The sequence below is a fragment of the Winslowiella sp. 2C04 genome (genome assembly GCF_050037805.1).
GTDB classification, from domain to species: Bacteria; Pseudomonadota; Gammaproteobacteria; order Enterobacterales; family Enterobacteriaceae; genus Erwinia; species Erwinia toletana_A.
Map to the genome: position 1 here is coordinate 4,720,509 of NZ_CP188300.1, position 57,671 is coordinate 4,778,179.

The 57,671-nt window shown below is 53.1% G+C and carries 53 protein-coding genes and 3 pseudogenes (2 of these 56 cut by a window edge); 27 read left to right on the forward strand and 29 right to left on the reverse strand.

Annotation, left to right across the window (positions count from 1 at the left end):
• From ACP3TC_RS21460 to ACP3TC_RS21475, 4 genes and pseudogenes are all read left to right on the forward strand, one after another.
• Nucleotides 1–193, forward strand: a pseudogene (locus tag ACP3TC_RS21460) (fimbrial protein) (it extends 329 nt beyond the left edge of the window).
• A 320-nt stretch (nt 194–513) separates the two neighbouring features.
• A complete protein-coding gene (locus tag ACP3TC_RS21465) occupies nt 514–780 on the forward strand; it encodes a fimbria/pilus periplasmic chaperone (protein ID WP_426817226.1) in 267 nt (88 codons plus the stop codon).
• A 36-nt stretch (nt 781–816) separates the two neighbouring features.
• Nucleotides 817–1,289: pseudogene (gene fdhE, locus ACP3TC_RS21470) on the forward strand (formate dehydrogenase accessory protein FdhE); the annotation flags it as partial.
• A gap of 52 nt (nt 1,290–1,341) precedes the next feature.
• Nucleotides 1,342–1,953, forward strand: a complete 612-nt coding sequence (locus ACP3TC_RS21475; RefSeq protein ID WP_426817227.1) for a glutathione S-transferase — start codon at nt 1,342–1,344, stop codon at nt 1,951–1,953.
• 97 nt (nt 1,954–2,050) lie between these two features.
• Here ACP3TC_RS21475 and glyS read toward each other — a convergent pair whose 3' ends face one another.
• From glyS to ACP3TC_RS21490, 3 genes are all read right to left on the reverse strand, one after another.
• On the reverse strand, nt 2,051–4,120 hold the full coding sequence (gene glyS / locus ACP3TC_RS21480; RefSeq protein WP_426817228.1) for a glycine--tRNA ligase subunit beta: 2,070 nt from the start codon (nt 4,118–4,120) through the stop codon (nt 2,051–2,053).
• Between the two features lie 9 nt (nt 4,121–4,129).
• Nucleotides 4,130–5,041: a glycine--tRNA ligase subunit alpha gene (glyQ, locus tag ACP3TC_RS21485; protein WP_313854753.1), complete on the reverse strand. Its 912-nt coding sequence runs from the start codon at nt 5,039–5,041 to the stop codon at nt 4,130–4,132.
• 132 nt (nt 5,042–5,173) lie between these two features.
• Entirely contained in the window at nt 5,174–5,413 is a 240-nt protein-coding gene (locus ACP3TC_RS21490; protein ID WP_426817229.1) for a hypothetical protein, read from the reverse strand.
• A gap of 186 nt (nt 5,414–5,599) precedes the next feature.
• Here ACP3TC_RS21490 and ACP3TC_RS21495 point away from each other — a divergent pair, with 186 nt between their 5' ends.
• On the forward strand, nt 5,600–6,595 hold the full coding sequence (locus ACP3TC_RS21495) for an acyltransferase (protein WP_426817230.1): 996 nt from the start codon (nt 5,600–5,602) through the stop codon (nt 6,593–6,595).
• Here the strand turns inward: ACP3TC_RS21495 and ACP3TC_RS21500 are convergent.
• The 6 genes from ACP3TC_RS21500 to xylA form a co-directional block, all read right to left on the reverse strand.
• Entirely contained in the window at nt 6,592–7,062 is a 471-nt protein-coding gene (locus tag ACP3TC_RS21500; protein ID WP_313854748.1) for a SemiSWEET family sugar transporter, read from the reverse strand. The genes ACP3TC_RS21495 and ACP3TC_RS21500 overlap by 4 nt on opposite strands.
• Nucleotides 7,059–8,462, reverse strand: coding sequence for a D-arabinitol 4-dehydrogenase (dalD, locus tag ACP3TC_RS21505; RefSeq protein WP_426817231.1), 1,404 nt, complete (start codon nt 8,460–8,462; stop codon nt 7,059–7,061). Before dalD ends, ACP3TC_RS21500 begins: the two co-directional genes overlap by 4 nt.
• Nucleotides 8,463–8,560: 98 nt before the next feature.
• On the reverse strand, nt 8,561–9,481 hold the full coding sequence (locus ACP3TC_RS21510) for a GlxA family transcriptional regulator (protein ID WP_313854744.1): 921 nt from the start codon (nt 9,479–9,481) through the stop codon (nt 8,561–8,563).
• Nucleotide 9,482: 1 nt separating this feature from the next.
• Nucleotides 9,483–10,025: an isochorismatase family protein gene (locus ACP3TC_RS21515; RefSeq protein ID WP_313854742.1), complete on the reverse strand. Its 543-nt coding sequence runs from the start codon at nt 10,023–10,025 to the stop codon at nt 9,483–9,485.
• A gap of 142 nt (nt 10,026–10,167) precedes the next feature.
• Entirely contained in the window at nt 10,168–11,619 is a 1,452-nt protein-coding gene (xylB, locus tag ACP3TC_RS21520; RefSeq protein WP_426817232.1) for a xylulokinase, read from the reverse strand.
• 21 nt (nt 11,620–11,640) lie between these two features.
• Nucleotides 11,641–12,963, reverse strand: a complete 1,323-nt coding sequence (gene xylA / locus ACP3TC_RS21525) for a xylose isomerase (protein ID WP_426817233.1) — start codon at nt 12,961–12,963, stop codon at nt 11,641–11,643.
• A gap of 312 nt (nt 12,964–13,275) precedes the next feature.
• On the opposite strand from xylA, the gene xylF reads away from it, so the two are divergent.
• The 5 genes from xylF to ampH all read left to right on the forward strand — a co-directional run bounded on the left by xylF (nt 13,276) and on the right by ampH (nt 19,580).
• Nucleotides 13,276–14,268, forward strand: coding sequence for a D-xylose ABC transporter substrate-binding protein (xylF, locus tag ACP3TC_RS21530; RefSeq protein ID WP_426817234.1), 993 nt, complete (start codon nt 13,276–13,278; stop codon nt 14,266–14,268).
• A gap of 71 nt (nt 14,269–14,339) precedes the next feature.
• On the forward strand, nt 14,340–15,866 hold the full coding sequence (locus tag ACP3TC_RS21535) for a xylose ABC transporter ATP-binding protein (RefSeq protein ID WP_426817235.1): 1,527 nt from the start codon (nt 14,340–14,342) through the stop codon (nt 15,864–15,866).
• A complete protein-coding gene (gene xylH, locus ACP3TC_RS21540) occupies nt 15,859–17,043 on the forward strand; it encodes a xylose ABC transporter permease XylH (RefSeq protein WP_426817236.1) in 1,185 nt (394 codons plus the stop codon). The genes ACP3TC_RS21535 and xylH overlap by 8 nt, the downstream gene beginning before the upstream one ends.
• Nucleotides 17,044–17,136: 93 nt before the next feature.
• Nucleotides 17,137–18,315: a D-xylose utilization transcriptional activator XylR gene (gene xylR, locus ACP3TC_RS21545; protein WP_313854731.1), complete on the forward strand. Its 1,179-nt coding sequence runs from the start codon at nt 17,137–17,139 to the stop codon at nt 18,313–18,315.
• 155 nt (nt 18,316–18,470) lie between these two features.
• The gene (ampH, locus tag ACP3TC_RS21550) at nt 18,471–19,580 is read left to right on the forward strand and encodes a D-alanyl-D-alanine-carboxypeptidase/endopeptidase AmpH (RefSeq protein WP_426818313.1); all 1,110 of its coding nucleotides are present in this window, start codon (nt 18,471–18,473) and stop codon (nt 19,578–19,580) included.
• Between the two features lie 42 nt (nt 19,581–19,622).
• Here ampH and dnaC read toward each other — a convergent pair whose 3' ends face one another.
• The 4 genes from dnaC to ACP3TC_RS21570 form a co-directional block, all read right to left on the reverse strand.
• Complete coding sequence (gene dnaC / locus ACP3TC_RS21555) at nt 19,623–20,363, reverse strand: DNA replication protein DnaC (protein ID WP_313854730.1); 741 nt, start codon at nt 20,361–20,363, stop codon at nt 19,623–19,625.
• Nucleotides 20,360–20,911 (reverse strand): primosomal protein DnaT, encoded by a 552-nt coding sequence (gene dnaT / locus ACP3TC_RS21560; RefSeq protein ID WP_426817237.1) that lies wholly within the window; start codon nt 20,909–20,911, stop codon nt 20,360–20,362. The genes dnaC and dnaT overlap by 4 nt, the downstream gene beginning before the upstream one ends.
• Before the next feature lie 133 nt (nt 20,912–21,044).
• Nucleotides 21,045–21,692, reverse strand: coding sequence for a hypothetical protein (locus ACP3TC_RS21565; RefSeq protein WP_426817238.1), 648 nt, complete (start codon nt 21,690–21,692; stop codon nt 21,045–21,047).
• A 115-nt stretch (nt 21,693–21,807) separates the two neighbouring features.
• The gene (locus ACP3TC_RS21570; RefSeq protein ID WP_426818314.1) at nt 21,808–23,757 is read right to left on the reverse strand and encodes an autotransporter outer membrane beta-barrel domain-containing protein; all 1,950 of its coding nucleotides are present in this window, start codon (nt 23,755–23,757) and stop codon (nt 21,808–21,810) included.
• A 205-nt stretch (nt 23,758–23,962) separates the two neighbouring features.
• Between ACP3TC_RS21570 and ACP3TC_RS21575 the strand changes: the two genes are divergently transcribed.
• The 9 genes from ACP3TC_RS21575 to ACP3TC_RS21615 all read left to right on the forward strand — a co-directional run bounded on the left by ACP3TC_RS21575 (nt 23,963) and on the right by ACP3TC_RS21615 (nt 33,078).
• Nucleotides 23,963–24,523, forward strand: a complete 561-nt coding sequence (locus tag ACP3TC_RS21575; RefSeq protein ID WP_313854725.1) for a DNA-3-methyladenine glycosylase I — start codon at nt 23,963–23,965, stop codon at nt 24,521–24,523.
• Between the two features lie 121 nt (nt 24,524–24,644).
• Entirely contained in the window at nt 24,645–25,304 is a 660-nt protein-coding gene (locus ACP3TC_RS21580) for an OmpA family lipoprotein (protein WP_313854724.1), read from the forward strand.
• Nucleotides 25,305–25,409: 105 nt separating this feature from the next.
• Nucleotides 25,410–26,432, forward strand: coding sequence for a LacI family DNA-binding transcriptional regulator (locus ACP3TC_RS21585; RefSeq protein ID WP_313854723.1), 1,023 nt, complete (start codon nt 25,410–25,412; stop codon nt 26,430–26,432).
• 177 nt (nt 26,433–26,609) lie between these two features.
• Nucleotides 26,610–27,359, forward strand: a complete 750-nt coding sequence (locus ACP3TC_RS21590) for a sugar phosphate isomerase/epimerase family protein (RefSeq protein WP_313854722.1) — start codon at nt 26,610–26,612, stop codon at nt 27,357–27,359.
• A 5-nt stretch (nt 27,360–27,364) separates the two neighbouring features.
• On the forward strand, nt 27,365–28,318 hold the full coding sequence (locus ACP3TC_RS21595) for a sugar kinase (RefSeq protein WP_426817239.1): 954 nt from the start codon (nt 27,365–27,367) through the stop codon (nt 28,316–28,318).
• Between the two features lie 92 nt (nt 28,319–28,410).
• The gene (locus ACP3TC_RS21600) at nt 28,411–29,694 is read left to right on the forward strand and encodes an MFS transporter (protein ID WP_313854719.1); all 1,284 of its coding nucleotides are present in this window, start codon (nt 28,411–28,413) and stop codon (nt 29,692–29,694) included.
• Between the two features lie 82 nt (nt 29,695–29,776).
• Nucleotides 29,777–30,751: a glyoxylate/hydroxypyruvate reductase GhrB gene (gene ghrB, locus ACP3TC_RS21605; RefSeq protein WP_426817240.1), complete on the forward strand. Its 975-nt coding sequence runs from the start codon at nt 29,777–29,779 to the stop codon at nt 30,749–30,751.
• Nucleotides 30,752–30,890: 139 nt separating this feature from the next.
• Nucleotides 30,891–32,144: a valine--pyruvate transaminase gene (locus tag ACP3TC_RS21610; protein WP_313854716.1), complete on the forward strand. Its 1,254-nt coding sequence runs from the start codon at nt 30,891–30,893 to the stop codon at nt 32,142–32,144.
• A 22-nt stretch (nt 32,145–32,166) separates the two neighbouring features.
• A complete protein-coding gene (locus tag ACP3TC_RS21615) occupies nt 32,167–33,078 on the forward strand; it encodes an EamA family transporter (protein ID WP_313854715.1) in 912 nt (303 codons plus the stop codon).
• A 43-nt stretch (nt 33,079–33,121) separates the two neighbouring features.
• Here ACP3TC_RS21615 and ibpA read toward each other — a convergent pair whose 3' ends face one another.
• A complete protein-coding gene (gene ibpA / locus ACP3TC_RS21620) occupies nt 33,122–33,538 on the reverse strand; it encodes a small heat shock chaperone IbpA (RefSeq protein ID WP_313854714.1) in 417 nt (138 codons plus the stop codon).
• Between the two features lie 308 nt (nt 33,539–33,846).
• Between ibpA and ACP3TC_RS21625 the strand changes: the two genes are divergently transcribed.
• Entirely contained in the window at nt 33,847–34,203 is a 357-nt protein-coding gene (locus tag ACP3TC_RS21625; protein ID WP_313854713.1) for a YceK/YidQ family lipoprotein, read from the forward strand.
• Here the strand turns inward: ACP3TC_RS21625 and ACP3TC_RS21630 are convergent.
• The 7 genes from ACP3TC_RS21630 to yidA form a co-directional block, all read right to left on the reverse strand.
• Nucleotides 34,196–35,464, reverse strand: a complete 1,269-nt coding sequence (locus ACP3TC_RS21630) for a DUF3748 domain-containing protein (protein ID WP_313854712.1) — start codon at nt 35,462–35,464, stop codon at nt 34,196–34,198. The two genes, ACP3TC_RS21625 and ACP3TC_RS21630, sit on opposite strands and share 8 nt — an antisense overlap.
• A gap of 50 nt (nt 35,465–35,514) precedes the next feature.
• Nucleotides 35,515–36,447 carry a 2-hydroxyacid dehydrogenase gene (locus ACP3TC_RS21635; protein WP_426817241.1) on the reverse strand — a complete coding sequence of 311 codons (933 nt, stop codon included), beginning with the start codon at nt 36,445–36,447 and terminating at the stop codon, nt 35,515–35,517.
• A complete protein-coding gene (locus ACP3TC_RS21640; RefSeq protein WP_426817242.1) occupies nt 36,444–37,754 on the reverse strand; it encodes an MFS transporter in 1,311 nt (436 codons plus the stop codon). Before ACP3TC_RS21640 ends, ACP3TC_RS21635 begins: the two co-directional genes overlap by 4 nt.
• A 169-nt stretch (nt 37,755–37,923) precedes the next feature.
• Nucleotides 37,924–39,072: a galactonate dehydratase gene (gene dgoD, locus ACP3TC_RS21645; RefSeq protein ID WP_313854707.1), complete on the reverse strand. Its 1,149-nt coding sequence runs from the start codon at nt 39,070–39,072 to the stop codon at nt 37,924–37,926.
• A complete protein-coding gene (locus ACP3TC_RS21650) occupies nt 39,069–39,686 on the reverse strand; it encodes a 2-dehydro-3-deoxy-6-phosphogalactonate aldolase (protein ID WP_426817243.1) in 618 nt (205 codons plus the stop codon). Before ACP3TC_RS21650 ends, dgoD begins: the two co-directional genes overlap by 4 nt.
• Nucleotides 39,670–40,551, reverse strand: coding sequence for a 2-dehydro-3-deoxygalactonokinase (locus ACP3TC_RS21655; protein ID WP_426817244.1), 882 nt, complete (start codon nt 40,549–40,551; stop codon nt 39,670–39,672). The genes ACP3TC_RS21650 and ACP3TC_RS21655 overlap by 17 nt, the downstream gene beginning before the upstream one ends.
• A gap of 176 nt (nt 40,552–40,727) precedes the next feature.
• Nucleotides 40,728–41,537: a sugar-phosphatase gene (yidA, locus tag ACP3TC_RS21660; protein WP_313857840.1), complete on the reverse strand. Its 810-nt coding sequence runs from the start codon at nt 41,535–41,537 to the stop codon at nt 40,728–40,730.
• Between the two features lie 309 nt (nt 41,538–41,846).
• Between yidA and ACP3TC_RS21665 the strand changes: the two genes are divergently transcribed.
• On the forward strand, nt 41,847–42,569 hold the full coding sequence (locus ACP3TC_RS21665) for a response regulator transcription factor (protein ID WP_313854702.1): 723 nt from the start codon (nt 41,847–41,849) through the stop codon (nt 42,567–42,569).
• A gap of 51 nt (nt 42,570–42,620) precedes the next feature.
• Here the strand turns inward: ACP3TC_RS21665 and gyrB are convergent, their stop codons facing one another.
• The 4 genes from gyrB to dnaA form a co-directional block, all read right to left on the reverse strand.
• Nucleotides 42,621–45,029 (reverse strand): DNA topoisomerase (ATP-hydrolyzing) subunit B, encoded by a 2,409-nt coding sequence (gene gyrB, locus ACP3TC_RS21670; protein ID WP_313854701.1) that lies wholly within the window; start codon nt 45,027–45,029, stop codon nt 42,621–42,623.
• 17 nt (nt 45,030–45,046) lie between these two features.
• Complete coding sequence (gene recF / locus ACP3TC_RS21675; RefSeq protein WP_426817245.1) at nt 45,047–46,132, reverse strand: DNA replication/repair protein RecF; 1,086 nt, start codon at nt 46,130–46,132, stop codon at nt 45,047–45,049.
• A 161-nt stretch (nt 46,133–46,293) separates the two neighbouring features.
• A complete protein-coding gene (dnaN, locus tag ACP3TC_RS21680) occupies nt 46,294–47,394 on the reverse strand; it encodes a DNA polymerase III subunit beta (RefSeq protein WP_313854699.1) in 1,101 nt (366 codons plus the stop codon).
• A 4-nt stretch (nt 47,395–47,398) separates the two neighbouring features.
• On the reverse strand, nt 47,399–48,796 hold the full coding sequence (dnaA, locus tag ACP3TC_RS21685) for a chromosomal replication initiator protein DnaA (RefSeq protein WP_313854698.1): 1,398 nt from the start codon (nt 48,794–48,796) through the stop codon (nt 47,399–47,401).
• Between the two features lie 603 nt (nt 48,797–49,399).
• Here dnaA and rpmH point away from each other — a divergent pair.
• The 5 genes from rpmH to mnmE all read left to right on the forward strand — a co-directional run bounded on the left by rpmH (nt 49,400) and on the right by mnmE (nt 53,282).
• On the forward strand, nt 49,400–49,540 hold the full coding sequence (rpmH, locus tag ACP3TC_RS21690) for a 50S ribosomal protein L34 (RefSeq protein WP_003849659.1): 141 nt from the start codon (nt 49,400–49,402) through the stop codon (nt 49,538–49,540).
• 15 nt (nt 49,541–49,555) lie between these two features.
• Nucleotides 49,556–49,915 carry a ribonuclease P protein component gene (gene rnpA, locus ACP3TC_RS21695; RefSeq protein WP_052901083.1) on the forward strand — a complete coding sequence of 120 codons (360 nt, stop codon included), beginning with the start codon at nt 49,556–49,558 and terminating at the stop codon, nt 49,913–49,915.
• Nucleotides 49,879–50,136, forward strand: coding sequence for a membrane protein insertion efficiency factor YidD (gene yidD / locus ACP3TC_RS21700; protein WP_072133237.1), 258 nt, complete (start codon nt 49,879–49,881; stop codon nt 50,134–50,136). Before rnpA ends, yidD begins: the two co-directional genes overlap by 37 nt.
• Before the next feature lie 2 nt (nt 50,137–50,138).
• Complete coding sequence (gene yidC, locus ACP3TC_RS21705) at nt 50,139–51,785, forward strand: membrane protein insertase YidC (RefSeq protein WP_313854695.1); 1,647 nt, start codon at nt 50,139–50,141, stop codon at nt 51,783–51,785.
• 132 nt (nt 51,786–51,917) lie between these two features.
• Nucleotides 51,918–53,282, forward strand: a complete 1,365-nt coding sequence (gene mnmE, locus ACP3TC_RS21710; protein WP_313854694.1) for a tRNA uridine-5-carboxymethylaminomethyl(34) synthesis GTPase MnmE — start codon at nt 51,918–51,920, stop codon at nt 53,280–53,282.
• A 115-nt stretch (nt 53,283–53,397) separates the two neighbouring features.
• Here mnmE and ACP3TC_RS21715 read toward each other — a convergent pair whose 3' ends face one another.
• From ACP3TC_RS21715 to ACP3TC_RS21725, 3 genes and pseudogenes are all read right to left on the reverse strand, one after another.
• Nucleotides 53,398–54,138 carry a hypothetical protein gene (locus ACP3TC_RS21715; protein ID WP_426818316.1) on the reverse strand — a complete coding sequence of 247 codons (741 nt, stop codon included), beginning with the start codon at nt 54,136–54,138 and terminating at the stop codon, nt 53,398–53,400.
• Between the two features lie 201 nt (nt 54,139–54,339).
• Nucleotides 54,340–54,486: pseudogene (locus tag ACP3TC_RS21720) on the reverse strand (RHS repeat-associated core domain-containing protein); the annotation flags it as partial.
• 211 nt (nt 54,487–54,697) lie between these two features.
• A complete protein-coding gene (locus ACP3TC_RS21725; protein WP_426817246.1) occupies nt 54,698–55,864 on the reverse strand; it encodes a glycosyltransferase family 9 protein in 1,167 nt (388 codons plus the stop codon).
• A 301-nt stretch (nt 55,865–56,165) separates the two neighbouring features.
• Between ACP3TC_RS21725 and ACP3TC_RS21730 the strand changes: the two genes are divergently transcribed.
• Entirely contained in the window at nt 56,166–56,906 is a 741-nt protein-coding gene (locus ACP3TC_RS21730) for a 4'-phosphopantetheinyl transferase family protein (RefSeq protein ID WP_313854689.1), read from the forward strand.
• Nucleotides 56,907–56,969: 63 nt separating this feature from the next.
• On the opposite strand, the gene ACP3TC_RS21735 is transcribed toward ACP3TC_RS21730, so the two are convergent.
• On the reverse strand, nt 56,970–57,671 hold the 3' portion of the coding sequence (locus ACP3TC_RS21735; RefSeq protein WP_313854688.1) for an NCS2 family permease. It continues 612 nt past the right edge of the window; the window shows 702 of its 1,314 coding nt (coding positions 613–1,314); its start codon lies off the right edge, out of view; its stop codon occupies nt 56,970–56,972.

The following is a 57,671-nucleotide window of genomic DNA, read 5'->3' on the forward strand; positions in this document are numbered from 1 at the left end:
GACAATGCAGCTACCAGATACTGGCGCTCAACCGATAGCTCTGACTTCACGTTACACCGCGCAGTAAGACCTTTCTCTTGCATCCGGTGAAACTGAAGCAACCTCTGCTTTCTCGGCGCAATCTTACGCAACTGGGGCTGCCACTCCAGGTACCGTTGCTGCATCCGTTCAATATGCGATCAGTTATCAGTAGAAATTAGCCCCCCAAGAAAAATAATGATTAGTGAAGAATATAAGTATTGGCAGGTGAAATGAATGCTCAAACGTTTCATGCCAATATTGCTGTGATTTAAATATCCTTTTTAAGGTGTTTTAGAAATGCTAAATCAGATAGCAACAGTGATAATCAACACTTTAATATTAAAAAAATCTAAAACTTATATTTTTTGATATTATCATTATTTTTATTTTCAAAATTATTTTCAAGCGTCACAATGATTGGTAATCGTAAAATATATCCTTCAGGAAGCCGTTCTGTCGTTCTGGAATTTAGAAATAAAGATACAGTAACTTATGCTGCTCAGGTCTGAGCTTGATGATGGTGACGTTAATTTCACTCCACAAACAGGATATGCACCATTTATAGCATCGCCATCGCTATTCAGGATATTGTCAGGTAGTGGTCAAGTGATGCGGCTCGCGTTTAATCAGTCAAAAAATTTACCCACAGATCGCGAATCATTATTTAGTTTTAATTTCTTAAAGATACCACCGGCTAATGCACAGAATAAAGATGGTGATAAAAGCAACAAAATGCTTATGTACAAAAAACAGTCTTAACGTGGGATAATTTCCGTTTTCCAGGCGGGCCCCGTATTGTACGACCATCCGCTGCTAATGGATTTACACCCGCAGCTGGTTACCAGCGCTGCCAGTGGCAAACCGCCGCTCGATGTTCATATCCTGCCGCGCGATGCGCACTGGCAACGACTGCTGCATTCACTGATCGCCGAAATGAAGCCAGCGATCATCGCCAGTTTTGTCCGGTTTGTAACAGCGTTCAGGTCGCCAGCGTGGTGCATATCGGTAGTCAAAATGACGATCTGCGCTATCTTCATTGTAATCTGTGTGAAAGCGAGTGGTACGTTGCGCCGGATAAATGCACTAAGGGTGGTAAAAGCAGAAAGTTGCGGCGACTGCGGCACCGGGCTGAAGCTGTTTTATCAGCAGAAAGATCCGGCAGTGGAACCGGTCGCCGATGACCTTGCCACGTTGGTGCTAGATGCGCGTATGGAGCAGGAAGGCTTTACCCGCAGCAGCCTGAATCCTTTTAATTTCCAGGTGAATAATTTTTCGGGTGATTAAGCGGACTTTGTTTAGCGAACCAATGGAGAGAGCGTAATGAAATTGATCGGCAATTATACCAGCCCGTATGTGCGTAAAATCTCGGTTATTATGCTGGAAAAAGGCATTACGTTTGAGTTTATCAATGAATCGCCCTGGCATGACGAGAGTCCTGTGCCGCAATACAATCCGCTGGGTAAAGTGCCGGCGTTGGTAGTTAAACCTGATGAGATCTGGTACGACTCTGCATTGATTGCCGAATATCTCGATCAGCTGGATATTGCCCCGGCGTTGCTGCCTTCTGACAGACTGGCATCGCTGAAAGTGCGTCAGATTGAAGTGCTGGCCGATGGCGTATGCGATGCGGCGCTGATAATCGTGCGTCAACAGATGCTGCCGCCGGAACAACAGTCGGAAAGCGAGCTGCTGCGCCAGCGTAATAAAATTCAGCGCGGGCTGGATGCGCTGGAAAAACATGCGGCACAGAGGGAGTGGTTGAACGGCGAGAGCCTGACGCTGGCCGATATCGCCACCGCCTGCACCATCGGTTATCTTAATTTTCGCCGCGTGGTGCCGAACTGGTGCGTCGAGCGCCCATCATTAGTTAAACTGGCTGAAAAAATGTTTCAGCGCGAGAGTTTTGCCCGGACGGTTCCGCCTTCGGCATAAGAAAGGGAGCCGAAAATGGCTCCCCTACGACAGACTAAATGAAAATCTCAGCGGGCGGTATTTTTACCGCCCGTTGCAAAGATTTACCACCCTCGCATTACTGCAACAGCGAAATATCCGCGACCTGCAGGAACAGCTCACGCAGCTTAGATAACAGCGTCAGGCGGTTGATCCGCACTGCCTGGTCGTCCGCGTTTACCATCACTTTATCGAAGAAGTTGTCCACCGGCTTGCGCAGTTGCGCCAGCTCGATTAGCGCATCCTGATAGCGGCCTTCCGCGAAGAACGGTTGCAGTTTGCTGGTCAGCGCGGTGACGAATGTCGCCAGCTGAATCTCTTCATTTTCCTTCAGCAGTGACGCCTGCACGCTGTCGTTCAGCGTTTCAGTCGATTTTGCCAGGATATTCGAGACGCGTTTGTTAGCTGCGGCCAGCGAAGCGGCCTCTTCCAGCGTGCGGAAGTGCGAAACCGCCTTCATGCGCGCATCAAAATCAGCCGGACGGGTTGGGCGACGTGCCAGTACCGCCTGCAGAGTATCAATGCTGTGACCTTCCTCCTGATACCAGCTACGGAAGCGACCGAGCATAAAGTCGATTACGTCATCGGTAACCTGCGCGTTGGTCAGCTTGTTGCCGTAAAGACGCACCGCCTCTTCCGCCAGCGTTTGCAGGTCGAGTGGCAGATTTTTTTCGACGATAATACGCAGTACGCCCAGCGCCGCACGACGCAGTGCAAAGGGATCTTTATCGCCTTTTGGATGTTGTCCGATACCAAAAATACCGGCCAGCGTATCCATTTTATCGGCAATCGCCAGCGCACAAGCCACCGGGTTTGACGGCAGATCGTCACCGGCATAGCGCGGCTGATATTGCTCGTTCAGCGCCACGGCAACGTCTTCTGCTTCACCGTCATGACGCGCGTAGTGCATTCCCATCACGCCCTGGGTGTCGGTGAATTCGAACACCATATTGGTCATCAGGTCGCACTTCGACAGCAGGCCAGCGCGAGTAGCATGATTCACGTCAGCACCGATCTGCGCGGCAATCCAGCCAGCCAGCGCCTGAATACGGTCGGTTTTGTCACGCAGCGTACCGAGCTGTTTCTGGAACAACACGGTTTCCAGACGCGGCAGGTTATCTTCCAGACGCTTTTTACGGTCGGAGTTAAAGAAGAACTCCGCATCGGCCAGGCGTGGACGCACCACTTTCTCGTTACCGGAGATAATCTGCTGCGGATCTTTCGACTCAATATTGGTAACAAAGATAAAATGCGGCAGCAATTTACCGGCATCGTCGTACACCGGGAAATACTTCTGATCACCTTTCATGGTGTAAACCAGCGCTTCAGCCGGAACTGCGAGGAATTTCTCTTCGAATTTCGCCGTCAGCACTACCGGCCACTCCACCAGCGAGGTCACTTCTTCCAGCAGACTTTCGCTCAGATCGGCATTACCGCCAATGCTGCGCGCTGCGGCTTCGGCATCGGCTTTAATTTTAGCTTTACGCTCGGCGTAATCCGCCATCACTTTGCCGCGCTCCAGCAGAATCTGCGGATACTGGTCGGCGTTATCGATGGTGAATTCCGCTTCGCCCATAAAGCGGTGGCCGCGAAGGGTGCGGGCAGAATCAATGCCGAGAATCGTCGCAGGAATCGACTCATCACCCAGCAGCAGAGTCACGGTATGCACCGGACGCACAAACTGAGTCTCTTTATCGCCCCAGCGCATCAGTTTAGGAATCGGCAGCTTAGACAGTGCGGTTGCCACCATCGCCGGTAACAGCGCCTGTGCAGTTTCGCCTTTGGTCTGTGCGCGATACAGCAGCCATTCACCTTTGTCGGTGCTCAGGCGCTCGGCCTGATCGACGGTAATGCCGCAGCCACGCGCCCAGCCTTCGGCTGCTTTAGTGGCAACGCCATTGGCGTCAAACGCGGCAGCAATCGCCGGGCCACGTTTTTCAACTTCGCGATCCGGCTGGGAGGCGCTCAGATTTGCCACTTTCAGCGCCAGACGACGCGGTGAAGCAAACCAGCTGACCTCACCGTGCGCCAGGTTAGCGGCATCCAGTTCGGCAGTGACATGAGCGGCAAAAGATTCAGCCAGGTTACGCAGAGCCTTTGGTGGCAGCTCTTCGGTGCCGATCTCCACCAGAAACGTTTTTTCAGTCATGGCTGCCTCTTATTTCTTGTTATTGCACATCGGGAAGCCCAGCGCCTCACGAGACGCGTAATAAGCTTCAGCCACGGCTTTAGTCAGGGTACGAATGCGCAGAATATAGCGCTGACGCTCGGTAACCGAGATCGCCTTGCGTGCGTCCAGCAGGTTAAAGGTGTGGCCTGCTTTCAGAATGCGTTCGTAAGCCGGCAATGGCAGTGGTTTTTCCAGCGCCAGCAGGCTCTGTGCCTCTTTCTCGTACTGCTCGAAACAGGTAAACAGGAAATCGACGTCAGCGTATTCGAAGTTATAGGTGGACTGCTCCACTTCGTTCTGATGGAACACATCGCCGTAGGTCGTTTTACCCAGCGGGCCGTCGCTCCACACCAGGTCGTATACGCTGTCCACGCCCTGGATATACATCGCCAGACGCTCAAGGCCGTAGGTGATTTCGCCGGTTACCGGCTTACACTCGAGGCCGCCAACCTGCTGGAAGTAGGTAAACTGCGTCACTTCCATGCCGTTCAGCCACACTTCCCAGCCGAGACCCCAGGCACCCAACGTTGGGTTTTCCCAGTTATCTTCAACAAAGCGGATATCGTGGATAGTCGGATCCATGCCCAGCTCTTTCAGCGAGCCGAGATACAGCTCCTGAATATTGTCCGGTGATGGCTTGATAATCACCTGGAACTGGTAGTAGTGCTGTAAGCGGTTTGGGTTTTCGCCATAGCGACCGTCGGTTGGACGGCGTGACGGCTGCACGTAGGCGGCAGCAATTGGCTCCGGCCCTAACGCACGCAGGCAAGTCATTGGATGAGAGGTGCCGGCGCCGACTTCCATGTCCAGTGGTTGAACAATGGTGCAGCCCTGACGCGCCCAGTAATCCTGCAAGGTCAGGATCAGGCCTTGAAAGGTCTTAGTATCAAACTTTTGCATGATGATTTCGCACGCGATACGAGTGGATTAAAAAAGTGTGCGCCAGTATACCCTTTGACCGCCATTTATGCAGCCCGTGATATTGATTCGTCAGGATTATGCGCGAAATGGCCGCTGGTCAGCGGCCAATCGTTATGCAGCGGCCCGGCTATGCTTACGGCGATCTTCTGCTATCAAAATCACACCATACTGTTTCTGGTCGGGATGGATGCGCCAGATCTGTTCTTCTGGAATACTGTTTTCATCGTAGCGAACGCGGTGGCCATCGAAGGGAAAAAATTTTGCGGCATCAGTATCCAGGGCAAATACCCTGCATTTTTTCGATGACTTGGCGATTTTCTTCCCTTTGGCCTGTGATTTTCTCCATTCCATCGAGTTTACCGTTTTCCTTAATCCACTGGCTTAAACAATACCCTGATGTGCAATAATCAACCAATCGCGCTTAAGTCATCCCAATCGTCTAAGCTGATTCCGATTCACGGCGTCAGAGGTTGTTGAATGACTGCCGCCTGGCTAACCTCTTTTTACGCCTTGAAGCGCCAGTAAAAAGAGGAAGTAATGCCGCAAAAGATTGGCTGGATAGATAATTTACGCGCTGTGGCCTGCCTGATGGTCATCATGATCCATACCACCACCTGGTATATTACCAACAGTCCACAAGTGGCCGAATTCCATTGGGATATTGCCAATCTGCTTAATTCCGCTTCACGAGTCTGCGTACCGATTTTCTTTATGATTTCGGGTTATCTGTTCTTCGGTGAGCGCAGCGCGCAAAACCGCCATTTCTTACGTATTGCGCTGTGCCTGCTGTTTTACAGCGCGGTGGCGCTGGCCTATATCACCTTACTGACGCCGATCAGTGAAGCGATTTCCCTTAAACACTTACTGCAAAAACCGGTGTTCTATCACCTGTGGTTTTTCTTCGCGATTACCGTAATTTATCTGTTGTCGCCGCTGATTCAGGTTAAAACGGTCAGCGCACGCTATGTGGCAATACTGGTGTTAATCGTTGCGGTAGTGGCAAACCCGAATACCGTCGATCAGTCGTTCGGCCCCTTCCATTGGTTGCCAATCAATCTGTATATCAATGGCGATACATTTTACTATGTGCTGTATGCGCTGCTCGGGCGTGCTATCGGCATGATGAATACCGAAAAGCGCGCGCTCAGCTGGCTGGCGGGAGGATTATTTACTGCCTGTGTGATGGGTATTTCCATCGGTACGCGTAAAGAGCTGCATGTTAACGGCGCCTTTTCCGATACCTGGTATCTGTACTGCGGCCCACTGGTGTTTATCGCCGCCATCAGCCTGTTGGTACTGTTCAAAAACTGCCTGAATCAACGCCCGTTACCAATTTTAGCCACCATCTCGCGCAATTCGCTGCCAATTTATGGCTTCCATGCGCTGTTTATTCACTTTATGCGCACCCACGATCTCGATCATACCAGCCAGCCACTGTTGGATATTCCGCTGGTCTTTTTCATTACCCTCGGTGGTAGCTTGCTGCTGGCACTGGGCCTACGCCGCATTGATAAGTATCATCTGGTGAGTTAGGCGATTTCGCGCCGCCGGGATTTTTTGTCCGCCTTGCTGCTTTTTTGCGGTTTGTCGCTGGCCAGCGGGCGCAAACGGTTGATCCGCGGTTTCATAATCACGCGCGGAATGCGCACAAATTTGCGGCGCGGAGTGTTGCTGCGTACCGGACGTTCGTGCCACAGCTTCAGCGCAATGACGGTAAATGCCAGCAACGCGGTCATACCGTTGGCGCACATCACCGGAATATCCCCCATGCGATAGCCGTACCACGTCCAGCAAGAAACGCCGAAGAACAGCGCCGCCCACATGCCCAGCGATAAGCCACTGGTATCCTTATTTTTAATAATATGCAGCACCTGCAAGAAAAACGAACCGGTGGTCACCCAGGCTGCCAGCGTACCCAGCGCAATCGGCCAGGGTGACAGACTGACGATAGAGATCAGCGCCAGTATCAGCGTAAGTGCGACAATTGCAATATTCTTCATGACGTTTTCTCCTCGGCCACGATAGTTTGTTTCACCTGCTCAACCACCGCCGCCAGCCGATCGATAAACTCCGGTTTGCCCGCCAGTGAACCAAACAGTTTTTTACTCGAGGCAAACGCGCGCAGCGGATCGTCAGCGTTGTAGATCTCTTCAAACGACAGCGAATCAATGGCGCGATCCTGATAGTCAAACGCCAGTTTTCCCAGATGGCGCTGCTGCATGAACAGGAAAAATAGTGCGGTAAGCACCAGCGTCGCATCAGGCTGCTGATGCTGCTGAAAACGCGCTTTTAGCGTCGGAACGATAAACTCATGTAGTTTGGCGATACTGTCGGAGGAAACGCGCTGATTTGTATCGCGCACCCAGCGATTGCTAAAACGGTTTAGCGTGGTATCACAATATTCCGCCAGATTAAACTGTGCGGGCTCCAGACACGGAACCACATCCTGCAATACATAATCGCGGATCCATTGCTGCACTTGCGGCGTCAGGCTCTGGTCAATGTATTGATAACCCAGCAGTGAGCCGGCCCAGGCAATGCCGCTGTGGCTGGCATTCAGGATACGGATTTTTGCTTCTTCGAACGGCGTAACGTCATCGACAAACTCGACGCCAACCTGCTCCAGCGCAGGACGGCCAGCAATAAAGTTATCTTCAATTACCCATTGAGAAAACGCTTCACAGCACAGCGGCACCCGATCATCGGTAATCCCCTGCTGTTCCAGCCGCGAGTAAATTGCTTCATCAAATTTAGGTGTGATGCGGTCAACCATGCTGTTAGGTGCGGAGGTATGCTGCTTAATCCACGCCAGCAGGTCCGGGTCATTTTTTTCGCTGACAAACTCCAGCAGTCCACGGTAAAAACTGTCACCGTTATTGCGTAAATTATCGCAATTCAGCAACGTCACCGCGCCGCCGTTCTGCTGCATACGCGCCCGCAGAATTTTTACCAGTGCGCCATACAGCGTCGAGGTTTCATCCTCTTCGGCCAGATCAGCCTGAATCGCGCGATCGTCAGTATTCAGATGGCCTTCATCATCGAGGAAATAGCCGCCTTCAGTGACGGTAAAAGAGATAATTTTAGTGGCACTGTCGGCACCGACGTTGATCAGCGTCTTCAGGCCGCTATCCCAAAGAATAACCTGTTCGATGGCGGTGATCGGCTGGTACGTCATCTGACCTTCAGGAGAGATAATCTCCAGCGTATAGCGGCCTTGCTGATCGGCGAGTTGTTGCAGGGTTTGCTGAGTCGCGCTGTTGCGGATATTGGCGAGAGTAAGGCTCCAGGAGGTTTCACCCTGATCCCGAAGTTGATTGAGATACCAACTCTGGTGAGCACGGTGAAAAGCCCCTGCGCCCAAGTGTAACCACGTCGATTTATCACTGCTGTTTGTGACCAAACTGAGTCCTTAATCCCGCTGGGACGTAAATTTTTGTTACCGATAACACTAGCACAAAATATTCATCATGCTGAAATGTCCGAAAAGTCCCCACGCCGTTAGCGCTGCCAGCGTAAGGCCGCACGTCGCAATTGCCGCGACGAGGAAAACCCCGCCGCCAGCGCTGCGCGTTCGGCGCCTTCACCCTGCGTGACTCGCTGCTGCGCCACCGCCAGCCGCAGCTGTTCATGATAGTCGCGCACGCTGATGCCCAGATGCTGGCGAAACAGCCGCGTAAGATGCCGCGCACTAACGTGCACGCGCCCGGCGATCTCTTCCAGCTGCCAGCTTTTCTCCGGATGCTGAATCAACAAATCCTGCGCACGATGAATCGCCGGATTAAGATGATTTCGATAGCTTAACCACGGTGATAACTGCGGATCGTCGCCGGATCGCCGAAAATAGACCACCATTTCCCGCGCCACTTCCAGCGCCATCTGCGATCCACACAGGCGCTGGATCAAATGTAGCGCAAGATCGATGCCAGCGGTGATTCCGGCGCTGGTCCAGATGCCGCGATCTTCGATGAAAATACGATTTTCTTTAACTAACGCACGGGGATCGGCGGCCTTCAGTCGCGCCAGTACTTCATGATGGGTGGTGCATTGCACGCCCTGCATTAAACCGGCGCGTGCCGCCAGTAACGTGCCGGAACAGACACAGACCAGCGTGATTTTGCGGGCATAAATAGCCGGTTGCAGCTGCATCAGCCAGTTTCGCGCGATCAGCGCCTGCGGAGTATCAAAACAGATGCTGGAATCGAACACTCCAGGCACCACCAGCAAACTGCCGTCCGGTAAACTTTCCGGCAGCGGCTCAATTCTGCTGATGGTCATATCGGTGGAGGTGATGACCGCGTCCTGCGGGCCAATGTAACGCGGTGAAAATGCGCCTTTCGCCAGCTTCAGCGTCTCGGCCGGGCCGGTAAGGTCCAGCGTCATCACGCCAGGTAACGTCAAAAACCACACCGGAATCGGCATATTATTCTAGCTCCTGCAGGCATTGTTCCACGGTGCGAATAGTGGCGAAGCGGTTGATCAGCACGCTTTCGGTACGATGGCGTAAATCAGCCACGCTCAGCGTGATGCCATTATGAGTGATCGGGAAAGTCAGCGTGGCTTCAGTGACATAAGTAACGTTATAGCCTAAATCCGAAGCCACGCGCGCGGTGGTTTCGCAACATTGTTCGGTACGCAGCCCGCTGATTATCACCTTAGTAATCTGCTGTTCACGCAGCCAGCTTTCAAGACCCGATTCTGTCAGTGCATTATGCACTTGTTTATAAAAGGTTTTATCTGCCTGATGATGTAAGAAAGGCAGGCGTTCAACCAGCCCTGACGCGCGTGAAAACGGGCCTTCAGCTTCAACGTGAAACACATCAATCAGCGGAATACCTTTTTGCTGACAACCGGCTATCAACTGGCTGACCTTTTGTTCAAAAGCCGGGGTTTCTGCTGTTTCTGAATAGCCTCGGTGCCAGAAAGATTGTTGGATATCGATCAGTAACAGTGCCGTTTTGGACATTTCAGGACGCCTCGTCAGATGGGTTAAGCCCAATAATGACGGGAATCCTGATGATGATGAAGGCCAAAAAAGGACATATCAGACAAGGTTCAGGACCGATTATCTGATGGCCGTAATACGCCACGGTCAACTTGAGCCGCTCCTACATTAGCGGCTCAAGTTGACGATACAACTGGGCAAAGGTTTCACGCTGCGCCTGATATTGTTGATGGCGAGCGGCATCCGGCTGATGCCGCTGCTCCAGTGGTAGCGTCGGTAATAGTTCTGCCAGCGGAGTGTCCGGATGCAGCGCAATCAGCGCCAGACGCGCCGCACCAAGCGCCGGGCCCACATCACCGCCGCGGCAATAATCCAGCGTCTGACCGCTGATATCGGCCAGCAGCTGTCGCCAGAACGCGCTGCGCGCGCCACCGCCAATCAGCATAATGGTCTGTGGCTTAACGCCGCTGTCATGCAGCACGTCCATGCCCTGCGCCAGCGCAAAGCCAACGCCCTCCAGCACCGCACGCGCCAACTCAGGTCGGCCATGCTGATGGGTAAAACCGAAAAATACCCCTTTAGCCTCGGGGTTATTGTGCGGCGTGCGTTCACCCGAAAGATAAGGCAAAAACCATACCGGCGGCAGATCGCGCTGCGCGTTTTCCGCTTCCGCCAGCAGTTGCGGCACGTCTTTGCAGCCGCTGAGTTGCGCTGCCCAGTCGAGGCAGGAGGCCGCACTGAGCATCACCGACATCAGATGCCAGCGCTGCGGCAGTGCGTGACAGAAGCTGTGTACCGCACTTTCCGGATTACTGCGAAAACCGTCACTGACGACAAAATAGACCCCAGAAGTGCCGAGTGACAGCATCGCCTGGCCGGGCTGAAACATGCCCACACCCAGTGCACCTGCGGCATTATCGCCGCCACCTGCCACCACCGGCACCGTTGACATCCCCCATCGGGCGGCAATCTGCGAGCTTAGCTGGCCGGTTATCTGGCATCCTTCAAACAGGGCAGGCATCTGCTCACGGCTCAGGCCGCAGGCACTCAGCAGCGCATCGTTCCAGTCACGTGCTGCCATATCCAGCCACAAGGTGCCCGCCGCATCAGACATATCTGTGGCAAACTCACCGGTCAGGCGGAAGCGAAGATAATCTTTTGGTAACAGCACTTTAGCAACCTTAGCGAAAATCTCCGGCTGATGCTGCTTAATCCACAGCAGCTTTGGCGCGGTAAAGCCCGGCATCATCAGGTTACCGGTAATCTGCCGTGAGTCGCTGACTTTCTCTTCCAGTTCACGACACTGCACTGCACTGCGTCCGTCATTCCATAATATCGCCGGACGCAGTACCCGATGTTGCGCATCAAGCAGCGTGGCTCCGTGCATCTGACCACTCAGTCCGATGGCTTGCACCTGACTGAGATCCTGTTCCGCCGCCAGCGCCTGGAGCGCCTTATCGGTCGCCTGCCACCAGCTTTCAGGATCTTGTTCACTCCAGAGTGCTTGTGGCCGCGACACGCTGAGTTTTTCCGTTTTACTGGCCAGCAGCTGGCCTGCGGCATCCAGCAATACCACTTTAACGCCCGACGTGCCTAAATCGATGCCGATTACCATATTGCCTGCTCCTTCGCGCGACTATTTGTCGAACAGATAGTGATTAACCAGATTCTCCAACTGCTCCTGACGACCACTTTGATGCTGTGGGCTGAGATGATGCTGCTGCGCATATTGCGCCAGTGCCGCCAGAGAATACTCACCGCTCAGGATCTGCTGGCCCAGCTCAGCGTTCCAGCCGCTGTAGCGCTGTGCGACACGGTTATCCAGTTCACCGGCTTCAACCATGCGCGCCGCCACTTTCAGCGCCAGCGCCATGGTATCCATCGCGCCGATATGACCGTAGAAAAGGTCATATTTATCGGTGCTTTGGCGGCGAATTTTCGCATCAAAGTTTAAACCGCCAGTAGTAAATCCGCCTGCTTTAACGATCTCATACATCACCAGCGCATTCTCTTCGACACTGTTTGGAAACTGATCGGTATCCCAGCCGAGCTGCGGATCGCCGCGGTTGGCATCGACTGAACCAAAAATTCCCAGTGCAATGGCGCTGGCAATTTCGTGATGGAAAGAGTGACCGGCCAGCGTAGCGTGATTGGCCTCAACGTTAACCTTAATCTCTTTTTCCAGCCCGAATTGCTTCAGAAAGCCATACACCGTTGCTACGTCGTAATCATACTGGTGCTTGGTCGGTTCCTGCGGTTTTGGCTCAATCAGTAAGGTGCCCTGGAAGCCAATTTTGTGTTTGTGCTCCACCACCATCTGCATAAAACGACCAATCTGATCGCGTTCCTGCCGCAGATCGGTGTTCAGCAGGGTTTCGTAGCCTTCGCGCCCGCCCCACAGCACATAGTTTTCACCGCCCAGCTTATGGGTGGCGTTCATCGCGCTATTTACCTGCGCCGCCGCCCAGGCAAACACCTCTGGATTCGGGTTGGTTGCCGCGCCGGCACCGTAACGCGGATGGGTAAAACAGTTCGCCGTGCCCCACAGCAACTTGACGCCGCTCTGCTGCTGTTTTTCCAGTAATACATCGGTCATTACCGCAAAGTTTTCCAGATAGCTGTGCAGTGAATCGCCCTCAGGCGATACATCGACATCGTGGAAGCAGTAATACGGCACGTTCAGTTTCTGGAAGAATTCGAATGCGACATCCGCTTTGCGTTTTGCCAGTTCCAGCGCATCACCCGGCTGCTGCCACGGACGGTCAAATGCCCCGACGCCAAACATATCTGCACCATTCCAGCAGAAGCTGTGCCAGTAACAGGCGGCAAAACGCAGATGATCGGCCATGCGCTTGCCCAAAATCATCTCATCGGGATTGTAGTGACGAAACGCCAGCGGGTTAGTACTTTGCGTTCCTTCGTAACGAACACCATCCAGCTTGTCAAAATAAGCGTGCATAACCGGCTCCTCAAGGTTGCCATTTAATAAAATCGTTAACTTAGGTTGATTGTGTTATCGCAATGGCATCCGCTCAATTACGTTATTTCACACCTGAATTAAGATAATTAATAAATGTGCGCCAGCTCGCAAAATAACGGAAGCCAGATATTACGGGAGAAAAAACCCGATCGCCGTCATAGTTTCGCAAATAAACCAAAAAACATAACGTCAGGAGGAAAATCTGTAATTGCCGTCAGAAACGTCTGTGATAACAATTCATCCGCCTGACTATGCGAATGTCAAAAGCAGCCAACCTACAAGGTGACGACGATGAAGATTAAACACGCTTTACTGGCGGTATGCGCCGCGCTGGCTCTGATCGGCCATGCGGCGAGTGCAAAAGAAGTTAAAATCGGTATGGCCATTGATGACCTGCGTCTTGAACGCTGGCAAAAAGATCGTGACATATTTGTCAAAAAAGCCGAAGCACTGGGCGCAAAAGTATTTGTCCAGTCAGCAAACGGCAATGAAGAAACGCAAATGTCGCAAATCGAAAATATGATAAATCGCGGCGTCGATGTTCTGGTTATTATTCCTTATAACGGACAGGTGTTAAGTAATGTTATTGCCGAAGCCAAACGCGAAGGAATTAAAGTATTAGCCTACGATCGAATGATTAATAATGCCGATATCGATTTTTATATCTCCTTCGATAACGAAAAGGTCGGAGAGATGCAGGCGAAAAGCCTGACTGAACGCGTGCCGCAGGGTAATTATTTTCTGATGGGCGGCTCGCCGGTGGACAATAACGCCCGCCTGTTCCGCGACGGCCAGATGAAAGTGCTTAAACCGCTGATCGACTCTGGCAAAATCAAAGTGGTTGGCGATCAGTGGGTCGATGCCTGGTTACCGGAAAACGCGCTAAAAATTATGGAAAATGCGCTGACGGCAAACAGCAATAAAATCGATGCGGTAGTGGCCTCCAATGATGCGACCGCCGGCGGTGCTATCCAGGCGTTAAGCGCCCAGGGGCTGGCGGGCAAGGTAGCGATTTCCGGCCAGGATGCCGATCTGGCGGCCATCAAGCGTATTAACAGCGGTACGCAGACCATGACGGTGTATAAACCGATCACCAAACTGGCTGACGAAGCGGCAAAAATCGCCGTTGAGCTGGGTAATGACCAGCAACCCCAGTCGAATGCCAAACTGAATAACGGCGTCAAAGAGGTGCCTGCCTTTTTACTTGAACCGATTGCGGTCGATAAAACCAATATCGACAGCACGGTGATCGCCGACGGTTTCCATAAGAAAAGCGATCTCTGACGGTTTCTGCGATCGCCAGCCTGCCGCTGGCGGTCTCCTCGTAATGGACAAATTGCGGAGGTCACGGTGACATGACAACGCTGCTGGAAATGAAAAACATCACCAAGCTGTTTGGCGTGGTCAAAGCGGTTGATGATGTCAGCCTCAGCCTGCAGGCCGGTGAAGTGCTGTCGCTGTGCGGCGAAAATGGCTCGGGTAAATCGACGCTGATGAAGGTGTTGTGCGGTCTTTATCCCGCTGGCGAGTATCAGGGCACGATACTTTTTTCCGGTGATGAAATGCAGGCCAGCGGTATCCGCGATACCGAGCGCAGAGGCATTGTGATTATCCATCAGGAGCTGGCTTTAGTGCGGCAGCTGACGGTGCTGGAAAACATCTTTCTTGGCGCAGAACTGACCCGCTTTGGCATGGTGGATTATGAAACCATGACGCTGCGCTGCCAGCAGCTGCTGGCCCGGGTCAGGCTTGATGTGTCGCCGGACACCCGCGTCGGCGAGCTGGGGCTGGGCCAGCAGCAGTTGGTGGAAATCGCCCGCGCGTTGAATAAGCAGGTGCGCCTGTTGATTCTTGATGAGCCGACCGCTTCGCTCACCGAACAGGAAACTGAGGTGCTACTGGCAATTATTAACAACTTGCGCGAGCACGGCATCGCCTGCATTTATATCTCGCACAAACTGAATGAAGTGAAAGCCATCTCCGACACCATCTGCGTAATCCGTGACGGTAAACATATCGACACGCGTGACGCGACGGTGATGAGTGAAGATGAAATTATCACCATGATGGTCGGTCGTGAGCTGACTTCTCTCTATCCTAATGAACCGCACCAGATCGGCAGCGAAATCCTGCGGGTTGAAAACCTGACGGCGTGGCATCCGGTTAACCGCCAGATTAAACGAGTCGATAACGTCTCGTTCAGCCTGCATCGCGGTGAGATTCTTGGCATCGCCGGGCTGGTCGGTGCCGGGCGCACCGAAACCGTTCAGTGCCTGTTTGGCGTCTGGCCCGGCCGCTGGCAGGGGCAGATCATTATTGATGGCAAAGCAGTCAGCATTACCGACTGCCAGCATGCGCTGGCGCACGGTATTGCGATGGTGCCGGAAGATCGTAAAAAGGACGGCATCGTTCCGGTAATGGGCGTCGGGAAAAATATCACGCTTGCTTCACTCGATCAGTTTAGCGGCGCAGTCTCCACCCTTAACGATGCTCAGGAACAGCTGGCGATCCAGCAGGCACTGGTGCGGCTGAAAGTGAAAACCTCGTCGCCGGAACTGCCGATTGGTCGCCTCAGCGGCGGCAACCAGCAGAAAGCGGTGCTGGCCAAATGCCTGCTGCTTAATCCGCGCATTCTGATTCTGGATGAACCCACTCGCGGCATCGATATCGGTGCCAAATATGAAATCTACAAACTGATCAATCAGCTGGTTCAGCAAGGCATCGCGATTATCGTTATCTCCTCAGAACTGCCGGAGGTGCTGGGATTAAGCGATCGCGTGCTGGTAATGCATCAGGGGCAAATCAAAGCCGACTTAGTCAATCAGAACCTGACCCAGGAACAGGTAATGGAAGCGGCACTGCGGAGCGAACATTATGCTTAAGACCGACTCAACTCAGCGCAGTCTGTTATCGCCAGCGGCGAGCGCATCCAGCGGTAAGTTTCGACTGCTTAATTTCCAGGTACTGGTGATGCTGGCCGCGATCCTGCTGATTATGCTGTTTTTTACCTGGATGACCGACGGTGCTTATCTCAGCGCACGTAATATTTCTAACCTGCTACGCCAGACGGCGATTACCGGCATTCTGGCGGTTGGCATGGTGTTTGTGATTATTTCCGCCGAAATCGACCTGTCGGTTGGCTCGATGATGGGGCTGCTCGGCGGCGTGGCGGCAATATTTGACGTCTGGCTGGGCTGGCCGCTGCCGCTGACCATTCTGGTGACGCTGGTGCTCGGACTGCTGCTTGGCGCGTGGAACGGCTGGTGGGTGGCGTATCGCAAGGTGCCGTCGTTTATCGTCACGCTGGCCGGCATGCTGGCGTTTCGCGGCATTCTGGTCGGCATCACCAATGGCACCACCGTCGCCCCTGGCAGTCCGGCGATGTCGCAGATTGGCCAGAGTTATCTGCCGGACGGCATCGGTTTTGGCTTTGGTGTGGTCGGGCTTTTGCTGTTTATCTTCTGGCAGTGGCGCTTACGCCTGCGCCGTCAAAGCATGGGCCTGCCGCAGGCTTCCGCCACCGGTTCAGTGGCGCGTCAGTCGCTGACCGCGATTCTGGTGCTCGGCGCCATCTGGATGCTGAACGATTATCGTGGCGTGCCGACGCCGGTACTGATCCTTTCCCTGCTGCTGCTGGCCGGAATGTTTATGGCGACGCGTACCGCTTTTGGCAGAAGAATTTATGCCATCGGTGGCAATCTCGATGCCGCCCGGTTATCGGGTATTAACGTTGCCCGCACCAAAATGGCGGTGTTCGCAATTAACGGCCTGATGGTGGCGATCGCCGGGTTAATCCTCAGTTCACGCCTTGGCGCCGGCTCGCCTTCCGCCGGTAATATCGCCGAACTGGACGCGATTGCCGCCTGCGTGATTGGCGGCACCAGTCTGGCGGGCGGCATCGGCACGGTAGCCGGGGCGGTAATGGGCGCGTTTATTATGGCCTCGCTGGATAACGGCATGAGCATGATGGATGTTCCGACCTTCTGGCAATACATCGTTAAAGGCGCGATTCTGCTGCTGGCGGTGTGGATGGATTCGGCAACCAAACGCCGCGTCTGATTATCGATAGCGATCACAGGGCTGGCTTATTTTTTTCTGCTGGATATTACGGCGTGTTATTGAAATGGAGTGATTCACTCCGGGAAAGACGCCATGGTTGAGAAACGTTTTCGTATCACCCTGCTGTTTAATGCCAACAAAGTCTATGATCGCCAGGTAGTAGAAGGCGTGGGTGAATATTTGCAGGCTTCGCAAAGCGACTGGGATATCTTTATTGAAGAGGATTTCCGCTGCCGCATCGATAATATTCGCGAATGGCTGGGCGACGGGGTGATCGCCGATTACGACGACAAACAGATTGAGTCACTGCTGCAACAGGTTGATGTGCCGATTGTCGGCGTCGGCGGCTCGTATCACCGGGCGGAGGATTATCCGCCGGTGCATTACATCGCGACGGATAACGCGGCGTTAATCGAAAGCGCCTTTTTGCATTTAAAAGAGAAAGGCGTGCATCGCTTTGCTTTTTACGGTTTACCGCTGTCGAGCGGTAAACGCTGGGCACAGGAGCGTGAGCACGCCTTCCGGCAGCGGGTGGCGCAGGAACGCTATCAGGGGGTGGTGTATCAGGGCATGGAGACCGCGCCGGAAAACTGGCAGCACGCGCAAAACCGCCTCGCCGACTGGGTGCAAACCCTGCCGCCGCAAACCGGTATTATTGCCGTTACCGATGCACGCGCCCGTCATCTGCTGCAGGTTTGTGAACATCTGAAGATACCGGTGCCGGAAAAACTGTGTGTGATTGGCATTGATAACGAGGAGCTGACGCGCTATCTGTCACGCGTGGCGCTGTCATCGGTCGCGCAGGGATCGCGACAGATGGGTTATCAGGCGGCAAAACTGCTGCATCGCCTGCTGGATAAACAAGCGCTGCCGTTACAACGTATTCTGGTGCCGCCGGTAAAAGTTATCGAACGCCGTTCGACTGACTATCGGTCGCTGTACGATCCGGCGGTGATTCAGGCGATGCACTACATTCGCTTCAATGCCTGCAAAGGAATCAAAGTGGAGCAGGTGCTGGATGCCGTTGGCATGTCACGTTCTAATCTGGAAAAACGCTTTAAAGATGAGACCGGCGAAACCATCCATGCCTTGATCCACAGTGAAAAGCTGGAAAAGGCGCGCAGCTTGCTGGTTTCGTCATCGCTGTCGATCAATGAAATCTCGCAGATGTGTGGCTATCCGTCACTGCAGTATTTTTATTCGGTGTTTAAGAAAAGCTACGCCGCTACGCCAAAAGAGTATCGCGAACGCTTCGGCGAAGTGACGCTGTAAATTATCTCCCAGCGTGACCGACCTTAAAAAAACATCGTCCGGCAAAATTTGATTAGTGCCATGAATAACAGAAATGACTACTATGCTGATTATTCTCTGTCATCCATCTGGACAAATCGCCGTTGAAATCATCCCTCTCCTTTTTACTGGCTCTGATGGTTATCGCTTTGCCCGCACGCAGCCAGCAACTCAGCTCACCCGACCCGCTACTGGCTTCGCAAATCGTTGATCGCTATGCGGAGCATATCTTCTACGGCACCGCAGCCACCGGGATGGCGATGGTGGCGATTGATGGTAATCAACGGGTGTTTACCAGCTTAGGCGATACCCGGCCCGGCAATAACGTCAGGCCACAAAAGGACTCGCTGATCCGTATCGCGTCGATCAGCAAGCTGCTGACCAGTGAACTGCTGCTGAAACTGGCCGAGGACGGGGTTCTGCGTCTTGACGATCCGCTGAGTAAGTTTGCTCCGCCTGGCAGCAGTGTACCGACCTATGCGGGCCAGCCAATCAGGCTGATCAATCTGGCGACCCACACCAGCGGCCTGCCGCGTGAGCAGCCGGGCGGTAAACCGGTGCGTCCGGTATTTGTCTGGCCTACCCGCGCCGAGCGCTGGGACTGGCTGCAAACCGCCCGCTTAACTACCCCGCCGGGCGTCAGTGCATCATACTCGAACCTGGCCTATGATCTGCTCGGCGATGCGCTGGTACGCGCTTCCGGTATGACCTATCCGAATTTGCTCAGCAGCAAAATCACCCGACCGCTGGGGATGAAAGACACCACGTTTACCCCGTCGCCAGAACAGTGCGCGCGCCTGATGGTGGCGGAAAAAGGTGCCAGCCCCTGCGTGAATACCCTTGCAGCGATTGGCAGCGGCGGTATTTACTCAACGCCGGACGATATCGCCCGCTGGATGCAGCAGTTTCTCGCCTCGGACGTGCATCAGCGCAGTGCGCAGGCCGACCGGTTGCAGACGCTGATCTACTCGCGTAATCAGTTAACTAAACTTGAAGGCATGGATGTGCCGGGCAAAGCCGATGCGCTCGGAATGGGCTGGGTGTATATGCAGCCAAAAGACGGACGTCCTGGAATTATTCAGAAAACCGGCGGTGGTGGCGGTTTTATTACCTATATGGCGATGGTGCCGCAATATAACGTGGGCGTATTTGTGGTGGTCACGCGCTCGCCGCTAAGCCGTTTTACCACCATGAGTGATGGGGTCAATAACCTGGTTACGGAACTGGTGGGCAACCGCGCGGGTTAATGAGTGCTGTTTAACAGGGCGGCTTTTTGCCGCCCTTGCCAGTCAATACTCTTCACCGGTCACCCGGCTGCGATAGCTGTCCCAGCTAAAGCGTACCCACAGGCTTTTACCCAGGCGCATACGGTCCATTACGCGCTCGCCGAGCAGCGTATTCATCCCCGCCATATCGAGGTTGGACAGCATCCCGGTCGGGCGCTTGGAAGAGGAACGACGGTCGACAATCTGGTTGATAATCACCTTTTCATAGCGCGATTCGGTCTGCATTCCAATCTCGTCAATTACCAGCAAATCAACGGTACTCAGATCGTGGATCAGGCTCTCTTCAGTCACGCCTTTACTGCCGCTGAAGGTGCCCTTCATATTTGACATCAAATCGGCAACCGTCACCACCAGCACGCTTTTACCACGAAGAATCAGATAGTTACCAATTGCCGCCGCCAGATGATTTTTACCGGTACCCGGCTTACCCGAGAAAACAAAACTGGCGATGCTGCCGTCAAACTCTTCCGCATACTGACGTGCGCAATCCAGCGCGTACTGCTGCTCTGCGCATTCCACGCGGTAATTATCAAAGGAGCAGTTGATGTGCAGTTCACGAATGCCGGAACGACCCAGAATACGCTGCATTTTCATTGCGCGGTTTTCACGAACGATGTCCTGCGAGCGGATTCGTCCCTGCTCCTGGTTCCAGGCAAACAGCTCGGCACTGTCCTTAAACTTGGGCTTAATATGCGCAGGCATTAAGCGCTGCATGCGTTTCAGCAAGTCGCTACTGTTTTTCATCGCAAACCTCTAAAGCCATCAGGAATGGATTGGTCGGGTTCCGGAAGTTGATTAAGATCCCGTTTCTGCTGACCACCGTTGGCCGCTCTGCTCAGCTGTATGCTGCGCGCCAGCTTTTGCTGCCACTGGACATGGTGGAACACCCGTCCTTCCGCTTGCCAGTAGCTGACAAACGAGGCCAGCTCGGCAGGCGTCACCGCTGAACTTAACGCCACGCCCCAGATTGCTGCCAGACGCACAAAATCCGCATCCGGCTGCCAGCCCTGATACATCGGGAATTTACCGGCAGGAACCGGAATCGCATCGGGGTGTGCCAGTTCATCATCAAACAAACTCTCCTCCAGCGTCACATCCGAACGCGCCTGTCTGGCAGACGCTTCAAACGCCAGCAACTCTGCCAGCCTGTCGGGCGTGACCGCGTACAATACCGGCGCATTGTTGTCGAATACGGCGACCGTACCTTGCTCCGCCGACGCCAGCGCTTCCAGCGGATGATGACGGAATGCATCCATGCCGATAATGGTTGAGGTTAAGATTTTGACAGACATGGCTCAGTCTCTGGTTGGTGTTAATGTAAAGCAGCGGGAGCGAACAGCAGTTAACGTCCTTCCACGATTCTAACAATTTTAGCGCAGGAGATCGCCTGAATCCGGCGCGGAAGGTCGTAATCGCGACAATAAATTAGTTTTGTTGCTGCCACACCATCACGGGCTTCTTCACCGTGGCAGTTTTCAGCTCCCACAAATAGCGCACGCTGGCAAACAGGCAGAAGCTGTAACCCAGCAGTTCGCTGCCCTCTTCGGCGATATTTTTCACCGTGCGGTTATAATCGTCCAGCATCAGATGTTGCCACAGCTGATGCATGCCAAACAGACGGGAAAACACCAGCACCGTCAGCAGGCCAGCCACCATCATATTCCAGGCAGGATGTTGCAGCAGATGAACCAGACCAGACAGGGTTTTTGCCAGATTTTTCGCGGCATAGCTCAGGCTAAAAGCCGCCAGCGCCAGCGCAAACCACACCCAGGCACCGTGGTGAATCTCGTCGAACAGGAAGTCCATTTCGCGGATCAGCATGCAGCCAAAAAAACCACCCAGCAGCAGCAGGCTCGGGCGATACTGCTCATGACCCGCAGCGGCAATGAAAAATGAAGAAGCAATCGCAGCCAAAATCAGTTCCTGTGCGATTTCAGTAAAAGAGGACTCGTGAACGGCATTATTCATCCAGTTCACGTCCATAAATATCAGGCCCATCATCATTGCCAAAAAGACAGCGCATGCCAAAAAGGCGAAGAGTTTATTACGAATAACGGCAAGATCGGACGGCATAATGTTTCCATAGTTATGATTAACCCGATAATTATATTATTTAACTGTATTTTAACTTCACCTTTGATGCCCTGATAGCCCGCAAAGCGGCATGGATACTGGTTTCAGAGCCAGATCAGAAGCGCGCGCTGACCCCCAGGTTATACATAAATTGCTCACCCGAACTGAGGCCCGCGCTCTGCGACAGTGAAGCAAACGCGGCGACATCTTCGCCCAGTGGCACATTGGCACCGACGCTGACATCAACCCAGTTGGTATCCTGCTGTGCCGTATCACGCGAGAACGAGATTTGGGTTGATTTCAGTCCGCCACCGGCTCGCCAGACATCGTCACCAAACTGATGGTTATAACTGACTTGCGCCCAGGGATTCACCCAGCCCATTCGCGAGTCCACTCGCCAGCCAACCGCACCAATTTGCGAATGGTAGGTCTGGTCGTTAAAGCGCATTGCAGTGCTGGAATCGCCCTGTTCGCTGTAGCCCGATACCTTGCTGTAGTCCAGTGCATATTGCAGCGTTGGTCCGGTAGTCAGCCAGCTGGCAAGCGGGAAATCCCAACCAGCGGTTATCCGCCCGCCTAATTGCTTGCCATCGGTACTGCCTTGCTCAGTGCGGCTGGCAGGGCCTAAGATTATCCGGCGGGAGATATCGTCATAGTCGGCGGTGGCAAAATGCAGATCGGCATTTATCCAACCGCCCGAGGAAAAGTCCAGCTCGCTGTAAGCTGAGACCAGCCAGCCACGCATTTTATAATCGTAGCCAGGCGTCGGTTGTTGATTATCACTGGAGCCGGAAAGCAGCACGCCCATCAGCCAGTTATCCGTCAGCTTATAGTCCACGCCAAGGGTCAGATTATGGCTGGTGGCATCGCCGTTACCTGCCGCAAGATTAGCGGCATAGTCATAACGCTGCCCGGCGTAGCCGCCAAAAACGCTTAGCGAGCCCTGCGGATTATCGCTGTGTCGCTGCTGTTGCAGATGACTGTCGAGGGTATTACGCATATCACGCGACATCGCCAGCGTGGCCTGATTTAGCGCTACCACCTGCGCCGGAGCATCCAGCACCGACTGAATATAATCACCAATTAGCCGGTGAACTGCCGGACTGGGATGCAGGCGATCGGCAAACAGATAATTCTGCTCACTGGAAAAGCCCGGCGTCGAGACGCCACAGACAGCCGCCGATACGCCGGGTGGACAGGCCATACCGGCAGTATTGCTCAGACCGTAACGTGCCGGATCGGCCAGCACTTCATTGAACAGCCCATAAACATCGACGCGCACGATATTGCCGCCGATGTTCGCCAGGTAGCGCTCTTCCTGCTGATTGTAACTGCTGGTCAACGCCGATGCCTGGCGGCTGATCTGTTGCCAGGCGGCAAGCAGTTGATCGGCTATCGCTTTTTGCAGTTCCGGCACCGAGGTGGCAGTACCGGCTGCGGCAAACAGCGCCTCGTAAATCGCCTGCTGACGCGCTGCGGTGCTGAGAGTGGTCTGGCTGTTCAGCGACTGGTAAGCGGCCGACAGCGCCGCGTCGGCGACCGGTGTCAGCCCGCTTTGAATCACGGCTTCCAGCAGTGCTGGCGTGGCACCGATATCCGGCACCGTCGGGACAATCACGGTATTCGCCCCGGCAGACAGCAGTTCCTTCACCTGGCTGGCAGCAGCAAAGGCGCTGTTGCTGACAATATCCGGCGCCTCAGCCGGATTGATCGCCGCTGCGGCCAGATCATTACCGCCAATCCAGTGAATATACAGGCCATCGGCGTCTGCACGCCCACCGTTGGCGGCCAGATAATTTTGCACCTGATCCTGAGTGTTATCCTGTGGATTCAGTGCCGGTACTGCCACCGCGCCACCGGCGGCGAAATTCGTACCGCCTTCTTTTGAGGGTTTCAGCGCCTGATTGATCTTTTCCGCCAGAATATCGTCGTAAAGCGGGTGTGTGCTGCCATCCCAGGTATAACGGCCATTATTTCCGCTATCACTCAGACTATCACCAAAGACATATAACTGATCCCAGGCGCTTGCCGCCATCGGATAGAACAAAATCCCTGTCACCATCATCGCGCCAGCGGATAAACGGCCACCTTTGCACTGTCTTTTCTGCAGCATAATAACGACTCCGAGAAAGAGCCAAATTGGCGAAGTGTTAGTATTATTAATCAGCCAGAGAGTTATCTCATTCCATTGATTAACTATTGACCGATTAAGCAGCAGTTCAAGGATAAAAACAACAAATTTTGCGCCTTTATTGATAAGGAGTTTAGTCATGCAGCGATGCGGTTGGGTCACACAAGATCCGCTTTATATTGCCTATCACGATCGGGAATGGGGCATTCCGCAAAACGACGGTAACGCGTTGTTTGAAATGATCTGTCTCGAAGGGCAACAGGCGGGTTTATCATGGATTACGGTGCTGAAAAAACGCGAGAACTACCGCCGCGCTTTTCACCAGTTCGACCCGCAAGCGGTGGCGCTGATGGGCGAAAAAGAGGTTGATGAGCTGATGCAGGACAGCGGTCTGATTCGTCATCGCGGTAAACTTTCAGCGATTATTGCAAATGCGCGTGCGCTGCTGGCAATGGAAGCCAGAGGCGAAGATTTTGCGCGTTTTATCTGGGATTTTGTCGACAACCAGCCGCAGATTAATCAGCTGAAAAGCCTCGCCGAGGTTGCGAGTAAAACCCCGGTTTCTGACGAGCTATCAAAAGCATTAAAAAAGCGCGGTTTTAAATTTGTCGGTTCGACCACCTGTTACGCATTTATGCAGGCCTGCGGGCTGGTTAACGATCATGTTATTAACTGCTTTTGCCATCCTCGTAATCTTTAGACGTCTAACTTTACACTTTAAGACTTAACCTTAGGTATTTTCCTCATAATTAAGCGGCATAATCGTGCCGCTTATAGGTGTACGTGCATTGGCACCTGTGAATTCGATTAAGGGAAAATCCATGAAAAAAAGCATTATTACTCTCGCCTTGTTACTGAGCGGCACCATCGCACTTTCCGGCTGTACCACTAACCCCTACACAGGTGAGTCGCAGGCCGGTAAATCCGGGATCGGAGCCGGACTGGGTGCCGCCTTAGGCGCGGGCGTCGGCGCACTCTCTTCGTCGAAGAAAGATCGCGGCAAAGGCGCGCTGATTGGCGCAGCAGCAGGTGCTGCTCTGGGCGGTGGTGCCGGGTACTATATGGATGTGCAGGAAGCGAAACTACGCGACCAGATGAAAGGCACTGGCGTCAGCGTCACCCGTAACGGCGACAATATTATTCTGAATATGCCAAGCAACGTCACTTTCGATTCCAGCAGCAGCTCGCTGAAACCTGCCGGGGCGAATACCCTGACCGGCGTGGCGATGGTACTGAAAGAGTATCCAAAAACCGCGGTGAATATTATCGGCTATACCGACAGTACCGGCACCCGTGCGCTGAATATGACACTGTCGCAGCAGCGTGCAGACAGCGTCGGCAGCTCGCTGATTACCCAGGGCGTTGCGGCTAACCGCATTCGCACCAGCGGATTAGGGCCGGATAACCCAATCGCCAGCAACAATACTGAGAGCGGTAAAGCGCAAAACCGCCGTGTGGAAATCACCCTCAGCCCACTGTAATTCTCTCGCCAGCAGGGGCGCGTGCTGCCCCTGCCCGACGCGCAATTAACGCCGGATAAAAAAGCTGTGCTAGTCTCGGCTGAATCTGAACGCCAAAGGAAAGCCATGAAGCGCAAAGCTGCACGAGCAACCATCAGCGATGTCGCCAACGCGGCAAACACCGGAAAAACCAGCGTTTCGCGTTATCTGAACGGCGAGCAGCATGCGCTGTCGGCCGATCTGAAACAGCGCATTGAAACGGCGATTGCCGATCTCGATTATCGCCCCAGCCAGATGGCACGCGGACTGAAACGTGGCCGCACCCGACTGATTGGCCTGATTATCGCCGATATTACCAACCCCTATTCCGTCGATGTCCTCTCCGGGATTGAGGCCGCCTGCCGCGCGCAGGGTTTTACCCTGCTGGTGTGTAACACCAATAACGAAGTTGATCAGGAGCGCCACTACCTGCAATTACTCAGCAGCTATCAGGTAGAAGGCATTGTGGTCAATGCGGTAGGCATGCGGGAAGAAGCGCTGAATATGTTGCAGCAATCTCTGCTGCCAATGGTGCTGATCGACCGTAAAATTCCTGATTTTGCCTGTGATGTGGTTGGGCTTAATAATGCCGAAGCCGCTACCGCGGCCACCGAACATCTGCTGGCTAACGGTTATCAGGCGATTTTATTCGTCAGCGAACCTCTCGGGCTGGTCAATACGCGTCTTGAGCGCTTACAGGCGTTTAAAACGACTGCGCAGCAACATCCACAGGCGATCGCTGAGCAAGCCGAAGTGGCGCTCAGTCAGGGCGCGAAGCTCGACGCTATCCTGCAGGATTTTTATCAACGTCATCAGTCTCATCGCTGCGCATTACTGGTAGCGAATGGGGCGTTGACCCTGCAAGTCGCACGTTCATTACGCCGCCTCGATTTACACTGGGGCAAAGATATCGGCCTGCTTGGCTTTGATGAGCTGGAGTGGGCAGAACTGGCGGGCGTCGGCATCACCACCTTAAAACAGCCGACCTGGCAGCTCGGTTATACCGCGCTGGAACAGGTTATTCGCCGTATCGAAGGCAGCGAAGAGCCGATCGGCGAGCAGATGTTTTCCGCTGAACTGGTGGTTCGCGGTTCATCCCAGCCGATATAATGCGCAGGGGGAGGTCACTTCCCCCTGACGTTTCACCCGCCTTAATTCAGACAATACCCTGCTAATAATTGCTCACATCGTGAGCGCGATCATAATTTCACACTCTGGTACTTTGCTTTGGAACCGGTTCCATTTAACGTTTTTATAACGTCGAGGCGACGGGGCCGGAGAATAAAGATGAAGAGAGAAGTGATTGTCGTGACCGCTGCGTATGGTCATCAACGAGTTGAAGCCTTAGGGGGCCAGCGAGCGCTGCTGCCGATTATTGCTGAAGCCGGAGCGGATGGCGTTGAGATTCGCCGTGAATTGCTGAGCAATAGCGAACTGCAACAGCTAAGCGAACTGGGAACCGCGATTGCGCAGCATCAGCTGATCGCCTTCTACTCTGTGCCAGAAGCACTGTTTATGGCGGATGGCACGCTCAATCCGGCGCTGGATCAGCGTGTAGCTGAAGCAAAACAGTTGAATGCCCAGTTGCTTAAGTTCTCCTTAGGCCATTACACGCCCGGTTTTGACTGCAACGCACTGCATCAGCAGCTGGCGGCCTATTCGCTGCACGTGGTGGTAGAAAACGATCAAACCGACTGCGGCAAGCAGCAGGCGCTGGAACAGTTTTTCGCTGACTGTGCCGAGGCGCGTATGCCAAACAGCATGACGTTTGATATGGGCAACTGGCTGTGGGTGGGCGATAACCCGCGCGCAGCGGCCGACAGTTTGGGGCGTTTTGTCAGCTACATTCATGTTAAGGCGGCCACGCCCCATCGCAACTCTTTCCGCGCCATTGCACTCGACGACGCCGATAACCTCTGGCGTGAGCTGCTTAAGCTGCTGCCTGCCGCCGCTCCGCGCGGCATCGAATTTCCGTTAGAAGGTGACGACCTGGTGGCCGTTACACGCCATTACGTCAACCTGCTGCGAGAGGAGTAACCCTGATGACAACTAACAGCAATGGCATGCTGGATGCAGTAACCATCGGTGAAGCGATGGCGATGTTTGTCGCGCGCGAAACTGGCGATCTGGCCGCCGCAGAGAGCTTTATCAAGCGTATCGCCGGCGCCGAGCTGAATGTGGCGATCGGCCTGTCACGACTGGGGCTGAAAGTCGGCTGGGTCAGCCGCGTCGGTGACGACTCCTTTGGCCGCTTTACCTGTCAGCAGCTGGAGAAAGAGCAGGTCGATCATCGTCAGGTCACGGTAGATAAGCGCTATCCCACCGGTTTTCAACTGAAATCAAAAGTCGATGATGGCTCCGATCCGCTGGTGGAATATTTCCGCAAAGGTTCGGCTGCCAGCCATCTTTCGATTGAAGACTTCAACCGCGACTATTTTGGCGCGGCACGCCATTTACATTTGAGTGGTGTCTCAGCCGCGATCTCTGACAGCTCGCTGGAACTGTCGAAATATGCGGCGAAAGAGATGCGTTCGTTGGGGAAAACTATCTCTTTTGATCCGAATCTGCGTCCGGTGCTGTGGTCGAGCGAACAGGAGATGATCCGGCAGCTGAACCATCTGGCAGAGTATGCCGACTGGGTACTGCCCGGCGAGAAAGAGGGCAAAATCCTGACCGGTTACAGCCAGCCAGAAGCGATTGCTGACTTTTACCTCGATAAGGGCGTGAAAGCGGTAATTATCAAAACCGGCTGCGACGGCGCCTGGTACAAAACCGCACAGGGCGAGAAAGGCCAGGTGGAAGCGATCAGAGTAGAAAACGTGGTGGATACCGTTGGCGCAGGCGATGGCTTTGCGGTTGGCGTAATCAGCGCGTTACTGGAAGGTAAGTCGCTGCCGCAGGCGATTAAACGCGGCAACAAAATCGGCTCACTGGCGATTCAGGTGATTGGCGACAGCGAAGGGCTACCGACGCGCGCTGAACTCGGCGACTTTTAGTCGTCGGCTGAACCACAAGTCCCTGCTACAAAATAAAATCGCATCGATCCCCAGTGGACCAGAATGCGGCCACCTCAACAGAGGATTAGATTATGAAAAAGCATACGATCGCGCCTAAACGCTGGTGGTACATCATGCCCATCGTGTTTATCACCTACAGTCTGGCGTATCTGGACCGGGCGAACTTCAGTTTCGCCTCAGCAGCCGGGATTAATGAAGATTTAGGCATTACCAAAGGCATGTCATCGTTACTGGGCGCGCTGTTCTTCCTCGGCTATTTCTTCTTCCAGATCCCCGGCGCGATTTATGCTGAACGCCGCAGCGTGAAAAAGCTGATTTTCTGGTGTCTGATCCTGTGGGGGGGCTGTGCGTCACTGACCGGCATCGTCAGTAATATTCCGATGCTGGCCGCCATTCGTTTTATTCTCGGCGTGGTGGAAGCGGCGGTGATGCCCGCCATGCTGATTTATATCAGTAACTGGTTTACCAAATCGGAGCGCTCGCGCGCCAATACCTTCCTGATCCTCGGCAATCCGGTGACGGTGCTGTGGATGTCGGTAGTATCCGGTTATCTGATCGAATCCTACGGCTGGCGCGAGATGTTTATCATCGAGGGCTTCCCGGCGGTAATTTGGGCCATCGCCTGGTGGTTTTTGGTGCAGGACAAACCGGCGCAGGCAAAATGGCTGAGCGAGGACGAAAAAGCCGCGCTGCAAGCTGAGCTGAAAAGAGAGCAGGAGAGCATTAAAGCGGTACCCAACTACCGTGAAGCGTTTAAATCGCGCAATGTCATCCTGCTGTGCATGCAGTATTTCGCCTGGAGCATTGGGGTTTATGGTTTCGTGCTGTGGCTGCCATCAATACTGCGCAACGGCACACAAATGGGTATGGTAGAAGCTGGCTGGCTTTCTGCGGTGCCTTATCTGGCCGCTACCATTGCGATGATTATCGTTTCATGGGCATCGGATAAATTACAGAACCGCAAATTGTTTGTCTGGCCGCTGCTGTTAATTGGTGCGCTGGCCTTTTTAGGTTCCTATCTGGTTGGCCCGGGTAATTTCTGGATGTCTTATGCGCTACTGGTGGTTGCCGGAGCGGCAATGTATGCACCTTATGGCCCGTTCTTCGCCATCATTCCTGAAATGCTGCCGCGCAATGTTTCCGGCGGGGCAATGGCGCTGATCAACAGCATGGGCGCACTCGGTTCGTTTACCGGCTCATGGTTTGTCGGCTATCTCAACGGTGCTACCGGTAGCCCGTCGGCATCCTATATTTTTATGGGTGCGGCATTACTGGTTGCGGTCTGGCTGACGCTGATCGTTAAACCCGCCGACAACAAGCAGCAGCCGATGGGTCAGGGCGCAAAATCCGCCTGAAAATGGCCAGGTCGTTAACATAATCCTGGGCGACATGCGTGTCGCCCTCAGCGCATTAAATTGCTTTAACAGGGAGAAACGCATGAAGCCTTCAGTGGTGTTGTATAAATCCTTACCTGACGATTTACGCCAGCGTCTTGATGAACACTTTACCGTAACCGAAATCGATGGCCTGACCGCAGAGAACCTGGAGAAGCACGCCGCAGCGTTCGCATCGGCTGAGGGTATTCTCGGTTCGGGCGGCAAAGTGGATGGCACCTTTCTGGCCAAAGCGCCAAAACTGCGCGTCGCCTCGACCGTTTCCGTCGGTTATGACAACTTTGACGTCGACGCGCTGAATCAGCGTGGCGTGCTGCTGATGCACACGCCGACCGTGCTGACGGAAACCGTCGCTGATACCATGATGGCGCTGGTGCTCTCTTCGGCGCGGCGGGTGGTAGAAGTGGCCGAACGCGTGAAGGCCGGTGAATGGCAAAGCAGTATCGGTGCGGACTGGTTCGGCATCGATGTTCATCATAAAAAACTGGGTATTCTTGGCATGGGCCGCATCGGTCTGGCGCTGGCGCAGCGTGCGCATCTCGGCTTTAGCATGCCAATTTTATATAACGCGCGTAAGCATCATGAAGAAGCTGAACAGCGTTTCGACGCGCAGTATTGCGATCTCGACACCCTGCTGAAAGAGTCCGATTTTTTGTGCATCAGCCTGCCACTGACCGAGCAAACCCATCATCTGATTGGTCGCGAGCAGCTGGCAAAAATGAAGAGCAGCGCAGTTTTAATTAATGCCGGACGCGGTCCGGTGGTCGACGAGCAGGCGCTGATTGACGCGCTGAAAGACGGCACCCTTCACGCCGCCGGTCTGGACGTGTTCGAGCAGGAACCGTTACCGGTTGATTCGCCGCTGCTGACGCTGCCGAATGTCGTGGCACTGCCGCATATTGGTTCCGCTACCCATGAAACGCGCTACGGAATGGCAAAGGATGCGGTTGATAACCTGATTGCCGCGCTGAGCGGTAAAGTTGAGAAAAACTGCGTTAACCCGCAATTGCTGAAATAACCCCCAGATTCCGGGAGCTGAAAACGGCTCCCGGAACCTGTTTCGGCCGCCTCGTTTTATATTTGTGATAGCCATTGCACCCCCTTTCCTCTGGCGTTATGGTGACTCACCTTTTGCGCTAACAAATGATTTACACGCTATGACCTTTTCCGTTTTTGGTGACAAATTTACCCGCCACTCAGGCATCACCCGCCTGATGGAAGACATGGGCGAAGGCTTACGCACCCCCGGTACAGTGATGCTGGGCGGCGGTAATCCGGCCCAGATTCCGGCGATGAATGACTATTTTCAGCAGTTGTTGCAGCAGATGCATGATGAAGGCAAGCTGACTGATGCACTGTGTAACTATGATGGACCACGCGGCAAAACCGTGCTGCTGGATGCGCTGGCAGAGATGCTGCGCGAACATCTTGGCTGGCAAATTTCGCCGAAAAATATTGCCTTAACTAACGGCAGTCAGAGCGCGTTCTTCTATCTGTTTAATCTTTATGCCGGGCGTCGCGCCGACGGCAGCAAGAAGCGCGTGCTGTTTCCGCTGGCGCCGGAATATCTCGGTTATGCCGACGCCGGGCTGGATGAGGATCTGTTTGTTTCCGCCAAGCCGAATATTGAGCTACTGCCGGAAGGCCAGTTTAAATATCACGTCGACTTCGAGCATTTAACGATCACCGAGGATACCGGGTTAATCTGCGTTTCACGCCCAACCAACCCGACCGGCAATGTGATTACCGATGAAGAGCTGATGAAGCTCGACGTACTGGCGCAACAGCATGATATCCCGCTGCTGATCGACAATGCCTACGGCGTTCCCTTCCCGGGCATTATTTTCAGCGATGTGCGCCCGCTGTGGAATCCCAACATTATTCTGTGCATGAGCCTGTCCAAGCTCGGCCTGCCGGGTTCACGCTGCGGCATTATTATTGGCGACGAAAAAGTGATTTCGGCGATCGGTAATATGAACGGCATCATCAGCCTGGCACCAGGCAGTATTGGCCCGGCGATAGCCAATGAAATGATCAAGCGCGGCGATCTGCTGCGGCTCTCGAACGACGTCATTAAGCCGTTCTATCAGCAGCGCGTAACTGAGACGATTGCCGTCATTCGCCGCTATTTATCAGCAGATCGCTGCCTGATTCACAAACCAGAAGGCGCTATTTTCCTTTGGCTGTGGTTTAAAGATCTGCCGATTACCACCGAAGTGCTCTATCAGCGCCTGAAGCAGCGCGGCGTATTGATGGTACCGGGCCACTTCTTCTTCCCGGGGCTGGAGCACGAATGGCCGCATACTCATCAGTGCATGCGCATGAACTACGTGCCGGACAGCGAGACTATCGAGAAAGGCATTAAAATTCTCGCCGAAGAGATCGATCGCGCCCACGCTGAAGGGGTGTAAACGCTTAAAGAAGGATAACGCTATGTCGGTCAAAGATATGCTGCTGGCTCTCTGCGTAGTAATCGCCTGGGGAGTGAATTTTGTGGTGATTAAAGTCGGTCTCCACGATATGCCGCCATTTCTTCTGGCCGGCTTGCGCTTTGCACTGGTGGCTTTTCCGGCAATCCTTTTTATCAAACCGCCGAAAGTCCCGCTCAGATGGCTGTTGGCTTATGGTATGACCATCAGTTTTGGTCAGTTCGCGTTTCTTTTCCTGGCAATCAAGCTGGGAATGCCAGCCGGTATCGCTTCACTGGTGATTCAGGCTCAGGCCTTTTTCACCATTCTGCTCGGCGCAGTGTTGCTGTCTGAAAAGCTGAAGTGGAACCATATTGCCGGCATTCTGCTGGCTTCGGCCGGTATGCTGGTGCTGGCAGAGGCCGGGATGGCGAATCAGAGCGGCGGTATCACTGTTGTCACTCTGCTGCTGACACTGGCAGCGGCGCTGTCTTGGGCGCTGGGCAATATCACCAATAAGGTGATTATGCGTAATAGTCAGGTGCCGGTGATGTCGCTGGTGGTCTGGAGCGCGCTGATTCCCGTGGGGCCTTTTCTGGCCTGTTCCTGGCTGTATGACGGTTCGTCAGCGATGATTTCCAGCCTGATAAACATTAACTCAACAACCATTATGGCGCTGATTTACCTGGCGTTTATCGCCACTATTGTCGGCTATGCCATCTGGGGGAGTTTGCTGAAGCGTTATGAAACCTGGCGGGTTGCGCCGCTGGCATTACTGGTGCCGGTGGTAGGTATTATTAGTGCGGCTTTACTGCTGGATGAAAGCTTGTCACTGATGCAGATGGTCGGCGCGGGGATAATTATCGCCGGACTGTTACTCAATATGTTTGGCGGAATGCTGATGCCATCGCGCAATGTGCGGCAGCACCAGCAATAATTCAGCAGCCAGACGGGTGCTGGCTGCTGTAACAACGTCGCAATTAGCTAAGAATATCGATACGGCGTGGCTTCATGGCTTCAGGAACCACACGCTCCAGTTCGATATACAGCAGGCCATTTTCTAAACGTGCATCACGGACGTGCACGTGCTCGGCCAGCTGGAATTTACGCTCGAAGTTACGCTCGGCGATGCCCTGATAGAGATACTGGCGCTCAGTTTGCTCATCAGCATGCGCACCGCGAATAATCAGCAGATTGTCGTGGGAAGTGATATCCAGTTCGCTCTGAGCGAATCCTGCCACGGCAATGGTAATCCGGTAGTGATTTTCATCCACCAGCTCGACGTTATACGGAGGATAGCCGCCGTTGCTCTGGCCCTGATTGGATTCCAGCAGGTTAATCAGACGATCGAAACCAATAGCAGAACGGTAAAGTGGAGAGAGATCAAAGTTACGCATAGTAATAGCTCCTGAAATTCAGCGAGTGAGATAAACAACCTTCCCCAATGGACAGGCTGTCAGCCATCAATGCAGTACCCTGTCGGCGTACTCTTTTGTGACCGTGATTTAAAAATGGTGACATTTATGTCGCTTTCAAGTGTGGGGCCAGCAATTTTTTTAACCATCCCACGGTAAATGACATACACTCATTTGAGACATCGCTGAGAATCGGGTAAGAGTTACCACAGAGTAACCGGGAAGTTTCCCTGCTCGTCGGCGAGTAAACTCAGGCAGGCACTGTGACCATGGCTGAAGGGATATTCAAGATGAAAGCAATTAAGCGTTACCATTTAGCCGGTCTGTTCGCTTGCTGTTCTCTGGCAAGTACTACCGGCTGTTCCAGTGTAATGTCACATACCGGCGCCAGCCAGGGTTACTACCCAGGCACGCGCGCCAGTGCTGCTATTATTGCCGATGACCAGACCAGCTGGGCGCTTAAACCCCTGGCGGTGATCGACCTGCCGTTTTCCGCCGTTATGGATACGCTGCTGTTGCCGTGGGACTACGCCCGCTCTGATGATAATAAAGCGGAAGACTCACCGCGCGAACGTGTACTGCAAAGCGAAAAGCTGTCACAAACTCATGACAGCATGGTAGAAAGCGCTCCACTGGCCGCTAATTGATCGCGGCCGTAAAGATTTGACGGTAGCCATTGATATCGCGCACATAGGCCACCTGCTGGCCGTCCGGGGATATCACCACCGCATCTCCGCACGGCGCGCTGTCACTGCGTGCCGTTAATCTCTGCATCTTCCCGCTGACTACCTCACATAACATCACGCTGTTATCGCAAATAAACGCCAGCGCGTTACCCTGTGGGTGCCAGCTAAACGCTGACTGAATATCGCTGGCGCTGCGGGTAATCTGTTGCGGAGCGCCGCCATTCGGCGAGACCGTCCACAGCTGGACAATACCGCGGTCGTCTTTCATCAGAAAGGCAATGGCGCTGCCATCCGGCGAGGCGCGCAGCCAGTGGCGCGGCTGGCTGACAACGCCGGGATAGCGCCGCTCGGCGCTAAACGTCAGGCGACGCTGATGCACACCTCGCGGCGGAGCCGGTAAGCGCGTTTCACTACCTTCCAACGGCCAGTCGCCCGCCTGCGCGTAATCCTGCATTTTTTCCGGTAAATCGACAATAAACACCTCCGCCAGCGTGTCGCCCTGGCTGCTCAGCGTATCGCCAATAAATGCCAGCGCCCAGCGCTGCTGGCTACCGTCCGGCTTGCGATAGCCCTGATTGCCGATCCATCCCTCTTCATAAGCACGGTTGATCTCATCGCTGCCGGGAATCGGTTTTGCACTGGTCTGACTTACCAGCACACAGAAATGGCTGCCGTCATATTCCCGTGGATGCTGTTTAACCGGGCAGACCGCATGCAGCGGCACCGCCACGCCAACGTTACGTAAATCTTCTCTGGCATCCCACTCATGCATCACATGATCGTTATAGGTGAAACTCAGACGCGACCCGTCAGGGCTGAACACATGCACATGCGAGCCGCCGCGCAATGCGCCTGGGGTAAAAGGTGCGGTGATATCACAGGCATCGAGGTTTTCCGCCTGGCCGTGCTGAATGATCACGCCGCGACGATGGTGAAAATCATACTGCCAGTGGCTGTCGGGATGTTCCGGCCCGTGAATACAGACGTAGCGGGCAGGCAGATCAGGGCTGGCGGTTATCACGCCCACGTGCGCGCCCTGAGTGGCCTGATACAGCACTTCAGTTGCACCGGTGGCGCAGTTAACGCGTTCAACCGTCAGGCTGGTAAAGGACGCGCCGGACGGGCGCAGATCGTATACCAGCCACTGACTGTCGGCGGTCCAGACATTGATATTAGTGAGCTGATGGTTCCGGTCATCAAAAGTAAGCTGTTTTTCCGTCATCTGTTTTACCCTTCACGGTGATTCTGTTAAGGGTAAAACATTCGCTGCCATTAGGGTATCGGCGTCACCAGCGAATGACCGGCAAAAAACGCCTGCACGTTATCCAGAACCAGTTGCGACATCGCTTTCCGCGTCGACCAGGTGGCACTGGCCATATGCGGCGTAATCACCACATTGGCACGATTTTGCAGTGCATCCGGCACCCGCGGCTCATCATCAAACACATCCAGCCCGGCGGCACCGAGAGTACCGGCGTCCAGCGCGGCGATCAGTGCTTGCTGATCAACCACGCTACCGCGTGAAATATTGATTAACGTTCCCTGTTCACCCAGCGCATCGAGCACCGCCCGATTAATCAGATGGCGGGTATTGGCTCCGCCTGGGGTGCAGACCAGTAAATAATCACTCTGCTGTGCCAGCGTCAGTAAATCCGGCTGATAGTGCCACGGCGCGCCATCAAGCGGGCTACGGTTGCAGTAAGCAATCGACATATCAAATCCCCCGGCGCGTTTTGCCACCGCCATCCCAATGCGCCCGAGACCGACAATACCCAGCCGCGAACCCGATACTTTGCGCGTCCACGGATAGCCGCCCTGCGCCCAGCTTCCCTGCTGAATAAACTGCTGGGCCGCAACAATTTGCCTTGAGGTCGCCAGCATCAGCCCCATCGCCAGGTCTGCGACATCATCGGTCAGCACTCCCGGGGTGTGGGTTACCGCCACCTGATGCTCGCGCGCAGCGGCCACGTCCACGCCGTCATAGCCGACGCCAAATACCGCAATCAGCGCCAGGTTGGGCAGCGCAGCGATTAACTCACGGGTCACCCTGGCTTCGCCGTTGGTCAGCAGCAGCTGAAATTCTGCGGCGACGGCGGAAAAATCGGCTGGCGTCAGAGTTTGATAATCGATCAGCTGATAGCGCTGTTGCAGTTCTGCGATTAACGGCGCGGGTAGCGCCGCCTGTAATAAGATTTTCTGTTTCATTTTGATACCTGAGAGAGTGTATTCGCCGCAGAATTACCCGTCGGTCGCGACACCACAATGCCGATAATGCCGCCAATAATCAGCGCCAGTGCGACGATTAACAGACCGTAGTGATAGCTGTCGGTCAGATCCTTAATTTTTCCAAGTATCGGCGGCAGGCCGAGGCCGACAAAGTTGGCGACCGTGTTGATAAAAGCAATCGAAGCGGCAGCGGCAACGCCAGCCAGTTTTTCCGTGGTAACCGCCCAGAAGATTGGCGTCAGCGCAAAGTTAAAGCCGACGGTTAAGATCAGCAGCAGATAAGAGAGCAGCAGGCTGCCGGACCAGATGGCGATTGCCAGCGACAGACCGGAAAAGATCAGCGGTAATCCAAGATGCCATGAACGTTCGCCGGTTTTATCCGAGTGGCGTCCGTTTAAATACATAAATAAGCAGGCACAGACAAACGGCACCGCAGAAAGCAGACTGATAACAAAATTACTTTGTTCAGCGGCCATGCTTTTTATAATTAACGGCATAAATAGGGTAATACCAATCGAGCCAAATGCCTGCAGGAACCACACCAGGCTTAACAGCAGTACAGTTTTATTTTTCAGCGCGCTCAGCCAGGAGTGATTGGCTCCGATCTCTACGCCCACATTGTCCTGTTGCAGGCGCTGCTGCAACCAGCTTTTCTGCTGCGGATTCAGCCAGCTGGCATGCGCCGGAGAGTCCGGTAAGCGCCGTAATACCAGCACGCCCAGCACCAGCGCCGGAACACCTTCGATAGCAAACAGCCAGCGCCAGCCAGCGATATCAGCAATGCCGTGCATATTGAGAAGCGCACCGGAAATCGGCAAACCGATAATGGATGCGGCGACCGATCCCATATAGAAAAATGACATGGCGCGGGCGCGGTTGCTTTTCGGGAACCAGCAGGAGATGTAGTAAATGATGCCGGGGGTGAAACCGGCTTCCGCCATGCCGAGCAAAAAGCGCATCACATACAGCTGGTTAGCCGACTGAACAAAGGCCATGCCGGTACTGACGATGCCCCAGGTAATCATAATACGGGCAATCCAGATACGCGCGCCGACGCGGGTCATAATAATATTGCTCGGCAGTTCGAAAATAATATACGAGATATAGAACATGCCTACGCCCAGCCCGTACATACTGGCGGACAAGCCTAAATCGGCATTCATCTGTAATGCAGCGATCGAAATATTGGTTTTATCCAGGTTGGCGACAAAATAACAAATAACGATAAAAGGTATTATTTTGGCATTGAGTTGTTTTAGCGTTGAGGAGTACAGGTCGGTGTTCATAATAACAACCTCTTTTATTCACGTATCGTTAGCGGGGCAGCAGTAAGCCGCCCGCAATTTACGCCAGGTTTATTTGCCACGGGTTCTTTTCGTCAATCTTCAGGCTGCGGCCAGGCTGGCTGCAACGCGAATTATTTATGAACTATAAGAATTCTTGTTATCTGAGGGATTACCATTCTGCGACTGAACCATCGGCATAGCGCCACAGTGGATTGCGCCAGTCTGTCGCCTGCTGGCTGCGCTCAATTACCAGTTGCTCGTCAATTTCCACACCCAGCCCCGGTTTATTCAGCGGAGCAAAGTGACCATTATTCATGCTGAAATCCTGTTTGTTCACCACATAATCCAGCAGTTCTGCACCTTTGTTGTAATGAATCCCCATGCTTTGCTCCTGGAATACCGCATTGCGCGAGACGAAATCCACATGCAGACAGGCAGCCAACGCCAGCGGGCCGAGCGGACAGTGCGGTGCCAGCGCCACATCATAAGCTTCCGCCATGCTGGCAATTTTCACACACTCAGTGATGCCACCGGCATGTGACAGATCGGGTTGCAGAATCGCCAGGCCACCGGCATCCAGTACGCGTTTAAATTCAAAGCGGGAGTACATCCGCTCACCAGCAGCAATCGGCAGATGAGTTTGCGCCGCAAGGCGGGGATAGTATTCCGCCTGTTCCGCCAGTACCGGCTCCTCAATAAACAGCGGGCGATACGGCTCCAGCTCTTTGATCAGCACCTTCGCCATCGGCGCATGCACCCGACCGTGAAAATCGAGGCCAAACTCAATTTGATGACCAAAAGCTTCACGAATTTGGGCCACGGTATTGACCGCCGCATCGATTTTGCGCGAGTTATCAATGATGCCAAGCTCTTCGCAGCCATTGAGTTTAAAAGTATCGAACCCGATCGCGCGCAGTTTGCTGATGCCTTCAATCACTTCTGCCGGTCGATCGCCGCCTACCCAGCTGTAGGCCTTAATATTGTCGCGAACCAGACCACCCAGTAGCTGATAAACCGGCACGCCCAGCGCTTTTCCTTTGATATCCCATAATGCCTGGTCGATACCGGCAATCGCACTCATCAGAATCGCACCGCCGCGATAAAACCCGCCGCGATACATCACCTGCCACAGATCATTGATGCGTGCCGGGTCCTGACCGATCAGATAATCAGAAAACTCATGCACCGCTGCTTCAACGCTGCGCGCACGCCCTTCAATCACCGGTTCGCCCCAGCCCACAATGCCCTCATCGGTTTCAATTTTCAGGAACATCCAGCGCGGGGGCAGACGATAGGTGGTCAGTTTGGTTATTTTCATCGTACAGCTTCCTTATAAGCGTCTACAAAAGCCAGTGCTTTAGCGGCAGTCACCGCAACTGGCTGGCCTGCCCGATACAGATCGCTACCCAGACCTGCGCCGATACAACCCGCAGCCAGAAAATCCTTCAGGTTTTGCGGCGTAACGCCGCCGACGGCAAACACCGGTATCGCTGGCGGCAGTACCGCTTTCAGCGCTTTGATGTAATCCGGCCCAAATGCTGATGATGGAAAAATTTTCAGCGCCTGAGCACCCGCGTGGATCGCGCTAAACGCTTCAGAAGCGGTGGCGCAACCGGCAGCAATCGTCATGCCTTTTTCTGCTGCGCGGCGGATTACCGCCGGATCGGTGTTAGGTGTTACCACCAGCTGGCTGCCTATATCACTCAGTATCTCGACCTGTTCGGGCGTCAGCACTGTGCCAGCACCGATCAGCGCCTGATGACCATAGCGCTGTACCACCTGGGCAATACTGCGCTGCCACTGCGGTGAATTCAGTGGGATTTCAATCGCATCAAAACCGGCGGCAATCAGTGCGCTGACGTGCGCCTCAGCCTCTTCCGGCTCGATATCCCGCAGAATGGCGATTAACGGCAGCTTAGTCGGCCAGTTCATCGGCAATACTCCTTATTCCATGCAGGAAGGCCACATCACCCTCCAGTAATTGCGCCGGAATACCGGCAAATATCATCGCCTGCTGATAACGTTCTGCCAGCGAGCCGTCAGCGATCAGCGTCAGCGGTGAATGACTGTCGGGGGCGAATTGCTGCTGCATCAGCGCCACTTCATGACCAATCAATAAACCGGAAAGGAATTCGCTGGTTGATTCAGCGGGACGGGAGCCCAGAATATGTGCGGCGCGCACTTCAAACAGCCGTGAGAGAATACTGCGGTCGTTACAACCGGTTTCCAGCCCGTCACGAAATGCAGCGGCATCCGGCTGCTGTGGCGGCAGGCCCGCGCCCAGCAGGGAGTGTTGCAGCAGAAGATGATGCAGTTCGCCGGTCATTACGCTGCGAAAATCGCGCACGCTATCGCCTTCAGTCTGCACCCATTTGGCATGGGTACCGGGCAGCACATAGGTTGTCGACGGCGCCAGGCTGAATGCGCCCAGCAGCTGCGTCTCTTCACCTCGCATAATATTGTGATTATCGCGACGTTCGATGCTTAATCCCGGCACAATCCACGCTTTTCCTTGAACACTACTCAGATTTGATGCCAGCTGAGTCAGCGCAACCGGACAAGGCAGATAGGGAACCGACTGCCAGCCGGCGTTACTTCCCACCATTCCAGCCATCACCACCGGCAACTGCTCAACCGGCCAGCCCGCGGTAATGCTGGCAAACACCTCAGCCGGACTGCGACCAGCCAGCCGGGTGACGCCGGCCTCAGACCGTCGCTGATCAATGCATTTGCCCTGCTGATAATGCCAGGCACGCAGATTGGTTGAGCCCCAGTCGATAGCGATATAGCTGGTCACATCATGTCCTTAATCTTCATTGCGGGATGATGCGACCATTGTAGTACTACAAATATATATTGTACTACAATCGAGATCACAAAACGGACAGTTCGCTGTCAGAGAATCAGCAAGCAGATTTCAGGTGGGATTACATAACGGGCCACGTGATGTGGCCCGGAAAAGAGAGCCAGAAACTACAGAACGAACTTCTCAATCGCGTGCGCGACGCCATCTTCCATATTGGTTTTCGTGACAAACTGGCTGATGGCTTTTACCGATTCGATGCCGTTACCCATCGCAATGCCGGTGCCAGCAAACTCCAGCATCGCCAGATCGTTCTCCTGATCGCCAATTGCCATCACTTCATCGCGTGACAGGCCCAGCCGATCGGCCAGCGCTTTAACACCTGCACCTTTATTCACCTGTTTATGCAGGATTTCCAGATAATAAGGCGCGCTTTTCAGAATGGTGTAGTTCTCGCGTGCTTCCTGCGGCAGGCGCTTAATCGCTTCATCCAGAACCTCTGGCGGATCGATCATCATTACTTTCGGAAAGGTCAGGCTACGGTCCATTTCTTCCACACTGCGATAGCGCAAAGGAATGCCGGTCATTGACGCCTCATGAATGGTAAATTCACTGATATCTTTATTGGCGGTATACAGCAGTGATTTATCCAGCGCCTGGAAATGAACGCCCAGCTGGCGAGAAAGCTGTTCAAAATAGAGGTAATCAGCAAAAGAGAGGGTAACTTCGGCGATACAGTCACCATTATCAGCACGCTGCACCAGCGCACCGTTATTGGTAATGCAGAACTGGCCTTCCTGCTGCAAATCCAGCTCCATCAGGTAACGTTGTACGCCGATAAAAGGTCGTCCGGTTGCCAGAACCACATGCACGCCTTTGTCCCGCGCCCGGCTGATCGCCTCTTTCACGCGCGGCGTAATCAGGTGTTGATGGTTAAGTAACGTGCCATCCATATCAATTGCAATCAGTTTTATCGCCATAACATCCTCGTCAGATAACGGTGTGTTAACCATGCTAGCGCGATCCCGCTCACATTGACCAGCGTGAATAATGCGAAATAAGTGACCAGCCTCTGATGCAGCGACAGCACCTTATTAATCAAAAATGATTAAAAAAATCCGCAAATTAAAATAAACAATAATTTGCACTGAGGAAAATAAAAATCTGTTAATTTCCCTAATCTTCACCGATATCTCACATAAGTTAAACAAAATGTGATAACTTGCAGTGATGAAGTTATGTACTATCTCCACTCGAGTTTGCAGGACGTAAGCACAGGCCAATGAGTGATGATGGGATCAAAAAAGATATTAATTGTGGAAAATGACAGCAACATTGCTGAACTTCTGCAACTTAATATACGCAACGGAGAATATGCAATCAGTCACGCGACTGATATGAATTCTGGCGTCTTGTTACTGGAACAGGGGGGCTGGGATGCCTTAATTTTAGATCTTATGTTACCGGGAGTGGATGGTCTGGAGATGTGCCGTCGCGCACGCCTGATGCCCCACTACACGCCGATTATTATTATCAGCGCACACTCCAGCGAGGTTCATCGCGTTTTAGAACTGGAGCTGGGTGCGGATGATTACCTGACCAAACCCTTTTCGATGCTGGAACTGATGGCACGCATCAAAGCCCTGTTTCGTCGTCAGGAAGCGATGACGACCAATCTGCGCAGAGAAACGGGAAAACTCAATATCGCCGATCTGACAATCGACCCGATTTCGCGTGAAGTGCAGCTGCTTCAGCGTAATATCGATCTGACGCCACGTGAGTTTGATCTGCTCTACCATTTTGCTAAAAATCCCGGAAAGGTATTTTCCCGTCTGAATCTGCTGAATCAGGTGTGGGGTTATCAGCATGATGGCTACGAGCATACGGTGAATACCCATATCAACCGGCTGCGGATGAAAATCGAGGCCAATCCGGCTGCTCCTGAACGTATTCTTACCGTGTGGGGTAAAGGCTATAAATTTGTTTTACCGCCTTCGGAAATGCAGGAGTAAAAAAAAAGGAACGGCAATTGCCGTTCCTTTTAATTCACATTGCAGCAGATATTAAATATCGATATTCGCTGCTCTCAGCGCATTTTCTTCGATAAATGCACGACGTGGTTCAACCGCATCACCCATCAGGGTGGTGAACAGCTGGTCAGCCGCAATGGCGTCTTTAACCGTCACGCGCAGCATACGACGGCTGTCCGGATCCATGGTGGTTTCCCACAGCTGATCCGGGTTCATCTCACCCAGACCTTTATAGCGCTGCACTGACAGCCCACGGCGTGACTCTTTCACCAGCCACTCAAGCGCCTGCTCAAAGCTGGCAATTGGCTGACGACGTTCACCGCGTTCGATAAATGCGTCTTCCTCAATCAGGCCACGCAGTTTTTCACCCAGGGTACAGATTTTGCGATATTCGCCACCCAGCATAAATTCGTTATCCAGCGGGTAATCGGTATCAACACCGTGGGTACGAATGCGCAGTACCGGTTCAAACAGATGCAGTTCACGATTTTCACGCACTACCGCATTGTAGGTGCTGCCGTGCTGCTCTTTCTCATTGAGGTAAATCACCAGGCTTTCGATCCAGCTCTGCACCGCAGCTTCGTTACTGAGATCGTTTAAGGTTGGGTGATAAATCAGTGAGTTAAGTAACGCAACCGGGAAACGACGTTCCATACGCTTAATCATTTTCTGCGTACTGTTGAACTCAGCGACCAGCGTTTCCAGCTGCTCACCGCCCAGTGCAGGGGCATCGGCATTGGTGTGCAACGTTGCACCGTCCAGCGCAATCGAAATCTGGTACTGGTCCATTGCTTCGTCGTCTTTAATATACTGTTCTTGCTTGCCTTTCTTCACTTTGTACAGCGGTGGCTGAGCGATATATACGTGACCACGCTCAACAATTTCCGGCATCTGACGATAGAAGAAGGTCAACAGCAGCGTACGGATGTGCGAGCCATCGACGTCGGCATCGGTCATGATGATAATGCTGTGATAGCGCAGCTTGTCCGGATTGTATTCGTCGCGGCCAATACCGCAGCCCAGCGCGGTGATCAGCGTGGCAACTTCCTGCGAAGACAGCATTTTGTCGAAACGCGCTTTTTCTACGTTAAGGATTTTACCCTTTAGCGGCAGAATCGCCTGGTTCTTACGGTTACGACCCTGCTTGGCGGAACCGCCTGCAGAATCACCCTCCACCAGGTAGATTTCAGACAGTGCCGGATCGCGTTCCTGACAATCCGCCAGTTTGCCTGGCAGACCAGCCAGGTCCAGCGCGCCTTTACGGCGGGTCATTTCACGCGCACGACGCGCAGCTTCACGGGCGCGCGCGGCATCAATAATTTTACCGACGACAATTTTGGCATCGGACGGGTGTTCCAGCAGATATTCAGCCAGCAGTTCGTTCATCTGCTGCTCAACCGCAGATTTCACTTCAGAAGAGACCAGTTTATCTTTGGTCTGTGAAGAGAATTTCGGATCCGGTACTTTAACGGATACCACAGCAATCAGGCCTTCACGCGCATCGTCACCGGTAGCGCTGACTTTGGCTTTCTTGCTGTAGCCTTCTTTATCCATATAGGCGTTCAGCGTACGCGTCATCGCCGCACGGAAGCCCGCAAGGTGAGTACCACCATCGCGCTGTGGAATGTTGTTAGTAAAGCAGTAGATATTTTCCTGGAAACCATCATTCCACTGCAACGCCACTTCCACACCAATGCCATCTTTTTCAGTAGAGAAATAGAAGACGTTCGGATGGATAGGCGTTTTGTTTTTGTTCAGATATTCAACGAACGCCTTGATACCACCTTCGTAATGGTAATGGTCGTTCTTACCGTCACGCTTATCTTCCAGACGAATCGAGACGCCGGAGTTCAGGAAGGAGAGTTCACGCAGACGTTTTGCCAGGATCTCATATTCGAAATCAATGACGTTGGTAAAGGTTTCGTGGCTTGGCCAAAAACGCACGCGGGTACCGGTGGCCTCTGTTTCGCCAGACACTGCCAGCGGCGATTGTGGCACACCGTGCACGTAAGTCTGCTGATGAACTTTGCCATCGCGACGAATGGTCAGCTCCAGCTTTTGCGACAGGGCGTTAACCACTGAGACGCCCACGCCATGCAGGCCGCCGGACACTTTATAGGAGTTGTCATCAAACTTACCGCCAGCATGCAGTACGGTCATAATGACTTCAGCAGCAGAAATACCTTCTTCTTCATGGATGCCGGTCGGAATACCACGGCCATCATCCTGCACGGAGACAGAGTTATCAGCATGAATTGTAACGATAATATCGCTACAGTGCCCGGCGAGTGCTTCGTCGATGGCGTTATCCACAACCTCGAATACCATGTGATGCAGACCGGTGCCGTCATCCGTATCGCCGATATACATGCCCGGGCGTTTGCGTACCGCATCAAGCCCTTTCAGGACTTTGATACTTGAGGAGTCATAAGAATTCGACATCAACGTTTCTCGCTCATTTAATCTTCAGGTTGAACTGCTATTTTACCTTGTTCTACGTGGAACATCTTGCCCTTTTCATCAGTCATATCGATGACGTGTTCCGCACCGATGGCACTGACAAAAACCTGGGCCTGAGTGGCCTTCAGACGCGCCGCTAACAGGCGGCGGCGACTCTCGTCCAGCTCAGAGGCAAAATCATCTATCAGATACAGGCAACGTCGCCCGTTCTGTCGGGTAAGGAACTCACCCTGCGCCAGGCGTAAAGCGCACATCAGCAGCTTTAATTGCCCGCGTGACAGTAAGTCTTCCACCGGCGTCCCTTCGGCACGAATGCGAAAATCCGCTTTGTGCGGGCCGCTGGCGGTATAAGTTAAGGCACGATCGCGCTCAAACTGCCTTTCCAGCAGCTCGGCATAATCGCTCTCTTTGTCCCAGCCGCGCTGAAAAGAGAAGCTCAGTTGAAACTCAGGCAAAAATTGCGCGCAGGTGGCGGTAATATCCGCCGCGATCGCTTCACTGTATGCTGCACGCCAGCGGCTTATCTGCTCCGCCAGCGGTGCCAGTTCCTGATCCCAGGCACGAATTTGTTGATAACGTGACACCTGACGCAGCGCGGCATTACGCTGTTTCAACAGGCGGCGCAGGTTACTCCAGGCGGTAAAAAATCCTGGCTCATTGTGAAAACATCCCCAGTCAATGTAGGCACGGCGATACTTCGGCCCGCCATTGAGTAGGGTAAAACCTTCGGGCGTAATCAGCTGCATTGGCAACATTTGCGCCAGCTCGGCCACTTTATGGCCATCGCTGCCGTCAATACGCACTTTACTGTCACCCTGGCGATTTTTAGTCAGCCCAACCGACATTTCACGTTCGGCTCCGTCGATACGGCCATGCAGGACAAATGCATCCTGCTCGTGGCGAATGACGCGTCCGGCTTGCAGGCTGCGAAAGGCGCGGCCATGGCCAAGGGTATAGATGGCTTCAAGCACGCTGGTTTTGCCGCTACCATTGGCGCCAACTAAAAAGTTAAAACCGGGGGCAAGCGCGAGATCCGCATTTTCAATATTGCGGAAATCTTTGATAAGAAGGCGGGTTAAAGCCATAGAAGAAACAACTCCGCAGGTGAATCAGTCACCCACTCCGATTCTGGGCATCAGCGTCGCAGCCGGTTTGCGTCCGGCCAGCGGCAGCCCCACAGCGTACCTGAGTACGGCGAGCACTGCCCGGACGCAAAATGGCAAGTAAGCCCGATATATTTCACCCACTACAGGCGCATCGGCATAACCACATAGGCCGCCGACTGGCTGGCCGCATCTTCGATCTGCACGCTGGAAACCGAATCGGTCAGCAGTAAACGCACGTTTTCACATTTCAGCGCGTTCAGCACATCCAGCACGTAACTGACGTTAAAGCCAATTTCCAGATCGGTGCCGCCATAAGTGACGTCGAGTATCTCTTCCGCTTCTTCCTGTTCGGGATTATTCGCGGTAATTTTCAGCTGATTTTCGCTGATATAGAGGCGAACGCCACGGAACTTCTCATTGGAGAGGATCGCAGCACGGGCAAACGCCTGCTTAAGCAGATCGCAGCCAGCATCCAGCGTTTTATCCGGATTTTTCGGCAGTACGCGACGATAATCAGGGAAACGACCATCCACCAGTTTGGAGGTGAAAATAAAGTCACCGACATGCGCGCGGATGTTATTACTGCCGATCTGCACCTGCAATGGCGTCTCACCGCCGTCCAGCAGACGGACCAGCTCAATCACCCCTTTACGCGGCACGATCACCGAATGGTTTGGTAATGCCTGACCAATCGGCATTGAACAAACCGCCAGACGGTGACCATCGGTTGCCACGGTACGCAGTTCTTCACCTTCGGTTTCGAACAGCATACCGTTCAGGTAATAGCGAACGTCCTGATGCGCCATTGAAAACTGTGTGGCTTCAATCAGGCGCTTCAACGTAGCCTGTGGCAGCGTGAATTCAACTTCACTTTGCCAGTCATCCAGGTTCGGAAAGTCGCTGGCAGGCAGCGTCGACAGTGAAAAACGGCTACGCCCTGAGCGCACCAGCATTCTGTCGCCTTCCAGCACCACGGTGATTTCTGCGCCTTCCGGCAAGCCGCGGCAGATATCAAAAAATTTGCGCGCCGGTACGGTGGTTGCGCCCGGCTCGTGCGGCTGCGCCAGCGCCACGCGCGCTACCATTTCCATTTCTAAATCTGTACCGGTTAACAGCAGGCTGCCTTCATTAACCTGCAACAGCAGGTTACCAAGAATAGGCAGCGTTGGGCGGCCACCTAACGGGCTGCTGACTTGCTGTAACGGTTTGAGTAAATGCTCACGTTCTACAATAAATTTCATAGCGTCAGGAAGATAATGTTCTGATTAAATTTGAGAAATCTTCTTTAATGTCGTGACTCTCTTCGCGTAGCTGCTCGATTTTACGGCAGGCATGCAGCACGGTCGTGTGGTCGCGACCCCCGAAAGCATCACCGATTTCCGGCAAACTGTGGTTGGTCAGCTCTTTAGCCATCGCCATCGCCATCTGACGCGGACGCGCCACTGAACGAGAACGACGCTTGGAAAGCAGATCGGCCACCTTGATTTTGTAATACTCGGCCACCGTCTTCTGAATATTGTCGATGGTAACCAGTTTTTCCTGCAGCGCCAGCAGATCGCGCAGCGCTTCACGCACGAAATCGATAGTGATCGCGCGGCCAGTAAAGTTGGCGTTGGCAATCACACGGTTCAGTGCCCCTTCCAGCTCACGTACGTTGGAACGCAGACGCTTGGCAATGAAGAACGCCACTTCACCCGGCAGGCGAATGTCATTTTCGTCGGCTTTCTTCATCAGAATCGCCACGCGCGTTTCCAGCTCAGGCGGCTCGATAGCGACCGTTAATCCCCAGCCGAAGCGCGACTTCAGACGATCTTCCACGCCGTTGATCTCTTTTGGATAGCGATCCGACGTCAGAATGATCTGCTGATTACCTTCCAGCAGGGCATTAAAGGTATGGAAAAACTCTTCCTGCGAGCGCTCTTTATTCGCGAAGAACTGAATGTCATCGATCAGCAGCGCATCGACAGAGCGATAATAGCGCTTGAACTCTTCAATCGCATTATTTTGCAGCGCTTTCACCATATCCTGCACAAAGCGCTCGGAATGCATATACACCACTTTGGCATTGGGCTTGCGCGCCATGATGCCATTACCTACCGCGTGCAGCAGGTGAGTTTTACCCAGGCCGGTACCGCCATAAAGGAACAGCGGGTTATAGGCACCACCGGGATTATCGGCAACCTGACGTGCGGCGGCACGCGCCAGCTGGTTCGATTTACCTTCGACGAAGTTATCGAAGTTATGTTTGGTATTGACGTTCGAGCGGTAAGAAAGCTCCGCAGGAGCCGGTACGTTGTCCCAGCTTGGGCGTGAAGGTGCCGGACGCACGCCTGCCGGAGCAGGTGGCGCGCTGACGCTGGCGGTCGCCGCCACCGGTTGACTGATGATTTGAGTCACAGGCTTACTGCCAACTTCAAAACGCAGCAATGGCGCATCCGTGCCACAAAATTCATTTAATAGTCCGTTGATATTATTCAGATATTTATCACGAACCCAGTCGAGTACAAACCGGTTAGGTGCATACAAGGCCAGTGTATTGTCATTCAGTTCGGCCTGTAGCGGGCGTATCCACATGCTGAATTCTGTGGCAGGTAGCTCATCCTGCAGGCGGGCAAGACACTGTTGCCAAAGCGAAAGTGACACGGCGGACTCCACTCGAACAAAATCGATAAGAAAAAAGGCGCTGAAACGATAAATTCATCATTGTTGACGCATGCAGACGATACGCATACGAACCGCTATCTGCGGTTAATCCCGACCACGATCGCTGTTTGGATCGTTAGCGGAAGGGCGGATCATAGCGCAAAGCGCGTCAGAGATCTTCACTTTCTACACAGTTTTTATCCATTTTATCCACAGGACAAGATAGCGGGGATAAGTTTACGCCAACCCGCTCAAAAGGCATTCAGGATCGTCTGCATTCAATGATTTTTCTCGGTGGCATCACGTTATTACCGCAAAATCTTTGCAATCGATCACGATTAGATCCTGGTCGATCCTTGCGCTTTATAATGGACGCCGTATAATTCTCGCCCCGACGTGTTGCGCTCAGGCCCGATTTGGCTGGTTTTACGGGTCAACCCGGGATATCCAGGACGTGACTTAATGCGAAGTAAATTGACTCTGGACTGTACAATTATTACAATCCCGCCTCTTTATTAAAGACACACTGAGGCGTCGGTCGTTTTACTGGCCCATAAACGCGTCACCAAGTGAAATTTTTTTCAAGTTTAGGTAGAAATCGCCATGAAACGCACTTTTCAACCGTCCGTACTGAAGCGCAACCGTTCTCACGGCTTCCGTGCTCGTATGGCAACTAAAAATGGTCGTCAGGTCCTGGCACGTCGTCGTGCTAAAGGCCGTTCTCGTCTGACCGTTTCTAAGTAATAAAGCTAACCCTGAGTGGTTAAGCTCGCATTTCCCAGGGAGTTACGTTTGTTAACTCCCACTCATTTCACTTTCGTCTTCCAGCAGCCACAACGGGCTGGCATGCCGCAAATTACTATTCTCGGCCGCCTTAATCAGCTGGGGCATCCCCGCATCGGTCTTACCGTCGCTAAAAAAAATGTTAAGCGTGCGCATGAGCGTAACCGGATCAAGCGATTGACCCGCGAAAGCTTTCGCCTGCGACAACACGAACTCCCCGCAATGGATTTTGTGGTAGTGGCGAAGAAAGGGGTGGCTGAACTGGATAATCGTGCGCTGGCGGAAGCGTTGGAGAAATTATGGCGTCGTCACTGTCGCCTGGCTCGCGGCTCCTGATTGCGCTGATTCGCGTCTATCAACGCGTCATCAGTCCGCTGTTAGGACCCCACTGTCGTTTTCATCCTACCTGTTCTCAATACGGTATTGAGGCATTGCGCAGGTTTGGAATGATAAAAGGCAGTTGGTTGACGATGAAACGCGTATTAAAATGCCATCCTTTGAACCCGGGTGGCGACGATCCGGTGCCGCCAAAAACCGACGATAACAGAGAACATTAACGATGGATTCGCAACGCAATCTTTTTCTCATCGCTTTTCTGTTCGTGTCTTTTATGATCTGGCAAGCCTGGCAGACGGACAACGCTCCGCAGCCACAGCAGACTCAGACCACACAGAACACGACCAGCGCTGCCGGTGATGCCGCCAATCAGGGCGTTCCTGCCAGCGGCCAGGGTAAGACGATCACCGTTAAGACCGATGTGCTGTCTTTAAATATCAACACGCGTGGTGGTGATATCGATCAGGCCCAGCTGCTGACTTACCCGGACAAACTGGGTTCCTCACAGCCTTTCCTGCTGCTGGAAACTACGCCATCTTTCCTGTATCAGGCGCAAAGCGGCCTGACTGGTCGTAACGGCCCGGACAACCCAGCTAATGGTGCACGTCCGCTGTTTACCACCGAACAGGATCACTTCGAACTGGCCGAAGGTCAGAACGAGTTGCGTATTCCGATGACTTACACGGCGGAAAACGGCGCGGTATACACCAAAATCTTCGTTCTGAAGCGCGGTGAATATGCGATTAACGTCGATTACCAGGTGAACAACACCACGGAGCAGCCGCTGGAAGTCTCCATGTTTGGTCAGTTGAAGCAGACTATCGACTTACCTAAGCATCGTGATACCGGTAGCAACAACTTTGCATTACATACTTTCCGCGGTGCGGCTTACTCCACCAGCGAAGAGAAGTATGAAAAATACAAATTTGACACAATCGCGGATAACGAAAACCTGAGCACCACAACCTCTAACGGTTGGGTCGCAATGCTGCAGCAGTACTTTGCTACCGCATGGGTTCCACGTACCGCCGGTACCAACACGCTGTATACCGCTAACCTGGGTAACGGTGTGGCCGCTATCGGCTACAAATCTGCGCCTGTCACTATTGCGCCAGGTTCACAGCAGAATCTTGCGGCAACCCTGTGGGTTGGACCGGAAATTCAGGATCAGATGGCGGCAGTTGCCCCTCACCTTGATCTGACCGTGGATTACGGCTGGTTATGGTTTATCTCTCAGCCGCTGTTCAAACTGCTGAAGTTTATCCATAGCTTTGTGGGTAACTGGGGTGTCTCAATCATCATCATCACCTTCATCGTGCGCGGCATCATGTACCCGCTGACCAAAGCGCAGTACACCTCGATGGCGAAAATGCGCATGCTGCAGCCAAAAATGCAGGCGATGCGTGAGCGTTTAGGTGATGACAAACAGCGTATGAGTCAGGAGATGATGGCGCTGTACAAAGCGGAGAAGGTTAACCCACTGGGTGGCTGCTTCCCGCTGATTATTCAGATGCCAATCTTCCTGGCGCTGTATTACATGCTGATGGGCTCAGTAGAACTGCGTCATGCGCCGTTCGCACTGTGGATTCATGACCTTTCTGCGCAGGACCCGTACTACATCCTGCCGATCCTGATGGGTGTGACGATGTACTTCATCCAGAAGATGTCACCAACCACCGTGACCGATCCAATGCAGCAGAAGATCATGACCTTTATGCCGGTTATCTTCACCGTGTTCTTCTTGTGGTTCCCGTCAGGTCTGGTGCTGTACTACATCGTCAGTAACCTGGTAACCATTCTCCAGCAGCAGCTGATTTATCGCGGCCTGGAAAAACGTGGCCTGCACAGCCGCGACAAGAAAAAAGCGTAATTCGAAACGAATTACCGCATAAATCGCCGAGGCGGCGTTCTCGCCGCCCGTGCTAAACATCAGCACAGTGATTACTATATTAAGGCGGTCAATTGACCGCCTTATTTTTTTGCATCAAACAGAGAGTGAATCATGAGCCATAGCGATACGATCGTAGCCCAGGCGACACCTCCGGGACGCGGTGGCGTCGGTATCCTGCGCGTTTCTGGTGCCAAAGCCGCCGAAGTTGCACAACAGCTGCTGGGCAAACTGCCTAAACCTCGTTACGCCGACTACCTGCCATTTCGTGATGCCGAAGGTAACGCGCTTGATCAGGGTATTGCGCTGTGGTTCCCAGGCCCAAACTCCTTTACCGGCGAAGACGTGCTGGAGCTGCAAGGTCATGGCGGGCCGGTGATTCTCGATCTGCTGCTGAAGCGCATCGTGGCACTGCCCGGTGTGCGAATCGCTCAGCCCGGCGAGTTTTCTGAACGCGCCTTTCTGAATGACAAGCTCGATTTAGCCCAGGCTGAAGCGATTGCCGACCTGATTGATGCCAGTTCAGAGCAGGCCGCACGCTCGGCGCTGAACTCACTACAGGGCGCTTTTTCCGCGCGCGTAAATCATTTAGTGGAAGCACTTACTCACCTGCGAATCTACGTCGAAGCGGCTATCGACTTCCCGGATGAAGAGATCGACTTCCTGTCGGACGGTAAGATTGAGGCGCAGTTACATACGGTGATTGCCGATCTCGACGCGGTACGTGCTGAAGCGCGTCAGGGCAGCCTGCTGCGTGAAGGAATGAAGGTGGTGATCGCCGGGCGTCCTAATGCCGGAAAATCCAGCTTGCTCAATGCATTAGCGGGGCGTGAAGCGGCGATTGTTACTGATATCGCCGGTACGACGCGCGATGTCTTACGCGAACATATCCATATCGACGGGATGCCACTGCATATCATTGATACTGCTGGCTTACGTGAAGCCAGCGATGAAGTTGAGCGCATCGGTATTGAGCGGGCGTGGAAAGAAATTGAACAGGCCGATCGGGTACTGTTTATGGTCGATGGCACCACCACCGATGCCACTGAACCGGCACAAATCTGGCCTGATTTTATTGCCCGATTGCCCGCCAGTCTGCCGATTACCGTGGTGCGTAATAAAGCCGACGTGACCGAAGAGCAGCTGGGTATCACAGAAGTGAACAATCACTCACTTATTCGCCTTTCGGCGCGCACCGGTGACGGCATTGATCTGCTGCGTGACCATCTGAAACAGAGCATGGGCTTTGCCGGCAATATGGAAGGCGGTTTCCTCGCGCGTCGCCGCCACTTGCAGGCGCTGGAGCTGGCCGCTGAGCACTTACAGCAGGGTAAACATCAGCTGTTAGGCGCCTGGGCCGGTGAATTGCTGGCTGAAGAGCTGCGGCTGGCACAGCAGGCGTTAAGTGAAATCACCGGCGAATTTACCTCTGATGACCTGCTGGGGCGCATTTTCTCCAGCTTCTGTATTGGTAAATAAACCGCTTGCCGGAAAAGTTAGTTAGTACCTACCAACCCGAATTAACGGCCTGTTAGTTCGGGTTTTTATCGCCATCTCCAGGCGTGATTTCACTCCCGGTCTGCGGTACATCCGCTCAGCGAAATTGGCCCAACCATGCTTCTTTAAATAAACTGTCGGCATGGTCTGCACTTATCCAGAGATCGGAGGTATTGAAACCGCGATCGCCAAAAGGCCCGGCTATCGGCACGCCATTCTCGTATGCATCGATACCATAGGTCAGCATCAGCTCATCAGACAGGGGATTGATGCCTGCACGGTATAACTGAGAGGGCGTGGTGAAGGGATGCATTCCCAAAGCAATTTCCCTTACCCGATAAAGATACAGAGGATTGATATCTTCAACTTCCGTCAACTCTGCGGTATTGAGCGATACAACCGCGACTCTTCCAAAGCTTTTTTGCGGTAAAAGCTTTGAAAGATCCATTAAATGATCTTCAACTCCCCGAAACATCGTCGTAGAAGTAACACGTAGCCTGTCTAAATCTCTGCCAGATAAGCTATTCAGTACCAATCTAAAATCGTCAGGATGATTTTGTGCAAACTTTTCCAGCGTGTGTCGGGTGGCATTTTCCAGATGCCCTGCATTAGCGTTTAAAGTGCTTGCTGTAACAGCTCTGCCTTCACCCTCCATCATCAGCCCGCCAAATGGCCTGCTGGCGCTACCTTTCAGCAGAGCAGCCAGCGATTTTGCCTGCGGAGCCAGCCCGGAGACGGCGGCTGAGATCAGTCCGCTTACTATTCCTGTCGCCAGAGCTGCCCATCCCAGTACCGCCGCCGCTTTCAGATCAAAATTTTCGACGAACTGCTGTGCCATGGCCAGGCCCGCAGACATCATACCGCTGACTGCCGACACCGCTGAAAGTGATAAGGCCAGCGATGTCCCGCCTGATAACGGGGTAAACAGCGCCCCGAGAACGATACCGGTCGCGATTCCCAGCCAGCCGAGAAAACTGTGATGCCCACCGGGGTCAGACCGGTTTATCGGATCGCCTGCACAGTAGGCATACGGATTAACGCCACCAGCGCCAAAGGGGCTCAGGCTGTCCGGACAATTAAAGCGCATCAACAGCGGACTATATTCGCGGTAGCCGTTTCCCAAATGCGTGGTACCGCTAACGGGATCAAACCGTTGACCGTTAAACCTCAATATATTTTGGCTCATCAATGCTGCCCCATTTGAAAAAAGTTTTCAGAGGCGTATTTCTATCCCATAAATTAACATAAAAGAAAAATAATAATTAATCATTGCAATATTATTTATAAAAATAATTTCTCTCATACTTCGCCGTGATGGCTAACTATTATCACACCTGATCACATTCATGGTCAGGACAGAATACTGGCATTCCTGACCATGAATATTTTATTACTCGTTACAGGGCTTGCTGTTTATCGTCTAACAACCCTCTTTTATCTATCTCCTGCATAATAAGCTCAGGAATATTCTCTCCTCTGGCCATCATTCTGTGCTGAACAATGATCTGACTGGCATTGTCATAACCGGGTGCCCATAAATCATTATTATCGACGACATTTTTGTAAACTGAGATAAGGGGTTTTTCCCATGCCGCCGAGATGTGCACGATTGAAGTATCTGGCGAGATGATAAGATCGGCTTCATGAATCAATGCCATAACGTGATGTAATGATCCAAACGGATTAATAACAACATTCTCTGGCAAAGAAATAGTTATCTCTTTTCGATGATCAAGCAAGATAACTTTAACATCAGAATAGGACTCATTGAGAAGCTCAATGATTTCGGCTAGTTGCTCTTGAGAGAAACACCTCTCCGGGCTTCCGGTGAAAATATTGATAATCACCTTTTTCTGATTACCCAGCGATGCAAGGTATTCTCTTACTTCGTTAAGTATACTGTCAGGCAGATGCAATTTGTAGGGACGCAGCTTGATTGGGTTCAGTTGCATACAGTCTGCAATCAACGACACTGCCGTGGTGACATGCTCTGTCCCACTTTTGAAGTGAAGTGACTTGCTGTAATGATTAATAACACGCCACTTATTAAATCCGAGTACTGACTTGCCGTTAATTTCGCGTAAGAGTCGCATACGGTGCACGGGCGTGTCGAAGAGCGAGGGATCAATAACCAGATCATAATTATTTTTATTCATGGCTTTAATTGCTGACTCTGGCACAGTATGGCTATATCTCTTCAGGTAGACTTCTGCACTACCATCGTCTGCTTCATAGATATTTCTGACATAGGGGTTATATTTCATCACCGCACTACTGGACTTAGTCAACAATATATCAACTTCGTAGCCCGCGTCATAAAGACTTTTAACAAGCGGAGAATAAACCACCATGTCGCCGATCGTACCTTCATTACGTAGCAGTAGCACGGTTTTAACAGAATTTATATCAAATACACTTTTTTTACGCGTATCCCAAATGATTTTAGCAATGTAAACTTTAATGTTTAACCTTACTTCTTTCAGGTAATAGTTCCGCCGCCTGTTCCATTCTCTTATTTTCCTGAAACGCCCTTTTGAGATTGAAATATCCAGATCCTTACTCAAAGCCAACCTCCATATAATAGATAAAATCTGATAAATTATTAAACTGGCTAAGTATAATGAATTACTCATGTTAATTCTATATTGGGTCAGGCTTGAGATGAGAAGCCGCCTCAGCCGCCCTCCGATCACCGCCAGCTTCAGTATGCGTGTGACGCTGATGTTAGTCCTGATACAGCTCTCAGCCAGCGCACCCTGTCATTATTCCTAATTTGAGTAACCAGACAGAAAGTCGGGTGAAATTTCTTCAGAAAATTCTTACAATAAGGAAAGTGATTATCCGACCATTTTCATGGAGCGACAGATGGCAAGTCATTTTGTACGCTGGACGCTGGTCCAGAGTCCGGCACGTTTACAACGTTTACCTCAGAAATTAATAGAAGATTCCTGGAGTCATAACGACAAACGTCGTATGCGTTTTCTTGCCGCTCGCGTACTGCTGGCCGAACTGATGCTACGTGTTTATGGCATGCAACAACTTCCCGCCTTGATTTCCATGAGCAGCGGTCGTCCCTGCTTTGCCGATCCCGATCTGCCCGACTTCAGCATCTCCTATGCCGGTAACCAGGTCGGCGTGTTACTGGCGGAAGAAGGTGGCCGCGCCGGGCTCGATATGGAAATTGTGCGCGCTCATAGCCGCCAGACGGTGGAAAATCAGCGGCAGTGCCTGACTTCAGGTGAAAAGGCGTGGATTAATGCGCAACATGATGCTGTCGAAGCGGCAACACAGATCTGGACCCTGCGCCAGTGCGTACTGAAACTGAGCGGTGAAGGCCAGCGCAATATCGATTCCTTACGTCTTCATCCGGCTTCCGGCCGCCTGCGTTCAGCCGCCTTTCCTGATATTCAGGCAATCTGCGATGTTGATCCGCTACTGGTGTGGTCATGTGCGCTGTCGCCGGGCACCGAACGCCTGCGCCTGTGGGAATATGATGAGATCAACGGCTGGCTGGCCCTGCGCGATATTGAAGTGAACAAACCTAATATCGGGCCACGCGCGCTGCGCCTGACCAGCATGCCGCAGGAACGTCAGCTACAGCATTAAATAAAAAAGTGGCCGCAGTATCACTCTGCGGCCACCCGTTCTTAATGATTATCGCCGGAAAATTTAGTGGCCGTCGATAAACACAATCTTCAGTACAAACAGCAGCGCCACCACCACAACACACGGGCTGATCTCACGCCAGCGTCCGGTACCCGCCTTCATCACACAGTATGAAATAAAGCCCAGCGCAATACCTTCAGTGATGGAGAAACTGAACGGCATCATTGCGGCAGTAACAAATGCCGGAACCGCTTCGGTCAGATCGTCCCACTTAACGCGAGCCAGGCTGGAGGTCATCAGCACACCAACGTAGATCAGCGCACCGGCTGCAGCATAGGCTGGCACCATCGCCGCCAGCGGCGAGAGGAAAATCACCAGCAGGAATAACAGACCGGTAACGACTGCCACCAGCCCGGTACGGCCGCCAATGGAAACGCCGGAAGAGCTTTCAATGTATGCGGTAACGGAAGAGGTACCGATAAATGAGCCGGCTACTGAGCTGACGCTGTCGACATATAGTGCCTGCTTCATGCGCGGAAACTTGCCATTCTCATCAGCTAAACCCGCTTTATCGGTTACACCAATCAGCGTTCCCGAGGAGTCGAACAGGTTCACCAGCATAAAGGAGAAGATGATGCCAGCCATACCGATATTCAGCGAACCGGCGAGGTCAACCTGGCCAATCACCGAAGTTACCGAAGGTGGCGCAGAGAAAATACCGTTGTACTGCACATCGCCAAGCGCCATACCGATCAGCGTGGTGAC

What these genes read in the sequence shown, in the direction of transcription:
- ACP3TC_RS21465 (WP_426817226.1), top strand. Translation starts at nt 514, where the DNA reads ATGCTGCTCAGGTCTGAGCTTGATGATGGTGACGTTAATTTCACTCCA.
- ACP3TC_RS21475 (WP_426817227.1), top strand. Translation starts at nt 1,342, where the DNA reads ATGAAATTGATCGGCAATTATACCAGCCCGTATGTGCGTAAAATCTCG.
- glyS (WP_426817228.1), bottom strand. Translation starts at nt 4,120, where the DNA reads ATGACTGAAAAAACGTTTCTGGTGGAGATCGGCACCGAAGAGCTGCCA.
- glyQ (WP_313854753.1), bottom strand. Translation starts at nt 5,041, where the DNA reads ATGCAAAAGTTTGATACTAAGACCTTTCAAGGCCTGATCCTGACCTTG.
- ACP3TC_RS21490 (WP_426817229.1), bottom strand. Translation starts at nt 5,413, where the DNA reads ATGGAATGGAGAAAATCACAGGCCAAAGGGAAGAAAATCGCCAAGTCA.
- ACP3TC_RS21495 (WP_426817230.1), top strand. Translation starts at nt 5,600, where the DNA reads ATGCCGCAAAAGATTGGCTGGATAGATAATTTACGCGCTGTGGCCTGC.
- ACP3TC_RS21500 (WP_313854748.1), bottom strand. Translation starts at nt 7,062, where the DNA reads ATGAAGAATATTGCAATTGTCGCACTTACGCTGATACTGGCGCTGATC.
- ACP3TC_RS21510 (WP_313854744.1), bottom strand. Translation starts at nt 9,481, where the DNA reads ATGCCGATTCCGGTGTGGTTTTTGACGTTACCTGGCGTGATGACGCTG.
- ACP3TC_RS21515 (WP_313854742.1), bottom strand. Translation starts at nt 10,025, where the DNA reads ATGTCCAAAACGGCACTGTTACTGATCGATATCCAACAATCTTTCTGG.
- xylB (WP_426817232.1), bottom strand. Translation starts at nt 11,619, where the DNA reads ATGGTAATCGGCATCGATTTAGGCACGTCGGGCGTTAAAGTGGTATTG.
- xylA (WP_426817233.1), bottom strand. Translation starts at nt 12,963, where the DNA reads ATGCACGCTTATTTTGACAAGCTGGATGGTGTTCGTTACGAAGGAACG.
- xylF (WP_426817234.1), top strand. Translation starts at nt 13,276, where the DNA reads ATGAAGATTAAACACGCTTTACTGGCGGTATGCGCCGCGCTGGCTCTG.
- ACP3TC_RS21535 (WP_426817235.1), top strand. Translation starts at nt 14,340, where the DNA reads ATGACAACGCTGCTGGAAATGAAAAACATCACCAAGCTGTTTGGCGTG.
- xylH (WP_426817236.1), top strand. Translation starts at nt 15,859, where the DNA reads ATGCTTAAGACCGACTCAACTCAGCGCAGTCTGTTATCGCCAGCGGCG.
- xylR (WP_313854731.1), top strand. Translation starts at nt 17,137, where the DNA reads ATGGTTGAGAAACGTTTTCGTATCACCCTGCTGTTTAATGCCAACAAA.
- ampH (WP_426818313.1), top strand. Translation starts at nt 18,471, where the DNA reads ATGGTTATCGCTTTGCCCGCACGCAGCCAGCAACTCAGCTCACCCGAC.
- dnaC (WP_313854730.1), bottom strand. Translation starts at nt 20,363, where the DNA reads ATGAAAAACAGTAGCGACTTGCTGAAACGCATGCAGCGCTTAATGCCT.
- dnaT (WP_426817237.1), bottom strand. Translation starts at nt 20,911, where the DNA reads ATGTCTGTCAAAATCTTAACCTCAACCATTATCGGCATGGATGCATTC.
- ACP3TC_RS21565 (WP_426817238.1), bottom strand. Translation starts at nt 21,692, where the DNA reads ATGCCGTCCGATCTTGCCGTTATTCGTAATAAACTCTTCGCCTTTTTG.
- ACP3TC_RS21570 (WP_426818314.1), bottom strand. Translation starts at nt 23,757, where the DNA reads ATGATGGTGACAGGGATTTTGTTCTATCCGATGGCGGCAAGCGCCTGG.
- ACP3TC_RS21575 (WP_313854725.1), top strand. Translation starts at nt 23,963, where the DNA reads ATGCAGCGATGCGGTTGGGTCACACAAGATCCGCTTTATATTGCCTAT.
- ACP3TC_RS21580 (WP_313854724.1), top strand. Translation starts at nt 24,645, where the DNA reads ATGAAAAAAAGCATTATTACTCTCGCCTTGTTACTGAGCGGCACCATC.
- ACP3TC_RS21585 (WP_313854723.1), top strand. Translation starts at nt 25,410, where the DNA reads ATGAAGCGCAAAGCTGCACGAGCAACCATCAGCGATGTCGCCAACGCG.
- ACP3TC_RS21590 (WP_313854722.1), top strand. Translation starts at nt 26,610, where the DNA reads ATGAAGAGAGAAGTGATTGTCGTGACCGCTGCGTATGGTCATCAACGA.
- ACP3TC_RS21595 (WP_426817239.1), top strand. Translation starts at nt 27,365, where the DNA reads ATGACAACTAACAGCAATGGCATGCTGGATGCAGTAACCATCGGTGAA.
- ACP3TC_RS21600 (WP_313854719.1), top strand. Translation starts at nt 28,411, where the DNA reads ATGAAAAAGCATACGATCGCGCCTAAACGCTGGTGGTACATCATGCCC.
- ghrB (WP_426817240.1), top strand. Translation starts at nt 29,777, where the DNA reads ATGAAGCCTTCAGTGGTGTTGTATAAATCCTTACCTGACGATTTACGC.
- ACP3TC_RS21610 (WP_313854716.1), top strand. Translation starts at nt 30,891, where the DNA reads ATGACCTTTTCCGTTTTTGGTGACAAATTTACCCGCCACTCAGGCATC.
- ACP3TC_RS21615 (WP_313854715.1), top strand. Translation starts at nt 32,167, where the DNA reads ATGTCGGTCAAAGATATGCTGCTGGCTCTCTGCGTAGTAATCGCCTGG.
- ibpA (WP_313854714.1), bottom strand. Translation starts at nt 33,538, where the DNA reads ATGCGTAACTTTGATCTCTCTCCACTTTACCGTTCTGCTATTGGTTTC.
- ACP3TC_RS21625 (WP_313854713.1), top strand. Translation starts at nt 33,847, where the DNA reads ATGAAAGCAATTAAGCGTTACCATTTAGCCGGTCTGTTCGCTTGCTGT.
- ACP3TC_RS21630 (WP_313854712.1), bottom strand. Translation starts at nt 35,464, where the DNA reads ATGACGGAAAAACAGCTTACTTTTGATGACCGGAACCATCAGCTCACT.
- ACP3TC_RS21635 (WP_426817241.1), bottom strand. Translation starts at nt 36,447, where the DNA reads ATGAAACAGAAAATCTTATTACAGGCGGCGCTACCCGCGCCGTTAATC.
- ACP3TC_RS21640 (WP_426817242.1), bottom strand. Translation starts at nt 37,754, where the DNA reads ATGAACACCGACCTGTACTCCTCAACGCTAAAACAACTCAATGCCAAA.
- dgoD (WP_313854707.1), bottom strand. Translation starts at nt 39,072, where the DNA reads ATGAAAATAACCAAACTGACCACCTATCGTCTGCCCCCGCGCTGGATG.
- ACP3TC_RS21650 (WP_426817243.1), bottom strand. Translation starts at nt 39,686, where the DNA reads ATGAACTGGCCGACTAAGCTGCCGTTAATCGCCATTCTGCGGGATATC.
- yidA (WP_313857840.1), bottom strand. Translation starts at nt 41,537, where the DNA reads ATGGCGATAAAACTGATTGCAATTGATATGGATGGCACGTTACTTAAC.
- ACP3TC_RS21665 (WP_313854702.1), top strand. Translation starts at nt 41,847, where the DNA reads ATGATGGGATCAAAAAAGATATTAATTGTGGAAAATGACAGCAACATT.
- gyrB (WP_313854701.1), bottom strand. Translation starts at nt 45,029, where the DNA reads ATGTCGAATTCTTATGACTCCTCAAGTATCAAAGTCCTGAAAGGGCTT.
- recF (WP_426817245.1), bottom strand. Translation starts at nt 46,132, where the DNA reads ATGGCTTTAACCCGCCTTCTTATCAAAGATTTCCGCAATATTGAAAAT.
- dnaN (WP_313854699.1), bottom strand. Translation starts at nt 47,394, where the DNA reads ATGAAATTTATTGTAGAACGTGAGCATTTACTCAAACCGTTACAGCAA.
- rpmH (WP_003849659.1), top strand. Translation starts at nt 49,400, where the DNA reads ATGAAACGCACTTTTCAACCGTCCGTACTGAAGCGCAACCGTTCTCAC.
- yidD (WP_072133237.1), top strand. Translation starts at nt 49,879, where the DNA reads ATGGCGTCGTCACTGTCGCCTGGCTCGCGGCTCCTGATTGCGCTGATT.
- yidC (WP_313854695.1), top strand. Translation starts at nt 50,139, where the DNA reads ATGGATTCGCAACGCAATCTTTTTCTCATCGCTTTTCTGTTCGTGTCT.
- mnmE (WP_313854694.1), top strand. Translation starts at nt 51,918, where the DNA reads ATGAGCCATAGCGATACGATCGTAGCCCAGGCGACACCTCCGGGACGC.
- ACP3TC_RS21715 (WP_426818316.1), bottom strand. Translation starts at nt 54,138, where the DNA reads ATGGCACAGCAGTTCGTCGAAAATTTTGATCTGAAAGCGGCGGCGGTA.
- ACP3TC_RS21730 (WP_313854689.1), top strand. Translation starts at nt 56,166, where the DNA reads ATGGCAAGTCATTTTGTACGCTGGACGCTGGTCCAGAGTCCGGCACGT.